General features: G+C 68.3%; 43 protein-coding genes, 7 tRNA genes and 1 riboswitch (1 of these 51 running past the window's edge). Of the genes, 24 read left to right on the forward strand and 26 right to left on the reverse strand.

All coding sequences use genetic code 11. The annotated features are described in order from the left end of the window. Positions 1-988, reverse strand: partial view of a GntR family transcriptional regulator gene (locus E0H45_RS41995; protein ID WP_131348423.1) — the 5' portion only. The gene continues 86 nt to the left of window position 1, outside the view; 988 of the gene's 1074 nt are visible here — the first part of the coding sequence; its start codon is at positions 986-988; its stop codon lies off the left edge, out of view. Positions 989-1068: 80 nt separating this feature from the next. On the opposite strand from E0H45_RS41995, the gene E0H45_RS42000 reads away from it, so the two are divergent. Genes E0H45_RS42000 through E0H45_RS42010 form a run of 3 tightly spaced genes read left to right on the forward strand, consistent with a single transcriptional unit; the run spans position 1069 to position 3908 of the window. Continuing rightward, entirely contained in the window at positions 1069-1785 is a 717-nt protein-coding gene (locus E0H45_RS42000; protein ID WP_131348428.1) for an SDR family NAD(P)-dependent oxidoreductase, read from the forward strand. A 32-nt stretch (positions 1786-1817) separates the two neighbouring features. Then, the gene (locus E0H45_RS42005; protein ID WP_131348430.1) at positions 1818-3275 is read left to right on the forward strand and encodes an ArnT family glycosyltransferase; all 1458 of its coding nucleotides are present in this window, start codon (positions 1818-1820) and stop codon (positions 3273-3275) included. Positions 3276-3293: 18 nt separating this feature from the next. Beyond that, positions 3294-3908 (forward strand): formylglycine-generating enzyme family protein, encoded by a 615-nt coding sequence (locus tag E0H45_RS42010; protein WP_131348432.1) that lies wholly within the window; start codon positions 3294-3296, stop codon positions 3906-3908. Here E0H45_RS42010 and E0H45_RS42015 read toward each other — a convergent pair. Continuing rightward, positions 3894-4889 (reverse strand): NADPH:quinone oxidoreductase family protein, encoded by a 996-nt coding sequence (locus E0H45_RS42015; protein WP_131348434.1) that lies wholly within the window; start codon positions 4887-4889, stop codon positions 3894-3896. The two genes, E0H45_RS42010 and E0H45_RS42015, sit on opposite strands and share 15 nt — an antisense overlap. Before the next feature lie 106 nt (positions 4890-4995). Between E0H45_RS42015 and E0H45_RS42020 the strand changes: the two genes are divergently transcribed. Then, complete coding sequence (locus tag E0H45_RS42020) at positions 4996-5481, forward strand: GNAT family N-acetyltransferase (RefSeq protein WP_131348436.1); 486 nt, start codon at positions 4996-4998, stop codon at positions 5479-5481. Between the two features lie 312 nt (positions 5482-5793). On the opposite strand, the gene E0H45_RS42025 is transcribed toward E0H45_RS42020, so the two are convergent. From E0H45_RS42025 to E0H45_RS42035, 3 genes are all read right to left on the reverse strand, one after another. Then, positions 5794-5865 (reverse strand) — tRNA-Val (locus E0H45_RS42025). Positions 5866-5888: 23 nt separating this feature from the next. Continuing rightward, positions 5889-5959 (reverse strand) — tRNA-Cys (locus E0H45_RS42030). 32 nt (positions 5960-5991) lie between these two features. Then, positions 5992-6064 (reverse strand) — tRNA-Gly (locus E0H45_RS42035). Positions 6065-6238: 174 nt separating this feature from the next. Between E0H45_RS42035 and E0H45_RS42040 the strand changes: the two genes are divergently transcribed. Beyond that, positions 6239-7057, forward strand: coding sequence for an aminotransferase class IV (locus E0H45_RS42040; RefSeq protein ID WP_131348438.1), 819 nt, complete (start codon positions 6239-6241; stop codon positions 7055-7057). A gap of 505 nt (positions 7058-7562) precedes the next feature. Here the strand turns inward: E0H45_RS42040 and E0H45_RS42045 are convergent. Continuing rightward, the gene (locus tag E0H45_RS42045) at positions 7563-8123 is read right to left on the reverse strand and encodes a CGNR zinc finger domain-containing protein (protein WP_131348440.1); all 561 of its coding nucleotides are present in this window, start codon (positions 8121-8123) and stop codon (positions 7563-7565) included. A gap of 127 nt (positions 8124-8250) precedes the next feature. On the opposite strand from E0H45_RS42045, the gene E0H45_RS42050 reads away from it, so the two are divergent. Then, positions 8251-8322: transfer RNA gene (locus tag E0H45_RS42050), tRNA-Val, on the forward strand. 337 nt (positions 8323-8659) lie between these two features. Here E0H45_RS42050 and E0H45_RS42055 read toward each other — a convergent pair. Continuing rightward, positions 8660-9100: a pyridoxamine 5'-phosphate oxidase family protein gene (locus E0H45_RS42055; RefSeq protein WP_131348442.1), complete on the reverse strand. Its 441-nt coding sequence runs from the start codon at positions 9098-9100 to the stop codon at positions 8660-8662. 90 nt (positions 9101-9190) lie between these two features. Between E0H45_RS42055 and E0H45_RS42060 the strand changes: the two genes are divergently transcribed. From E0H45_RS42060 to E0H45_RS42075, 4 genes are all read left to right on the forward strand, one after another. Further along, positions 9191-10078 (forward strand): sigma-70 family RNA polymerase sigma factor, encoded by an 888-nt coding sequence (locus E0H45_RS42060; protein WP_337590437.1) that lies wholly within the window; start codon positions 9191-9193, stop codon positions 10076-10078. Between the two features lie 158 nt (positions 10079-10236). Beyond that, a tRNA-Gly gene (locus tag E0H45_RS42065) sits at positions 10237-10309 on the forward strand. A gap of 48 nt (positions 10310-10357) precedes the next feature. Further along, positions 10358-10428, forward strand: a tRNA-Cys gene (locus tag E0H45_RS42070). 3 nt (positions 10429-10431) lie between these two features. Continuing rightward, positions 10432-10503 (forward strand) — tRNA-Val (locus E0H45_RS42075). 47 nt (positions 10504-10550) lie between these two features. On the opposite strand, the gene E0H45_RS42080 is transcribed toward E0H45_RS42075, so the two are convergent. The 4 genes from E0H45_RS42080 to E0H45_RS42095 all read right to left on the reverse strand — a co-directional run bounded on the left by E0H45_RS42080 (position 10551) and on the right by E0H45_RS42095 (position 14800). Further along, the gene (locus tag E0H45_RS42080; RefSeq protein WP_131348444.1) at positions 10551-11384 is read right to left on the reverse strand and encodes an EamA family transporter; all 834 of its coding nucleotides are present in this window, start codon (positions 11382-11384) and stop codon (positions 10551-10553) included. A 176-nt stretch (positions 11385-11560) separates the two neighbouring features. Beyond that, positions 11561-12304 carry an SDR family NAD(P)-dependent oxidoreductase gene (locus E0H45_RS42085; protein ID WP_131348446.1) on the reverse strand — a complete coding sequence of 248 codons (744 nt, stop codon included), beginning with the start codon at positions 12302-12304 and terminating at the stop codon, positions 11561-11563. A gap of 44 nt (positions 12305-12348) precedes the next feature. Beyond that, positions 12349-13416, reverse strand: coding sequence for a ribosome small subunit-dependent GTPase A (gene rsgA / locus E0H45_RS42090; RefSeq protein ID WP_131348448.1), 1068 nt, complete (start codon positions 13414-13416; stop codon positions 12349-12351). A 154-nt stretch (positions 13417-13570) separates the two neighbouring features. Beyond that, positions 13571-14800: a YhjD/YihY/BrkB family envelope integrity protein gene (locus E0H45_RS42095; RefSeq protein WP_131348450.1), complete on the reverse strand. Its 1230-nt coding sequence runs from the start codon at positions 14798-14800 to the stop codon at positions 13571-13573. An 18-nt stretch (positions 14801-14818) separates the two neighbouring features. Here E0H45_RS42095 and E0H45_RS42100 point away from each other — a divergent pair, with 18 nt between their 5' ends. Both E0H45_RS42100 and E0H45_RS42105 read left to right on the forward strand, forming a co-directional pair. Then, entirely contained in the window at positions 14819-16429 is a 1611-nt protein-coding gene (locus E0H45_RS42100; RefSeq protein ID WP_131348451.1) for an acyl-CoA dehydrogenase family protein, read from the forward strand. A 2-nt stretch (positions 16430-16431) separates the two neighbouring features. Further along, positions 16432-16514, forward strand: a riboswitch (ZMP/ZTP riboswitch). Between the two features lie 27 nt (positions 16515-16541). Next, positions 16542-17990, forward strand: a complete 1449-nt coding sequence (locus E0H45_RS42105; protein WP_131348452.1) for a glycine hydroxymethyltransferase — start codon at positions 16542-16544, stop codon at positions 17988-17990. 54 nt (positions 17991-18044) lie between these two features. Here E0H45_RS42105 and E0H45_RS42110 read toward each other — a convergent pair whose 3' ends face one another. Then, the gene (locus E0H45_RS42110) at positions 18045-19598 is read right to left on the reverse strand and encodes a DHA2 family efflux MFS transporter permease subunit (RefSeq protein ID WP_131348454.1); all 1554 of its coding nucleotides are present in this window, start codon (positions 19596-19598) and stop codon (positions 18045-18047) included. Between the two features lie 62 nt (positions 19599-19660). Here E0H45_RS42110 and E0H45_RS42115 point away from each other — a divergent pair, with 62 nt between their 5' ends. Next, on the forward strand, positions 19661-20137 hold the full coding sequence (locus E0H45_RS42115) for a GbsR/MarR family transcriptional regulator (protein WP_131348456.1): 477 nt from the start codon (positions 19661-19663) through the stop codon (positions 20135-20137). Between the two features lie 253 nt (positions 20138-20390). Beyond that, positions 20391-20672: a hypothetical protein gene (locus E0H45_RS42120; protein ID WP_131348458.1), complete on the forward strand. Its 282-nt coding sequence runs from the start codon at positions 20391-20393 to the stop codon at positions 20670-20672. Between the two features lie 61 nt (positions 20673-20733). Here the strand turns inward: E0H45_RS42120 and E0H45_RS42125 are convergent, their stop codons facing one another. Next, entirely contained in the window at positions 20734-21144 is a 411-nt protein-coding gene (locus tag E0H45_RS42125) for an HNH endonuclease signature motif containing protein (protein WP_131348459.1), read from the reverse strand. A gap of 147 nt (positions 21145-21291) precedes the next feature. On the opposite strand from E0H45_RS42125, the gene E0H45_RS42135 reads away from it, so the two are divergent. The 3 genes from E0H45_RS42135 (at position 21292) to E0H45_RS42145 (ending at position 22969) form a co-directional block, all read left to right on the forward strand. After that, positions 21292-21861 carry a hypothetical protein gene (locus tag E0H45_RS42135; RefSeq protein WP_165546801.1) on the forward strand — a complete coding sequence of 190 codons (570 nt, stop codon included), beginning with the start codon at positions 21292-21294 and terminating at the stop codon, positions 21859-21861. A gap of 68 nt (positions 21862-21929) precedes the next feature. Continuing rightward, complete coding sequence (locus tag E0H45_RS42140) at positions 21930-22295, forward strand: hypothetical protein (RefSeq protein ID WP_131348463.1); 366 nt, start codon at positions 21930-21932, stop codon at positions 22293-22295. A 98-nt stretch (positions 22296-22393) separates the two neighbouring features. Next, complete coding sequence (locus E0H45_RS42145; protein WP_131348465.1) at positions 22394-22969, forward strand: hypothetical protein; 576 nt, start codon at positions 22394-22396, stop codon at positions 22967-22969. A gap of 79 nt (positions 22970-23048) precedes the next feature. Here the strand turns inward: E0H45_RS42145 and E0H45_RS42150 are convergent, their stop codons facing one another. From E0H45_RS42150 to E0H45_RS42185, 8 genes are all read right to left on the reverse strand, one after another. Further along, positions 23049-23909: a hypothetical protein gene (locus tag E0H45_RS42150; protein WP_131348467.1), complete on the reverse strand. Its 861-nt coding sequence runs from the start codon at positions 23907-23909 to the stop codon at positions 23049-23051. 74 nt (positions 23910-23983) lie between these two features. Beyond that, on the reverse strand, positions 23984-24241 hold the full coding sequence (locus tag E0H45_RS42155) for a hypothetical protein (protein ID WP_131348469.1): 258 nt from the start codon (positions 24239-24241) through the stop codon (positions 23984-23986). A gap of 9 nt (positions 24242-24250) precedes the next feature. Then, the gene (locus E0H45_RS42160; RefSeq protein WP_131348471.1) at positions 24251-24907 is read right to left on the reverse strand and encodes a hypothetical protein; all 657 of its coding nucleotides are present in this window, start codon (positions 24905-24907) and stop codon (positions 24251-24253) included. Between the two features lie 175 nt (positions 24908-25082). Continuing rightward, positions 25083-25280 (reverse strand): hypothetical protein, encoded by a 198-nt coding sequence (locus E0H45_RS42165; protein ID WP_131348472.1) that lies wholly within the window; start codon positions 25278-25280, stop codon positions 25083-25085. Beyond that, the gene (locus E0H45_RS42170) at positions 25280-25561 is read right to left on the reverse strand and encodes a hypothetical protein (RefSeq protein WP_131348473.1); all 282 of its coding nucleotides are present in this window, start codon (positions 25559-25561) and stop codon (positions 25280-25282) included. Before E0H45_RS42170 ends, E0H45_RS42165 begins: the two co-directional genes overlap by 1 nt. A 200-nt stretch (positions 25562-25761) precedes the next feature. After that, positions 25762-26160 carry a hypothetical protein gene (locus E0H45_RS42175; RefSeq protein WP_131348474.1) on the reverse strand — a complete coding sequence of 133 codons (399 nt, stop codon included), beginning with the start codon at positions 26158-26160 and terminating at the stop codon, positions 25762-25764. A gap of 216 nt (positions 26161-26376) precedes the next feature. Next, positions 26377-27045, reverse strand: coding sequence for a hypothetical protein (locus E0H45_RS42180; protein WP_131348475.1), 669 nt, complete (start codon positions 27043-27045; stop codon positions 26377-26379). Then, positions 27042-27260 (reverse strand): ribbon-helix-helix domain-containing protein, encoded by a 219-nt coding sequence (locus E0H45_RS42185; RefSeq protein WP_131348476.1) that lies wholly within the window; start codon positions 27258-27260, stop codon positions 27042-27044. Before E0H45_RS42185 ends, E0H45_RS42180 begins: the two co-directional genes overlap by 4 nt. Positions 27261-27492: 232 nt before the next feature. Here E0H45_RS42185 and E0H45_RS42190 point away from each other — a divergent pair, with 232 nt between their 5' ends. The 4 genes from E0H45_RS42190 to E0H45_RS42205 all read left to right on the forward strand — a co-directional run bounded on the left by E0H45_RS42190 (position 27493) and on the right by E0H45_RS42205 (position 30610). Continuing rightward, complete coding sequence (locus E0H45_RS42190) at positions 27493-27681, forward strand: hypothetical protein (protein WP_131348477.1); 189 nt, start codon at positions 27493-27495, stop codon at positions 27679-27681. Then, positions 27681-28046, forward strand: a complete 366-nt coding sequence (locus E0H45_RS42195) for a hypothetical protein (RefSeq protein WP_131348478.1) — start codon at positions 27681-27683, stop codon at positions 28044-28046. The genes E0H45_RS42190 and E0H45_RS42195 overlap by 1 nt, the downstream gene beginning before the upstream one ends. Further along, on the forward strand, positions 28043-28393 hold the full coding sequence (locus tag E0H45_RS42200; RefSeq protein WP_131348479.1) for a hypothetical protein: 351 nt from the start codon (positions 28043-28045) through the stop codon (positions 28391-28393). Before E0H45_RS42195 ends, E0H45_RS42200 begins: the two co-directional genes overlap by 4 nt. Before the next feature lie 165 nt (positions 28394-28558). Then, the gene (locus E0H45_RS42205) at positions 28559-30610 is read left to right on the forward strand and encodes a bifunctional DNA primase/polymerase (protein WP_131348480.1); all 2052 of its coding nucleotides are present in this window, start codon (positions 28559-28561) and stop codon (positions 30608-30610) included. A gap of 1587 nt (positions 30611-32197) precedes the next feature. Here E0H45_RS42205 and E0H45_RS42210 read toward each other — a convergent pair. From E0H45_RS42210 to E0H45_RS42230, 5 genes are all read right to left on the reverse strand, one after another. Beyond that, on the reverse strand, positions 32198-33394 hold the full coding sequence (locus tag E0H45_RS42210) for an amidase (protein WP_131348481.1): 1197 nt from the start codon (positions 33392-33394) through the stop codon (positions 32198-32200). Further along, positions 33391-33993 carry a hypothetical protein gene (locus E0H45_RS42215; RefSeq protein WP_131348482.1) on the reverse strand — a complete coding sequence of 201 codons (603 nt, stop codon included), beginning with the start codon at positions 33991-33993 and terminating at the stop codon, positions 33391-33393. The genes E0H45_RS42210 and E0H45_RS42215 overlap by 4 nt, the downstream gene beginning before the upstream one ends. Positions 33994-34008: 15 nt before the next feature. Then, a complete protein-coding gene (locus tag E0H45_RS42220) occupies positions 34009-35748 on the reverse strand; it encodes a glycoside hydrolase family 9 protein (RefSeq protein WP_238155719.1) in 1740 nt (579 codons plus the stop codon). Between the two features lie 153 nt (positions 35749-35901). Next, complete coding sequence (locus E0H45_RS42225) at positions 35902-37095, reverse strand: MFS transporter (protein ID WP_131348484.1); 1194 nt, start codon at positions 37093-37095, stop codon at positions 35902-35904. After that, positions 37092-37661: an ArsR/SmtB family transcription factor gene (locus E0H45_RS42230; protein WP_131348485.1), complete on the reverse strand. Its 570-nt coding sequence runs from the start codon at positions 37659-37661 to the stop codon at positions 37092-37094. The genes E0H45_RS42225 and E0H45_RS42230 overlap by 4 nt, the downstream gene beginning before the upstream one ends. Before the next feature lie 411 nt (positions 37662-38072). Here E0H45_RS42230 and E0H45_RS42235 point away from each other — a divergent pair, with 411 nt between their 5' ends. From E0H45_RS42235 to E0H45_RS42245, 3 genes are all read left to right on the forward strand, one after another. Then, entirely contained in the window at positions 38073-39761 is a 1689-nt protein-coding gene (locus E0H45_RS42235) for a nitrite/sulfite reductase (RefSeq protein WP_131348486.1), read from the forward strand. Between the two features lie 219 nt (positions 39762-39980). Beyond that, complete coding sequence (locus E0H45_RS42240) at positions 39981-40667, forward strand: phosphoadenylyl-sulfate reductase (protein WP_130386074.1); 687 nt, start codon at positions 39981-39983, stop codon at positions 40665-40667. Continuing rightward, positions 40664-40981, forward strand: a 318-nt coding sequence (locus E0H45_RS42245; protein ID WP_238155720.1) for a phosphoadenosine phosphosulfate reductase domain-containing protein, incomplete at its 3' end; no start/stop codon positions are given. The genes E0H45_RS42240 and E0H45_RS42245, both read left to right, overlap by 4 nt.

Raw genomic sequence — 40981 nt, forward strand, 5'->3', positions numbered from 1 at the left:
CGGCCCGCCGACCCATCTCTGCCTGGTTCTGCCGGACATGCAGGTACGGCGGTCCGCCGATGGAGTCCCCCGGAGAGTCGAAGCAGGCGACCACGCGGTCACCGCCCAGCGCCCTGTCGACCATGCGGGCCAGGTTGTACTCACACGCGAAGTACGCCGTCACCTCGGGCCTCTGGTCGCGGAAGGCGCGGATGGTGCCCATGTCCGCGTGGACGCTCTCAGTGGTCGTCGAGCCGGGCAGTGTGCTGCGGAGGTCGGTCAGCTCGTGCGGATGACCGGCGTCGGTGAAGGCTGCGCGGAAGCCCTCCAGCCGGTCCTCGATCGAGGAGGTGTTCACCGGCGGCGGCGAGACGAAGGCAACGTGCTCGTGACCGCGCTCCAGCAGCCGCGTGGTGAGTGCACGAGCAGCAGCCACGTTGTCCGTGTGCACCGCTGCTACCGGGATGCCGGAGAGATGACGGTCCACCAGGACCACCGGGAACCCGTCGAGCACCTGCCGGAGCAGACTGGCGTTGTAGAAGTCGCCGTGCACCGGGAACACGATCAGACCGTCCACAGTGGCCACCAGCGAGTCGACAGCCTTCTCCTCATCGGTCTGCCGGCCGTGCGTACGCCGTACCACCAGGTGGGCGCCGTACTCCGCGCAGCGCTCCTCGATCGCGTTGAGAAGCGGCAGGCCGTACGCCTCGGACATATCAGGCACGATCAGGGCGATCGACCGGGCCTCGCGGCGCGGCGTCGGACGCAGCGGGACGGTCAGATCGGTGAGGTCGGGCAGCCGGCGTACGACGAAGGTCCCCTTGCCCCGGACGCGCTCCACCAGACCGGCTTCCCGCAGTACCTCCAAGGCGCGCTTGGAGGTGATCCGGCTGACCGCGAACTGCGCCGCCAGCTCCATCTCGGACGGCACCCGGTCGCCTGGCCGCAACGCACCCCGGCGGAGCTGCTCCAGCACGTGAGCACAGATCCGCTCGTACAGCAGTGCCACAGCGCCTACCCCTCGGAGGTTCCGGTTGACATATCCAATCATCCCGCAAACCGTCGGTGCGGCGTGGCACCGTACCGAACATGGAAATCGCGGGAAAAGTCGCAGTGGTGACCGGCGCCGCGGTCGGCATCGGGCGCGCGATCGCCGTCCGCCTGGGCGCGGCAGGCGCCTCGGTAGTGGTCGCGGATATCGATGCGCCCGGCGGGCAGCGAACGTGCGAGCTGATCGGGCCGTCGGCGCGCTTCGTCAACCTTGACGTGCGGGACGACGCAGCAGTGGCCGAGCTGATGGCATGTCAGCCACAGATCCTGGTCAACAACGCGGGCGGCGGCGCCGTCCTGACGCCGTCCTTTCCGGAAGCCTCGGTCGACCGCTGGACGGCGTCGCTCGAGGTGCACCTTCGTGCGCCGATGCTGTCCACACAGCTCGCGCTTCCTGGCATGCGAGCGGCAGGCGGCGGGGCGGTGGTGAACGTCGGCTCGACGGCCGGAGTGCGCTTCGGGCCACACGTGTCCCCGGAGTACAGCGCGGCGAAGGCCGCCCTCATCCGACTCACCACGACGCTGACTCCCCTGCACGCCAGTCACGGCGTCCGGGTGAACTGCATCGTCCCCGACTGGGTCGCCACTCCTCGCGGACTACGCGAACGCGAGGAGCTGCCACCGGCTGATCGCGGACCTGCGCTGATCCCCCTCAGCACCGTGACCGACGCCGTCATCCGCTTCGTGACAGACGAGACGCTCGCCGGCCGGGTCATGCTCCTGGAGCGCGAGCAGATCCCTCGCCTGTTGAACTAGTCGCAGCCCCGTTCGGCTGACAGCATGCCGTCATGACCCGCCCACCAGTGCCTGCGTTCGCCGCACGGCCTGTGGCGACCGTCGCGTTGATCGTCGGTGCGGTGCTGACTGCGCTGTCCGGACGCTACGGCTACCACCGTGACGAGTTCTACTTCATGGTCGCCGGCCGGCATCTCAGCTGGGGGTACGTCGACCAGCCGCCGCTGACCCCGTTCATCGCGCGCGTGTCGACGGCTGTCTTCGGCGACACCGTCATGGGGCTGCGGGTGCTGTCGACGCTGAGCACTGTCGCGGCAATTGTCGTGGTCGCGCTGATCGCCCGGGAGTTCGGCAGCGAGCGGCGTGGACAGATCCTCGCTGCTGTCTGCGCCGCGGTGTCCGGCTTCGTGCTCGGCGTCGGCCATCTGGTCTCTACGGCGACATACGACCTGCTTGCCTGGATGTTGATCGGCCTGTTCGCAGTCAAGCTGCTGCGGACGGGCGACGGCCGCTGGTGGCTCGCGCTCGGGCTGACGGCCGGGATCGCGTTGGAGAACAAGTACCTCGTCGTGTTGCCGATCGGCGCGCTCCTCATCTCGCTGCTGATCGTGGGACCGCGTGGGGTGCTGCGGTCCTGGTGGCTGCTCGCGGGCGTGGCGGTCGCGGGTCTGATCGCGTTGCCGAACGTGCTGTGGCAGTTCCAGCACGATTGGCCGCAGCTCACGGTCGCCAGCGGGATCAGTGAGGACGACGGCACCGAGAACCGGATCATGTTCATCCCGCTGCAGCTCTTGCAGCTGTCACCGTTCCTGGTCCCGGTCTGGGTGGCCGGCTTCCTGCGGATCTGGCGGCAGCTGCGCTGGGCTCGTTCCATCGGACTCGCGTATCCCGTGTTGTGCGTCGTCGTGCTCGTGACCGGCGGGAAGTCGTACTACGCGCTGCCGCTGCTGCTCGTGCTCGTGGCAGCCGGTTGTGAACCCGTTCTGCGCTGGGTCGATCGACACCGCGTAAAGGCTGTCGTGGGACTGGTCCTGACTGCCGTAACATCTGCCGTCTTCACCCTGCCGGTCCTGCCCGCGTCGGCGGCCGACTTTGTCATCCCGGTGAACAAGGAGCAGGGCGAGCAGATCGGGTGGCCGGCGTTCACCGAATCCGTCGCGGGCGCCTGGGGCCAGATCCCATCTTCCCAAGGAGCGACTCTCTTCACCGGCAATTACGGCGAGGCCGGGGCACTTGTGCGCTACGGGCCTGCGCACGGCCTGCCAGCGCCGTACTCCTCGCACATGAGCTTCTGGGACTGGTCGCAACCGCCGGACACCAATACCGGTCCGGTGCTGCTCGTCGAGATCGAACGGAACCCGGGCCTCGAGTCGCACTTCCGGGACTGTAACCAGGTCGGCACGGTGGACAGCATCGTCTCGAACGACGAGGACGGCACCGCCCTGGTCCTGTGCGCCGGGGCCGCCGAGCCGTGGTCCACCTTGTGGCCGAAGATCCGGCAGTTCTATTGATCCGCTTACGGTTGGACGATGCTCGACCTCGTTGACCTAGTTGACCTTCCGGCCGGGCTGTTGTTCCTGCGCGACGACCGGGTCGGCAAGCGGTGGCACGTGAACCTGCTCGCCTTCCGTCTGGCCCGGTACCCGGTGACGAAGGACAGCCTGCCGCTCACCGGCGTGAGCTGGTACGACGCCGTTGCCTTGTGCAACCAGTTGTCGATTGAGGCCGGCCTTCCCGTTGCCTACACGATCGACGGCGAGCAGGTGGACTGGGACCAGTCCTCCCCCGGCTACCGGCTGCCCACCGAGGCCGAGTGGCAATACGCGTGCACCGCCGGCACACCCGGGTATCGCTACGGTCCGCTCGACGAGATCGCCTGGTACGCCGAGAACTCCGACGCGCATCCGCATCCCGTCGGCCTGCGGACGCCCAACGCGTGGGGGCTGCACGACATGCTCGGCAACGTGTGGGAGTGGTGCTGGGATCTGTACGACCCAGAGACGTACGGCTCGTACCGGATCTTCCGCGGCGGCGGTTTCGCCGACGGGGAGCGCTCTCTCGGTTCCACGGTCCGCCGGCGATCGCATCCGACGTTCGCGATCGAGGATCTCGGTTTCCGGGTCGCGCAGTCAGTCGTCGGCTGACGGCCTGAGGGCGAGCTTGCCGACGGTCGCGCGGGCCTCGAGTTCGGCTAGGGCCTTCGGGCCGTCGGCGAGGTCGTAGACGGTAGGGCGGCCGGGTGGGTACACGCCGGCTTTGATCAGCTCGTCGAGCTCCTCGAGGACCTCGGCGAAGAGCTCGGGCGCGTGCTGGATCGTGGTTGTCAGGTGCTGGCCGATCACGTGCACCGGGTGCTTGAAGTTCAGCTCCCAGTTGCTGATCGAGGCCTCACCCGCCGCGGCTCCGATCACGACGACCTTGCCGGTCACCCGGCGCGCGACCTCGATGCTCTGCCGGAACGTGTCGCCGCCGACGGATTCGAGCACGATGTCGACACCACGCCCACCCGTCAGCCGGCGTACCTCGGCGACCAGGTCCGCCGTCCGGTAGTCGATCGCATGATCCGCGCCAAGCCGCCGTACGACGTCATGCTTCGACGCCGATGCCGTGGCGATGACCGTTGCGCCGTAGTGCTTCGCGATCCGCACAGCGGCCTGCCCTACACCGCCTGCAGCCGCGTGGATCAGCACCGTGTCGCCAGCGGCCAGGCGTCCGAGCGGGCGGAGAGATGCGAGAGCGGTTGCCCAGTTCAGAACCAGGCCGAGCGCTTCGTCGTCGCTCCAGTCGGTCGGCACCGGTACGACGGCGTTCGCGGGCATCAGCATGTACTCCGCGAAGGCGCCGGCGCCCGTGCCGATGACGTGGTCGCCGAGGGCCACGCTCGTCACGTTCTCCCCCAGGGCGACGACCTCACCGGCTGCCTCGAAGCCCGCGAGGTACGGGGGCTTCGGACCGCCGTCGTACGTGCCTCGCGTCTGCATCACGTCAGCGAAGTTCACCCCGGCGGCACCGACTTTCACGAGGACCTCCCTTGGTCCCGCCACCGGCACCCCGACGTCCACGAGCCGCATCGCTCCCGGACCGTCCAACGAAGGCTGTTCCAGCGCCCGCACGACCGTCACCATCCTTTTGAGGGTTGTTTGATGATGATCGTACATCTGTTTGCCCGTTATCGAACTCTTTCCCGAAATCCGGTCGCGCCCGACTGACGGCGGCGGCTAGCTTGCCGGGATGGAGCTGCCACTCACCACTCGCAGGCTGGCTCTCCGCTGGCCGATCGAGTCCGACCTCCAGGCCCTGGTGGAGCTCTGGACCGATCCCCGTGTCGCCCGCTTCATGGACGACTTCGGCCCCCGCGACGAACAGGCCGTCCGCGAATGGCTGGACCTCCACAGCAGCCCCACCACCCGAGACGGCACCCACCTCCAACTGATCCCCACCCGCCGAACCGACGCCACCCCCGTCGGCTGGCTGGGCCTGGGCGTCAGCGACGACCCCACCGCCGACTGGAGCTTCGGCTACGCCATCCACCCCGCCCACCGCTCCAATGGCTACGCCACCGAGGCCCTAGCTGCCGCCCTAACCCACCTGGACGTAACGGTCTGGGGCGAATGCCACCTGACGAACGACGCCTCAGCCCACGTAATGCAATCCGCCGGCATGCAAGAACTACCCCCCACCACCAGCCGCCGCTTCCTCCACACCCCCACCACCTAGCCGCTCGCTTGGCGACTGAGATGGAAACCCGACCCGCACAGGTGAGCTAACCGCCCAACCCAACCACCGCAGCCGAGCGAAGCGAAGGCGTCCGGCTGCGGGGCGGGCGGTCGTGTGGTGAGCGACCGGCGAACCCGACCCGCGCTTGGTGAGCCGACTGCCAACCCGACCACGGAGCCGAGCGAAGCGAAGGCGCAAGGGGGTGCGGGTGGCCGAGCCCCCGCTCGCGGCAAGCGCAGCGCAGCCGCACAAATGACGAAGGCGAGGCGGTCAGCGCAGGAACTGCGCGACACACCTCGCCTATCGGCTTCGTGGACGATACTGGGATCGAACCAGTGACCTCTTCCGTGTCAGGGAAGCGCGCTACCGCTGCGCCAATCGTCCAAGGGAACCTGTTGGGGTCCTCGAGGTGGAGACGGGATTCGAACCCGTGTACACGGCTTTGCAGGCCGTTGCCTCGCCTCTCGGCCACTCCACCACTGAGAAAGCTGGCCTGCCGAACCCTCTCCGAGCGGACGACCGGGTTCGAACCGGCGACCTCAACCTTGGCAAGGTTGCGCTCTACCAACTGAGCTACGTCCGCAGTGCGCCCGGTTTCCGTCTCTCCGGCGCGAGAAGAACATTAGCCCATCTCCGCCTCAGTTCAAAAACCGGGGTCTCCGGTACGTCGACGTACCGTCATCAACTGCTCACCTTCGGACTCCCGCGCGGACCGGGATCACCTGCGCACTAAGGTGTTCCGCGGAAGGAGCACCACATGCGTATCTGGCTCAACGGCGCCTTGCTGGACGACGAGGCGACGGTCTCGCCGCTGGACCACGGGCTGACCACCGGTGACGGCGTTTTCGAGACGATCAAGATCGAGAGCGGCCGCCCGTTCGCGGTCCGGCGGCATCTCGACCGGCTCGTCCGCTCGGCGGTCGGGCTCGGCCTCCCGGCGCCGGATGTCGCCGCGATCGAGGCCGGTATCGACGCGGTGGTCGCGGCCGATCCCGGCATCCCGTTCGGCCGGCTCCGGATCACGTACACGGGCGGTGTCTCCCCGCTGTCGTCGGACCGCGGCACCTCCGGCCCGACCGTCCTGATCGCGACGCAAGAGATCAAGCGCCCGTCGCCGGTATCCGCGATCGTCACAGTCCCGTGGGTGCGCAACGAACGCAGCGCGGTCGCCGGCCTCAAGACCACGTCGTACGCCGAGAACGTCCGCGCCCTCGCCTACGCGAAGGAACGCGGCGGCAGCGAGGCGATCTTCGCCAACACGATCGGCAACCTCAGCGAAGGCACCGGCTCGAACATCTTCTGCGTGTACGACGGTGAGCTCGTCACGCCGACGCTCGAGTCAGGCGCACTGGCCGGCGTGACGCGCGGACTCGTCCTCGAATGGTTCGGCGGCGTCGAGCGCGACGTACCGCTGGAGCAACTGTTCGAGGCCGAGGAGATCTTCCTCACATCGACAACGCGTGATGTCCAGGGCATCCAGCGTGTCGACGACCGCGACCTCCCCGCTCCCGGCACGATCACCGCCCAGGTCGCCAAGATCTTCACCGAACGCTCCACGGAGAACCCCAACCCGTAGCCCCCACTCTCTCCGGAACATAACTGCCGCCAGACGCACAAAAGGTTCCGCAAAGAGCACCGGCCCGCGCTGACCCGGCCGTCCGGCTCCACAACGCAACCACCGAACGGGCCACCCGCGAAGCCTTCGACACCCACGAACCCGCCCACCGCCGCCAGCCCGTTCCAACGCGAGGGGATATCCCCTCGCGTTGGGGGTTCTCCCCTGTAACACCAACAGAGAACCCCCAACAGGAGGGGATATCCGTTCGAGTTATCAGGCGACGCCGACCTGGTCTCGCTTGCGGAGGGTGTCGCCGTACTGACCCGGCGGTGTGACGCGTACGCGGAGTCGGCGCAACCGCTCGGCGCCGTGATGCCTCGGCCGAGTCGGTCGTCGTCATCGACAACCCGTGACGGCGTACGCCGACCGGCTCGCCGACGGGCACGCGCCGTCATGCGTGTGCCGAGTCGGCGATCGACGGGTCCGCCGGTGGGACGTGCGCCGAGTGCCCGCCGGCTGGGTGTTACTCGCCGGAGGCTTTGCGGCGTTCTCGGTAGGCGGCTACGTGTAGGCGGTTGCCGCAGGTGCGGGCGTCGCAGTACCGCTTGGAGCGGTTGCGGGACAGGTCGATCAGGGCGTCGTCGCAGTCCGGCGCCTCACATCTGCGGAGGCGTTCGCGCTCGCCGGCCGAGATGACCTGCGCCAGCGCGATCCCGCACTCCACCGTGATCCGGCACGCCATCGACGCGCCCGCGCGGGAGTAATGGATGTGCCACGGATGCCCGTCGTGGTTGGTCAGCCGCGGAGTCGACGTACCGCGCGCGATGATCGCGTTGATCATCGTCGCCGCGGACGCGTCGGAATCCGTGGTGAACACCGGTGCGAACAACGGCCGCAGGTCGCGGACCTCGGCCAGGTCCTTGTCCGTCAGCGTGTCGACCGCGCTGAACTCCCGTTCCTGGACGAACTTCTCCAGTTCCTCCAGGGTGTCCAGCGAATCGACCTGGCTGTTCGGTCCGGGCATCGTGTTGACGAGCCGGACCAGCGTCCCGAGTGCCTGCTCGGTGTCGTGCGAGAAAGTCACAATCACGTCTCCAACGCGACGGGGTCTCCGTCCTGCAGCAAGAGTAGCCCGGCCCGATTAGATCGTCGCTTCATCATGCGCTATGGTTTCACCCGCAACACCACACAAGAAACATCAGTACCACCCCGGGCGATTGGCGCAGTGGTAGCGCGCTTCGTTCACACCGAAGAGGTCACTGGTTCGAACCCAGTATCGCCCACGAATCCGGCAGGCGGCATGTGTTCGCGGAAAGCGCGAACCGTGCCACCTTCGTCATTTCATGCGGCTGCGCTGCGCTTGCCGCAAGCGGGGGCTCCGCCACCCGCACCCCCTTGCGCCTTCGCTTCGCTCGGCTCCGGTGGCTGGGTTGGGCAGTTAGCTCACCAGTGCGGGTCGGGTTCGCCGGTCGCTCACCACACCACCGCCCGCCCCGCAGCCGGACGCCTTCGCTTCGCTCGGGCTGGCGGGCTCCGAAGCCGAACTGCGCGTCTGCCTCAACGTCTGGATGACGCAGCGGTCGCATCTCGCGATGTCGGAGCTGGCGTTCCTCTGGTGAGTCAGACGACCCAGGTGCCGTTGTCCATCAGTACGCGGTCCTTGAGTTCGTTGACCTCGCGCCAGGCCTGGATCTTCGTCGGTGTGACACGGAAGAACGGGTAGTTCGGCAGCGGACGCGGGTCGAAGCCGGCCTTCGCCGCGAACGCCGCACCCTCGGCCTCCGACGCCTCCACGACCGAGACCGTGCCGCTCACGTGGATCACGTCGCGCATCTCCCCCAGCGTCAGCTGTACGACGGGATTCGCCAGGAGGTTCCGCGCCGTCGGGTTGGACCGCGACGTCGACAGCAGCAAGGTCCCGTCGCTCCACAAGAACGAAAGCGGCATCAAGTACGGCGTACCGTCGAGCGACGCCGTCGATACCCAGGCGTCGACGTCCTTCTCCAGACGGTTCAGGGTGTCCTGCTTGCGGACCTCCAATGGGCGGGCCTCGGCCGTCATCGCTCACTCCTCTGTCACATGTGGTGCTCGTGCTCCGTCAATCGGATGACGGCGCTCGGCCGGTCAGTGTGACAGCTCAACATATGACAGGTGAAGGATGTGATCCGGATGGGCGGCGACGACTGGCTCGCGACGCGGTTCGAGCAGAACCGGGACCGGCTGCGGGCTGTCGCGTACCGGATCCTGGGCTCCGAACCCGAGGCCGAGGACGCGGTCCAGGAGACCTGGATCCGGCTCAGTCGCAGCGACAGCGCGACGATCGACAATCTCGGCGGCTGGCTGACTACCGTGGTCGGGCGGATCTGCCTCGACATGCTGCGAACCCGGCGCGGGCGGCCGGAGTTGCCGGTCGGCGAGCACTCCCCGGTCCTCGCGGACGACGTCGTACCGGATCCCGAACTCGAAGCAGTACAGGCCGATTCGGTCGGGCTAGCACTGCTAGTGGTTCTCGAGACGCTGTCGCCGGCCGAGCGCCTCGCGTTCGTGCTGCACGATCTGTTCGCCGTACCGTTCGAGGACATCGCGCCGATCATCGGCAAGTCGCCCGCCGCCGCGCGCCAGATCGCCAGCCGGGCGCGACGACGGGTCCGCGGTACGCCGGAACCGACCGACGTCGACGTGGTGCGGCAGAAGGAAGTCGTCACCGCCTTCCTCGCCGCGGCACGTGGTGCGGACTTCTCGGGACTGCTTCACGTGCTCGACCCGGAGGTCGTCGTACGCGCTGACGCAGGCGCCGCGGCCTATGGAGGTATGCCGGCGCTCGCAGGAGCTGCCCGGGTCGCGCAGGAGTTCTCCGGTCGAGCGGCCGCCGCAAAGCTGGTACTGGTCGACGGAATGCCCGGCCTGGTTTGGATGCAGCGTGGCGAACCGCTGATTGTGTTCTCTTTCACCGTGGTCGACGGGCGTGTCGCCGCGATCGATCTCCGGGGCGATGCGGAGTACCTTGAAAACGTCGATCTGGTATCGCTGAAGATGTGACCGGACGGCGTGGCGAGTGGACAGAATCGATGGGACTCGTGTGACGGATGAGGTGCGATTCAGGCTCGTCGGGACCCGGTGAAATCGGGTTTTTGTCCGGGCGCAAAGTGCGCTACTGTTCTGCTCTCGCACGGAGCGGAAACGCGACGGAGCGCAGCGCGGACGTAGCTCAGTTGGTAGAGCGCAACCTTGCCAAGGTTGAGGTCGCCGGTTCGAACCCGGTCGTCCGCTCGGAGAGGGTTCGGCAGGCCACCGTCCTCAGTGGCGGATTGGCCTCATGGTGGAGTGGCCGAGAGGCGAGGCAACGGCCTGCAAAGCCGTGTACACGGGTTCGAATCCCGTCTCCACCTCGAGGACGATTGGCGCAGCGGTAGCGCGCTTCCCTGACACGGAAGAGGTCACTGGTTCGATCCCAGTATCGTCCACAACAAACAGGCGGTGGGTGCGAAAGCGCCCACCGCCTGTTCGCATTTCAGCGGCGGCTCTGGGCCGCTACCGCCAGCAGAAGCACTGCGGCGCCTAGCAGTGCTAGCGGGGTCAGTCGTTCGTGAAACGCGAGGACGCCGATCGTCGCCGCCACTACTGGTTCTAGCAGCGCTAGAACTGCCGCCGTCGACGCTTTGAGAGTTCTCAGGCCGACGTAGAACAGGGTGTAGGCGACAGCGGTGGGCACCAGTCCGAAGTACGCGATCAGCAGCCAGCCGATGAGCGTCGTGGGCAGCGCGGCGAAGGGTGCCAGGAGCAAAGCGCCTGCGGTGAAGCCCAGAAGCGCAGTGGTCAGGGGGTCCGGCGTGTTGCGGTTCAAGAGCGTTGTCAGCGAGTAGCCCGCCGCGGACATCACGGCTGCTGCGATGCCGGTGAGGTTGGCTGTGCCGCTGGTGGCGGACAGGAGGACGAGGCCGACCACGGCAGCGAAGAGAGCTGGGGTCAGCCGTTCGCGAGCGGCGACCGTGATGAAGATCGGGGCCGCGCCCAACGCGATCACGGTGGCTATACCGACGCCAACGCGCGGGATGGCGGTGAAGTAGCCGAGCTGACAAACGGCCAGACCCAAACCGCTCAAGACGTGGCGGAGCGGGCTAGCCGCGAGCACTGGTCGGAGCGGGCCGGCCGCGAGTACGGGCCGGGCGAGGCGCGCGAGAGTCAGCCACACAACAGCTGCGGCCAGGCGCCAGAAGGACGTGGCCAGTGGTGTGAGGCCGGCGTACTGGGACAGCAGGGCGCCGGTCGGGCCGCCGGTGCCCCAGGCCAGGGCGGCGAGAACGACGTAGACGAGGGCACGCCTCGTCGAGAGACGATGATGCATCGGACACTCCGGGAAGATGTTCGCAACGAATGGTCGGGGCGTCTGCGAACAGCCCGAAGAAGCCCAGGCCGGAAGACCTGAGCGCGAGGATGCCGTCCGCTAAACGGCGGCCGGCGGAGTGATGATGCGATGCACGAAAGGACCCTAACCAGTCCCCAGGCGTCGAGCGAACGGATTTACATCCGCAGGTACGAGCCGCCGTTGAAGTCGAGGACGGTCCCGGTGGCGAACTCGGCTTCGCGCGACGCCAGGTACAGAATCGCGGCCGCGACCTCGGACGGATCGGCCACACGCTCGAGCGGGCTCTCCAGCCGGCGGCGGTCGTACCCCTCACCGGCCAGGTTCACCGCGGCCATGTCGGTGACGGTCCAGCCCGGCGCGATCGCGGTCACCGCGATCCCTTCCGGCCCCAACGCCCGCGCCAACGACTGCGTGAACGAGACGATCGCCGCCTTCGAGGCGCCGTACGCCGGCTGGTTCGGTTCGCCGCGGAACGCGCCGCGGGACGACACGTTCACGATCCGGCCGCCGCGCGCCATGTGCCGCACCGCGCACCACGTGACGTTGGACGGACCAACGAGATTCACCGCGAGCGTGTCCGCCCACGCCTGCTGCCATTCGGCGTACGTCGTCTCGCGGATCCGGTGCGGGTGATACACGCCGGCGTTGTTCACGAGTACGTCGATCCCGCCCAGCGCCGCGGCGGCGTCCGACACCATCGCCTCGATCGCCTCCGGATCCGCCAGGTCTGCCTGCACCGTCAGATGTCCCGACCCCGGCAGCTCCTTCAGCACCTGCGCCGCGGCGTCCGCGGAGGCGCTGTAATGGATCGCGACCCGGTCACCCGCGGCGGCGAACGCCCGCGCCGCCGCCGCACCGATCCCCCGCGAAGCCCCCGTCACCAGCACCGATCGGTTCATACAACCGATCCTTTCACTGCAGAACAAAACAGCAGAAGGAGGGGCTACGGTCGAGGCTTGTGGTCGCGGCGGTAGGACTTGCTGGCGCGGACCCATTCCTTCTTCGCCTCGGTCCGGAGCCGGACGTTCGCGCGACGGGCCATGTGCGCCGCCTCGCGCTGCAGCTTCACCCAGCTGTCGTAGCGCCGGTACGGCAGCGACCCGTCCTCCAACGCCGCCTGGACCGCGCACTCGGGCTCCATCACGTGTGAGCAGTCCTTGAACTTGCACTGCTCTGCCAACGCCGTGATGTCCGGGAATGCCGCGGCCAGCCCCTCCCCGCTCTCCTGCAGACCGATCCCCCGCAGCCCAGGCGTGTCGATGACGACCCCGCCCTGAGGTAGCGCGATCAGCTCGCGCCGTACCGAGGTATGCCGGCCCTTCCCGTCCTCACGGATGTCCTGCACGTCCAGCAGCTCTACGCCGGCCAGTGCATTCACCAGTGACGACTTGCCCGCGCCACTCGAACCTAGCAACGCTAGCGTCGCGTTCCCGTCCAGCAGCGCCCGTACGTCGTCCATACCCGCGCCCGTGGTCGCGCTGCACACGAGTACGTCGGCACCCGGCGCGGCGACCGCCACGTCCTCGGCCACCGACTCGGCATCCCCGACGAGGTCGGACTTCGTCAGTACGACGACCGGTCGCGCACCGCTCTCCCAGGCCAACGCCAGGAACCGCTCGATGCGCACGATGTTCGGCTCCGGGACCAGCCCGACGACGATCGCGATCACGTCGACGTTGGACGCGAGCACCTGCCCGCGGGACGAGCCGCCGACCTCCGCCCGGACGATCGTCGTACGGCGGGGCAGCACCGACTCGAGCGTGATCCGGTCGTCCGGCCAGAAACGCAGTACGACCCAGTCCCCTGTGCAGGGGCCGGCCTGCGCGTCGGCGGCCATCTCGGCGAGCAACGCACCGGACCAGCTGGCGCGGACCGGACCGTCCTCGGTCAAAACCGTCGCCAGGCCCTTGTCGACCCGGGCGACGCGTCCCGGGACGAGGTCCTCCGGGACGGACTGCAGAAACTCGGCCGTGGAACTGTCGAGTCCCAGGGCCTGAAGCGTGGCTGACATGCGGCGAACCTTTCAGAGGGTCCGGCCGCGAGATCAGCTCAGCGGACGGACGGTGCGGGAGACAGCGGCCCAGTGGGCCTGTTGCAAGCTCATGGCAGGTGCCTCCCTTCCGAATCCCAGCGGTCCCGAGCCGGAACCGTGTGTCGCGATGCCGTCAGCCTAGGTCGTCGGTGTCACCCTGCGCACCGGATTTTCCGACCGACGCGGCCTTCCGCGGAACCTCAGGCTCACCTTGAGCTTCAGGCTCAGGCTCAGGTCGAGGCGCAGCGGAGGGAGCAGCCTTACGGGGCCGCTTGGCGAGCTTCTCCACCTTCCGTCCGATGGCCGCCTCCGGGCGCTCCTCCGACTCCACCGGCGTCGGCACGTAGCCCTCTTCGTGGTGGTGCGGATCCGGCTCCGCCTTCATCACCGGCTCGACCTCGTCCTCGTCGTCAGCGTCCGCGTCCGCGTCGACCTCGGCCTGCTTCACCTCAGCGACGTGCTGCTTGTGCGGCCACAGCCGGTCCACGACCGCGTTCAGCGCCGCACCGATCAGTACGGCGATGGCGCTCATGTAGAGCCACATCAGTACGGCGATCGGCGCCGCCAGCGGACCGTAGATCGACGTACCGCCGACCGTGCTCTGCAGGATCCACCGGAGCACGAAGCTGCCCAGGATCCAGATCGACAGCGCCAGGAACGACCCCGGCAGGTCCGAGACCCACGGCGTCCGGATCGGGACCGAGAGGTGGTACAGGGTGTTCAGGAAGCCCGCGGACAGGATCGTGACCACCGGCCAGTACAGCTGGTTCAGGAAGTCCAGCCGGTGCGGCAGGAGTGCGTCGACCGCGTCGGGTCCGGCCAGCACCAGCGGCAGGACGATCACGCCGATCACCAGCGCCGCGCAGTACAGCGAGAACGACAGCGCGCGGGTGCGGACGATGCCGCGCTTGCCGCCCATCCCGTACATGATCGTGATGGTGTCCACGAACACGTTCAGCGCGCGGCTGCCGGACCAGAGCGCCAGCACGAAACCGATCGAGATGACGTCCGGACGCCCGCCGTTCAGCACCTGGTTCAGCGTCGGCACGATCACGCTCTGGACCGAGTCGTCGGTCAGCGCCCGGGCCGCCAGTTCGGCGATCTGCTGCTTGATGTCGTTGATCGTCTCGACCTCGAACCACTTGCTCGCGATGTAACCGAGCGAGCCTGCCAGCCCGAAGATCAGCGGCGGCAGCGAGAGGATCGCGAAGAACGCCCCCTCGGCCGCGAGTCCCGTGACCCGGTAGCGCAGACAGACCCCGATCGTCTGGGTGATCAGCTTCCAGGTCGTCGCGGGGACTTTGCGGACCCATGCCAATGAGAGGGAGCTCCCACCCGTGGGTCCTGCCCCAGAACGTGCCATACCGCTTACCGTACTGACATGGCGGACCCATTCGCGGTAACGAATCAGGCTCCCCCACTGCGGGGCGTGAACTTCTTCACCCAGGACCCGGCGCTCGGTGACGCTCTGCGTCCGTACGCCGACCTCGCCGGCGACCCCGGTCTGCACAGGATCGGCGAGCTCGCGGGATCCGAGGAAGCGCTCTCTCACGTTCTCCCGGCGAACCAGAACCCGCCCGTGCTGCGCAGCCACGACCGCTACGGGAACCGGATCGACGAGGTCGACTTCCACCCGTCATGGCACTGGCTGATGGAGCAGGCCGTCGGGTTCGGGCTGCAGGCGGCGCCGTGGACCAGCGAGCGACCGTCGCCACACCTGACCCGCGCGGCCGGGTTCTTCCTGTGGTCGCAGGTCGAGCCGGGCCACGGCTGCCCGATCTCGATGACGTACGCCGCCGTGCCCGCGCTCAAGGCGGACGAGCAACTCGCGAAGGAATGGATCCCACAGCTCGCCTCCACGCAGTACGACGTACGCCGGCTGCCGGCCGCCGAGAAGTTCGGCGTACTGGCCGGGATGGGGATGACCGAGAAGCAGGGTGGTTCCGACGTACGGGCGAACCTCACGACGGCGACGCCCGCCGGCGATGTGTACCAGCTGAACGGGCACAAGTGGTTCTGCTCGGCGCCCCAGGTGGACCTGTTCCTGGTGCTCGCACAGGCGCCGGACGGGCTGAGCTGCTTCGTCGTGCCGCGGGTTCTTGCCGACGGCAACCGGAACCCGTTCGCGCTGCAGCGGCTGAAGGACAAGCTGGGCAACCGCTCGAACGCGTCCAGCGAGGTCGAGTTCCACGGCACGATCGGGTACCGCCTCGGGGACGAGGGCGCCGGCGTCCGCACGATCATCGAGATGGTCGCGGCGACCCGGCTGGACTGCGTTCTCGGCTCGGCCGCGCTCCAGCGGCGCGCACTCGTCGAAGCGACCTGGCACACGCGGCACCGCTCGGCCTTCGGCGGCCTGCTCGCCGACAAGCCCGCGATGCAGAACGTGCTGTCAGACCTAGCTGTGGAAAGCGAAGCAGCTACCGCACTCGCCATGCGCCTGGCTGCTGCGGTGGATTCCTCAGACCCGAAGGAAGCAGCCTTCCGGCGGATCGCGCTTCCCCTCGCGAAGTTCTGGGTGTGCAAGCGGACGCCGTTCATGGTCGCGGAGGCGCTGGAGTGTCTCGGCGGCAACGGGTACGTCGAGGAGTCCGGGCTGCCGCTGCTCTACCGCGAGTCGCCGCTGAACTCGATCTGGGAAGGATCGGGCAACGTCAACGCGCTCGACGTACTGCGTGCGCTCCGCCGCCCGGAGTCGCTCGAGGCGTGGCTGCTCGAGATCGGCTCGGTCCAGGGTGCCGACGCGCGGCTCGACGCGGCGGTCAACGACGTACTGCAAGCGCTTGCTGACATCGAGAACGCCGAGGCCGGGGCGCGGCGACTGGCCGCGCGGATGGCCCTGTGCCTGCAGGCGTCGCTGCTGATTCGGCACTCGACGCCGGAGGTCGCGGACGTGTTCGTGGCGTCCCGGCTGGCCAACGACTGGGGTGGCGTGTTCGGGACGCTCCCACGGACGACACCGTTCGAGTCGATCCTCGCCCGGACGATATAAGGTGAGCGCGTCGCGACTGGCGCGCTGAAGGTGGAGAACCACCGGGGAGCGAAACCCGTCGGCACCGTGCGCCTGGGTGCCTTCGACCACTGCAACCGCAGGAGAGACAACGATGACTCAGTCCTTCGATGCTGCCGCCGCGTCGGCTGCGTACAACAACGCGCTGCAGGTGATCGCCGCGGTGGAACCCACCATCGCCGGCGCGATCAAGGCCGAACTCGCCGACCAGCGGTCCTCGCTGAAGCTGATCGCGAGCGAGAACTACGCCTCCCCCGCCACCCTGCTCACGATGGGCAACTGGCTGTCGGACAAGTACGCCGAGGGCACCATCGGGCACCGCTTCTACGCCGGCTGCCAGAACGTCGACACCGTCGAGCAGACCGCCGCCGACCACGCCCGTGAGCTGTTCGGCGCCCCGCACGCCTACGTCCAGCCGCACTCCGGCATCGACGCGAACCTGGTCGCGTTCTGGGCGATCCTGGCGCAGCGGATCGAGTCCCCGGCGCTGGCCGAGGCGGGCGCCAAGCACGTCAACGACCTGTCCGACGAGGACTGGACCAAGCTCCGCAAGGCGCTCGGCGACCAGAAGATGCTCGGCATGTCGCTGGATGCCGGCGGTCACCTGACGCACGGTTTCCGGCCGAACATCTCCGGCAAGATGTTCAACCAGCACTCCTACGGCACCGACCCGGAGACCGGGCTGCTCGACTACGACAAGGTCGCCGCGACCGCGCGCGAGTTCAAACCGCTGATCCTGATCGCCGGCTACTCGGCGTACCCGCGCAAGGTGAACTTCGCCAAGATGCGCGAGATCGCCGACGAGGTCGGCGCGACCCTGATGGTCGACATGGCGCACTTCGCCGGCCTGGTCGCGGGCAAGGTCTTCACCGGCGACTTCGACCCGGTCCCGCACGCGCACGTCACCACGACCACGACCCACAAGTCGCTGCGCGGCCCGCGCGGCGGCATGGTGCTCTGCCAGCCGGAGTACGCCGACGCGGTCGACCGCGGTTGCCCGATGGTCCTCGGCGGTCCGCTCAGCCAGACGATGGCCGCGAAGGCGGTCGCGCTGGCCGAGGCGCGGCAGCCGTCGTTCAAGGACTACGCGCAGTCCGTCGCCGACAACGCGGTCACGCTGGCCGAGGGCCTCATGAAGCGTGGCGTGAAGCTGGTGACGGACGGCACCGAGAACCACTTGGTGCTGCTCGACGTCTCGTCGTACGGCATCACCGGCCGGCAGGCCGAGTCGGCGCTGCTCGACGCGGGCATCGTCACCAACCGGAACGCCGTACCGCGGGACCCGAACGGCGCCTGGTACACCTCCGGTGTCCGGATCGGTACGCCGGCGCTCACCACGCGCGGCTTCGGCGGCGACGAGTTCGACCGGGTCGCCGAGCTGATCGTCGACGTCCTGTCCGCGACGACGCCGACGACCACCGCCGCGGGCGCTCCGTCCAAGGCGAAGTACGTGCTGGCCGACGGTGTCGCCGACAAGACCAAGGCCGCCTCGGCCGAGATGCTCGACAAGTTCCCGCTGTACCCGGGCCTCGAGCTCAGCTGACACACGTCACAGCGCCCGCTCCTCGCTTCGGGGAGCGGGCGCTGTGCTGTCTGGTCAGGCGTCCGGCTTGACACCCATCAGAGCGTCCTGCGAGGGCTTCTCGGCCCTCGCCGGCATCAGGACCGCGGCGAGAATCGCGCCGGCGACCGCGATACCGGCCGAGACCCACATCGTGGTGTTGAGGCTGTTGATGAAGGCGTCCCGGACGTTCTCCAGGAGCGCCGGCGAACCAGCCTTCTCGGCGACTGCGAGTCCGCCGGCCAGGCTCTTCTCCACCGCATCGGCCGCCTGCGCGGGCAACCCGGCGGTGTCGACGTTGTTCCGGTAGACCGAGTTCAGCACAGTGCCGAGTACGGCGACGCCGACCGTGCCACCAACCTGCCGGAACGCCTGCAACAGGCCCGATCCGGTCCCGGCCCGCTCCGGGTCGAGCACGCCGAGCGCCGCGTTCATTGCCTGCGGCATCGAGCACCCGAGGCCGAACCCGACGACCGCGAACCAGGTCGCGGTGTACCCGTACCCGGTCCCGAGGTCGGTGAAGGCACCGAGCACGAACCCGCCCGCCATCACCACGAACCCGGCCATCACCACGAGCCGCGTACCGGCCTTCGCCTCCACCGGCTCGGCCAGCTTCGCGCCGACCGTCATACCGCCGATGAACGGCAGCAGCTTGAGGCCGGTGTGCAGCGCGTCCGAGCCGTTGATGCCCTGGAAGTACTGCGGCATCGTGAACAGCAAACCGAAGATCGCGAACACCGACACCGTCAGCAGTACGGCGCCACCGGTGAACACCCGCTCGCTGAACAGCCGCAGCTCGATCAACGGTTCGCTGTTGCGCCGCTGCCACACCAGGAACCCGGCGATCAGTACGACGGCGAGCCCGAGGAACACGATCGTCCCGGTGTCGCCCCAGGACGCCTCCCCCGCCTTGGTCACGCCGTACACGAGGGCCGCGAGGCCGGCGCTCGACAGGATCATGCCGAGCCAGTCGATCGCCGGGCGGTTCGCGCTCCGGCTCTCCGGGACGAGCAGCGTGACCGCTACCGCTGCCAGGAACGCGATCGGGATGTTGATCACGAAGATCCACTGCCAGCCGGCATGGTCGAGCAGCAGGCCGCCGACGATCGGGCCGAGCGGCATACCGATGCTGTTGGCAACGACGAAGAACCCGATCGCCTTCTTCCGCTCCTCCGCGGTGCGGAACAGCACGGTGATCAGCGAGAGCGCGACCGGGACGATCATCGCCGCGCCGATCCCGAGGAACGCGCGGGCGGCGATCAGCTGACCGGCCGAGTCCGCGAGTGCGCAGGCCAGCGACGCGAGGCCGAACAGAGTGAGCGCTATCGCGATGATCTTGCGCCGCCCGTACCGGTCGCCGAGCAGACCGGCCGGCAGCAGCAGTGCGGCGAGCACCAGGTTGTAGCTGTTCGCCATCCACTGCAGCTGGCTGGTGGACGCTTCCAGGTCCTTGGCCAGCGTCGGCAGCGCGACGTTGAGCACGGTGGTGTCCAGACCGAGCACGAGGACGGCGAGACACAGTGCGATGAGCACACCGAAGCGGCGGGCGCCGGTCAGCGTCTGCCCTGCGGTATCGATGGTCGAGGTCATGAATTCAAAATATCAGAAGTCTGTGATAGTTGCGATAGATAGAATTATTGTAAGCTTCAACCATGGGTGAGGAACCGAGCCGGGAGGCCGTCAGCCAGTTCGTGGAGCGATTCGCGGGGGTGCTGGCGAACAGCGGCGTGCCGACGATGTCGGCCCGGGTGATGGGCGCGATGCTGGTCAGCCCGACCGGGACGATGACGGCGTCCGAGCTCGCCGAGTCGCTGCAGATCAGTCAGCCGGCCGTTTCCGGCGCCGTACGCCAGCTGCTCCAGGTCTCGTTCATCTCCCGCGAGCGGCTGCCGGGCTCGCGCAAGGACCACTACCGGATCCGCGAGGACGTCTTCGCCGCGATCCTGGAGCGCCGCAACCTGGCGCTCAGCGAGTGGGAGTCGACCAGCCGCTCCGGTGCTGCCCTCTTCGACGCCGACTCCCCCGTCGCGCGCCGGCTGACCGAGGCAGCGGACTTCTTCGCCTTCATCCACACCGACATGGAACAGATGATCAAGAACTGGCGCGCGGAACACCCGCCGACGTCCTGACCAGGTCAAACGTCAGCGGGCCGCGCCGTCCGGGCGTCCGAACGGAACGGAAGCGGAACGAGCGGGCGGGTCCAGGCCGGCCGGAACCGCGCCGACCGGGTCCGATGTGCAGCCTGCCTGCGCATACCTGTCTTCCGGAGCCCGAAAACCGGGGCCTGACCTGCGCAAACGCAGACGCGACAAAATAGAAACGTGGCTGTGGACCCTGGGCCGTGAGCGGCGATCGTCGCCGCCACGGAAGGAGCAAACGCACATGACTGCGTTTCAGATCACGACCTCCCATACCACCGCCGACGCGGGTACGTTCTGGGTCCGGCGGAATATCTACGAGGAGGACCGCATCCAGAACCTGCTGCCGTACGCCGCCGAGGTCACCGTCAAGCTGGATGCGCTCGACCATCGCGTGGTCGACCTACGGCAGCTGAGCGCCGAGCTCGACGAGTCCACCCAGAGGGGCGTGATCGTCCGGGTCACCACGGCGGCCGGCGGCAGGCTGGCGCAGGTCACGGTGATCGACGCCCTAGCAGCGGCGTAACCCGAATCAGAAAGGCCCCCGGACTCCGGTCCGGGGGCTCATTGCGTTCCGGGTCCGGAGACTAAGGTCGGCGCCGCGCGTCCTTCAAGATGGTCAGCGCGTCCTCTATCGACCAGCCTGCATCGAGCCTGTGCACGATCGTGCCTGTCGCGAGACCCGTCCGCTTCGCCCACTCGGTCAGCGTCAGGGTCTCACCGGCGTACGTGAGCGGCGACCATCGGGCGAGTCCCGGCGTGCCTAGCCCACGCTTGTGGATCCTGCTGTGACAGCTCTGGCAGAGCCACCGGACGTCCAGGGCGTGAGCGCCGTACCCGTTCGGGTGGTGCGCGTCGAGTCGCTTTCCGTTCTCCCCCGTGGACTTGCCGCAGATCTCGCAGGCGTCCGGCCGGACGAGCAGGCCCTCCCGGAGCGCCCGTCTCATGAACAGGTCCTTCCAGGCCCGCAGCGACGGGTTGGCGTTGGTGGTGGTCACGTGACTCAGCGTAACGACCGGCCGTCACAATGCGTCACGAACCCGATGCCCTGAGCGCTGTCATTACCACCACTTTCGAACGATATTGGTCTCAGGTGATCACGCAGCGTCACCACCGGCAACACTCCAGACGCAAGGAGCACGCAGATGACTACCACCGCAACCGCACCGGCCCCGGCGAAGAAGACGACCGCCGCGAAGGCCCCCGCCAAGAAGCCCGCTGCCAAGGCCCCGGCCCAGAAGCCCGAGCAGCAGGCGGCGCCGGCCAAGACCGCGCCGGCCAAGCAGGCCACCACCCCGAAGCCGGAGCCGAAGGCGCAGCCGAACCCGGAGCTGGCCGCCCGCTTGACGGCCGCCCGCACCGCCGGGTTCACCTGCCGAAGCCTCGCCGCCCTGGCGCAGCCGACCATCCCCCTGGAGCCCGGCACCGACACGTGGAGGCTGGCTGGCGCGGTCGACCGGTACTCGCGCGGTGGCCGGGTCCAGCCGGACGACGTCACCCCCCTGGTCGCGGTGCTCGACCGGATCGAGCGCAACGAGATCAAGCCGCCGGAGCGCGCGGTCCGCAAGCCCGCGTCGAGCAACAAGGCCCAGGCCGTGCACGCCCTGGAAGCCGCGCTGGCCGCGAAGGCCGCCGCCGACATGAAGCGGCTCGTTGCCGAGGCCCTGCAGCTGCTGGGCGCGACGCAGGCCGCCGAGCACGTCACCAGCAAGTAATCCGCAGCGGCCCCGGCAGGTGTCTCAAGCACCGGCCGGGGCCTCGATCGCCTTCCGAGGAGGCAACCGTGAACGACACCGTAGTACCCAACCCCGATCGCCAGATCTGGTACTGCATCTCGATCAGCTGGGGTGGGAGTCCGCAGGACGAGCTGATCGTCACCCGTGACGCCCGGCTCACCATGCGACGCACCGTCGACTACCTCGCGCGGACGGGGGACTTCGGCGGCGAGTGGGTCCGGCAGCACCGACCGCCAGACGCTGCCACCGCCCCCATCGCGGACGTCGAGGAGTGGCTCGAAGAGTTCCGCGAGAACACCGACCGGCCCGTCCTGGAGTGGCACCGGATCCCCGCCCCGGAGGCCGACGAGATCGCGGACCTACCGGGCGTCATCGAGCTGCCGGACAGCCGCCCGTACGACGACCGGGACTGATCGGCCGCGACCGTAGGCGCAAGCAGCAACGCGTGAGGCCCCGAACCGTTCGGGTTCGGGGCCTTCCCATCCCAGGAAGAACGAGGAGAGTGACAACCATGAGGTTCGCGATCGCAATCACCGCCGCGGTGCTGCTACTGGCAGGCTGCGGCGGCAGCAAGGAGCCGGGCGGGAGTCCACCAGTCGCAGTGGCCCCCACGACGGTGACCGTGACACCAACACCGATACAGACACCGACGCCGTCCGCGACGGCAAGCACTCCGGCCACGCTGACCCGCGAGCAGGCAGGCAAGCTGTACCTGGCGATCACCAAGCCGGTCAACGCCGTCTTCGAGAAGCCGGAGTGCCGGGACAATGAGGAGGTCTTCCTCTCGGGGGGCACCTGGCCGAGCGACCACCCAGATCGCGTAGTCCGAGCGTGCTACAAGCGGATGCTACCCCTCGCCGAGAGGTGGCTCGTGCTCCTGCAGACGACGCCGTGGCCGGCCGACGCCAAGGGCGACGTGGCTGACCTGATCTCGCTGGAGCAGGCGCGCCTGCACTGCGTGAAGCAGGGGACTCGTGCCACCACCTACGACGCCATGGCCGAGATCTACTCCAACTGCTTCCCCCAGGACGACGGCTCGGCCGACCGGGTGCGCGCACGGTTCGGGCTGCCGATCAGAACACCGTAAGCACAGAAGGGAAACGAGCGACCCCGGCTTCGGCCGGGGTCGCTGTGCGTGCGGAGACCGCCTTGCGTGGCACGCCCCTTCATCCGTGAGCGGCGGGCCTCTCCTCGTCGTTAACCAGTTCGGCGTCGTGCACGTCGTCGGCGTCGTTGTCCGCCGGGACGATCTCCGGCTCCGGCTCCGGTACCTCGCAGCCGGTCACGGTGTTGTAGACGTTGACGATGACCTTGGACTCCTCGTGCTGGGTCAGCTGAGGCAGCGAGACGCTGATGCCGAGCGCGGCGTCGATCGCCGTCAGCAGCGTCACGATCGCGATCACCTTGGGTTCGGACAGCCGCTTCCACAGGCTGGGCCTGGTGACGATCGTCCCGACGAACTTATTGACTTCGTCCCTCACCGGCTCGGCGCCGGCCATGTCGGTCTCGTGTAGCGCCACCTGGATGTCGAACAGGTGGCGACGGACGAACGCGCGCAGTTCCTCGTCCAGGTCCTCGGCGTTCTCGAACTCCTCGGCGAGGCGGGCGGCGTCATCCCGCAGTCCGCTCAGCACCTGGTCCTCGATGACCGGCTCCGGGCTGCGGCGGTGCAGCAGCGACGAGCACAGCTCCAGCGAGTGAGTTCCTGCGGAAGTGAGGCCGCCGCAGAACTGCTCCATGGTGGCGATTCCGGCGATCTGCGTAAACCGAAGCAGGATGGACTCGACCCCATCAAGGTTGCGGAGGCGCAGCTCGGGTTCGTCGTCGGTCAGCGCGCCGACCTTCGTGCGGACGTCGTGCGCCATGTCGAGCATGCGCACTCCGTGCCGCAGGACCAGCCGAGGTTCGGCGTCAGCGAGGCCGAAGACGTCAGCCCAGCCCCGGTAGGACGGGGTGGCGCCGGGCACCGCCTGCGCTAACTGCAGGAGACGGAGCAGTCGTCCGGCGGGGTTGTCGAGGTATTCCACTCCGCTCAGGTTACTCGTGCTGTCACTTATCCGAGATGTCTAGGGGTCCATGCGCCCGACGGGCTCATCTCCGCTCAGGAGGTCGGGCCCTCGCGCTGCGCCCGGTTCTCCTCCAGCCGAGCAGCTAGGTCCACCAGCGGACGCAGCGCTGCCCTCACGGCAGTATCGAGGTCGTACGCCGACGAGAGGTCACCACCGCCCATGCCGCGCATATACCCGACCTGCCAACCCTGGCCATCCGGCGTGAAGGTCACCCCGATGCCGTGCTGTTCGCCAAGGACAAGCAGGTCCGCGATCGCGTCCAGCGTCTCCTGCGTCGGTCGGTCCGTCATCGCCGCTCCTTATGATCCGCCGAAACCCAGCCAGTACAGGATCGCACCCGCGACGATCGTGCCGCCGATCGTGACGATCAGCGGGTGCGTGGTCACTACGCTCCACGCGCGCTTCCACCAGGGGCGCGGCTGAGCGGGCGCGACGGCTGCCGCTTGCGTGGTTGCAACTGGTGCCAGGGCGCCCTTTCGAGCGGCCCGCACTTCGTCGGCGAGCACCGTCGCCAGTCCGATGGCCTCGGCATCGACCGGACCTTCCGCGCGGATGAAGAGCGACTTCGGCGTCGTCCGGGATGCATTGAGGTTGACGGCGAACACGAGGACACTGCGCGAGTGGGCGTGGCGCCACGCCGCATACTCGGCATCGCTAGGAATCGTCCCCGCTGCCTCATGCTCTTTCCACAGGATGCGGTCGCTGCTGTCTTCATCCGCCGTGATCCGCACCCCGATCAGGGCGTGACGCGGGTTGAGTTCCGCTCGGGCCTCGGTGACGGTGTCCGCGTCGAACTGGCCGCCCGAGTCATCCACATGGACGGTCCGGCGGAAGCGCCCGACGCCCCAGGTCGGCAAGCGCTCATCGAGCGCCCTCTCGAGCTGCTCGAACAGAGGCCAGACGTCCTCCCCCTGCCGGAGCTCGATCCGTTGGTCGTGGCGGTGCGTCCTAGCCACGGTGTGTCCTCCCCGCCATCTTGTTGGGGACACAAGAGTACGGGTCGGTACCGACGCGAACACAATTCGCCGTGCCGTGCCCGGAGGTGGCCATCTCCGGCGTCGGGATCCCCGGTGCGGACGATCCGGACGCGGAACGGTCCGTCTGGCGATCCTCGGGCGGACTCCCGAGCGCTCAGCGAGAGTACGGCGGTTTCACCCGGACGCCGGCGCGGCGCTGGGCCCGCTCACGTTCGACGAGGCCGAGCTTCGAGTAGCAGCTCAAGCAGACGTGAACGCCGTCGCACCGGCAGGGCGGCTCGGGCGCGTCTGCCTGGCGCTCGCGCTGCTGCTGCTTCGCCCAGCCTCTGCGCGCCGTGGCACCACTGGCCATCAGGTCACCTCCTCGTCGAGCATTGGCAAGGTGCGCCAGTCGCAATCGCCACCGCCGACGTAGTTCAGCGAGCCGCAGCCGGAGTCGGAGTCGACCAGGCGGCCCGTGCGTGACGGCCGCGGCTCCGGGACGAGCATCTCGTAGCGCCGCAGCAGCTCCAGTTCGCCGCTCTTGACGGGCTGCTCGAAGTCTGGCTGGTGCCGGGAGCAGAAGGTCGAGTTCGCCTTCGCTCGCCGCTGGCACCGCGTACCGGCGCGCGTCGTGTCCGCACACTGCGGCACCTGATCATCATCGGCCGGCATCGGTGCCCCCGGCAACGTCCTCAACATCCCAGGGAAACGGGTTGCCGGGGCAGCGACCCGTCTTGATGTCCTGCCAGGTCAGGTCATCTCGCCCGCAGTGAACGCATTTGTGTTGATAGAGCCGGTGGACGAGTCGCGGCCTCGCACTCCACGCGACGAGGCCATCTCTCCTCGGCACGTCAGTCGCCTTCCACCTCGGAGTCAGCCGGGAGCAGCCCGGCCTGGCGGAGCAGTCTGACGACACTCTCGGCCACGTCACGGGGAATCACCTGAAGCACCTGCTCCAGTGGCTTGTCCTGCATCATCGGCTGCGGCCACCAGCTCTCCAGGAGCTTCCAGCAGGCTGCCATCGCGACGAAAACCCGGAGGTCGGCATCCAGGACCGTGCGCTGACGGAGGACGCCGGCCTCTTCGAGCCGGGCAAGCGCTGCAGCTGCGGCAGCGTTGGCGACGGCGAGCTTCTCCTCGCGGGTGGTATCGAGCAGCAAGCGCCGCTGCTCCTCGGAGACGAAGCCGAGCGCCTGGTCGCGCTGAACCACGTCGGCCAGACGCCGCACAAGTTCTGAGCGGTCAGTCATGACTCACCTCCTTGAAAGACGCCGCGCAGCACGTTCACCCCTGAACTAGACAACGCGGCGCCGGCTTGTTGGTCGGGGACGCCGGGACCGGTGGGTGGCCTGTGAGGAGGTACCCCACCGGGTGAGTGCCCGGCGTCCCCTGGGCCCGAGGCGGCGTAGGGTTCGCGGCAGCAAAGCGGTAAAGCTCCCGCACCCTCGCGACCGCCGCGGGGGTTCTCATCGCCAGCTCGCCTGCTGCGGCGACATCTTGGCGTAGATCCGACGCGCGCTTCTCACGCGCGAGGCGTGGACCCGGACGTTGAGCGTGTTCATGATCGTCCGGAGCTCGGCTTGCGACTTTCCGGCCAGGGCAGCGGCGGTCACGGCGGACGAAGCGGCCGGCGCGCGCTGGGTCCGTCGCTGTCGCTGCTTCAGGCGAGCGGTGTCCGCCCGCTTCGCTTCGGCGGCGAGCTTCATCTCGCAGTCCGAGCAGGCGGGACCGAGCAACGCCTCGAAGGCGCGTCGCACCGGGGTCCGCTCACCCGGCTGCCTGGCACCGACCCGCAGGTGTGGCGTCGGTCGGTCACCGCGGCGCGCGGTCGCCCAGCTCCAGCACCAGCGGCAGACGCCGTCCGCGTCCTTGATCCGGGCCGTGGCCTCCAGGGCGTCCGGCCCGAACAGTTTGAGCGCGTCCGGGTTGAACCGCGCGGTGTGCGCCATCCGGTCCGCGGCGCTGGCCGCGATGTTCGGCATGAGGTAGTCCTTGCCCTGGAGGCGCAGATCCATGCCGGCGCGAATCGGGTCGAGGTCGAGCAGGGCAGCGTGCGCCAGCGCCTCGGGCTCGCGGCCTCGCTCGCGCAGGGCGCGTGCGCGGCCGGCCGTCTGGCCACCTGTCAGGTCGGTCATCGCGTCTCTCCGTTCTTCATCGCCCGCAGCGCCGACTCGGCGTGCAGCCGGATGATGCTGCCGAACACCGCCTGCTTGTTCGTGATCGCGGCGACGACGCACCAGGTCAGCACGTCGGAGCGGGTCTTCGCCCCCAGCTCGGTGCCGAGCGCGTCGAGCTGGCGGAGCAGCTCGTGATCCAGCTGCACCGAGACGACCGTGCCGTTCCGTGTCACCTCGCGCGCCTCCAGATCGTGTCACCGTTAAACTGTGTTTACCGCTTACGGACGACCGTACGGCGCGAGGAGCTCGTTGGACAGATTCCCTTGTTGGCAAGGAAAAACTCGCACTAATTCTTCGCTGGCGTTTCGGTGAGCGGCTGCGTATCGTGGCTCTCACAAGACGAAATGACCGAGACGCACCTCGCGGTGCTCTCGGTCTTTTTGCGTTCAGAGGGAGAGGTGCCAGATGCGTCAGGATCACGAAGCCCAGGTGGCGCGTACGGCGATCATGCGCGCGAGGAAGTTCGGAGATGTCGCGGCTGAGCGGACCGCCCGGCGTGAGCTGCTCCGCGCCAAGGCAGAGGCCAAGATGCGCGAAGCTGGTGCCCTGCTGGCACAGGCCGACGCGCTCGGTGCAAGCCCGGAGGACAACTGATGACCGACTACCTGGAGTCGAGGATCCGTCGGGCCGCGGCCGGCCACCTGGCGGATGAACTGACCGAGCTGCGCCGGACCGCCGAGCTGGCGCGACCCCGCCCGGGCTGCGTTACCGGCTCGTACCGAGAGCCGCACGGCGAGTGGTTCTGGACCGACGTCAGCTTCACGGCCGACGCCCTGGAGCTCCGGGAGCGCAGCTTCCGCCTCGTGAACCCTGTGCTCAGGTCGATGCTGCGCGGGGCGGGCACGCTGCCGCACCCGCCGCGCGTCGAGCGCGTGCGCGGCTCGCTCGTCGTCCCGCTGCGGCGGATCGAGCGGCTGTCGTATGTGGATGACTGCCAAGACAGAGAGGAAGCAGCATGACCGGACGACCGAAGCCGGGACTGACGTTCGAGCGTCACGTCGAGATCGGCAAGCGCCTGCTCGAAATTCGCCTGGAGCTCATGGACCTACTCATCGAGACCAGCGGTGCCTATCCGCGAACGTCGGCGTTCGCGCGCAAGCTCAAGCAGGCGCTCGACCGAGTGGACGCGGCACGCAGCGCGGGCGACAGTGCCTGCTGTGACGACGAGCCGCGCAAGTTCTGCACGCACGTCTACTACGGTCACGATCTCTACTACCCCCGCAACGACTTCGACCGACGGTGGTCTGGATCGACCGAACTGCCGCACCAGTGTGGAACGTCGTACCGGGAGCCGGTCCGGACTTAGGGGCCAAACGCAACGACACGACGGAGGGACGAGGACGACCGCTAACGCAGGAAGGCCTCCCGACGACAGGGAGGCCTTCCAACCGAAAGGAAAACGCGACATGCGAGATCGACTCTACCGCGCGGCATCACCGAGTAGCCACGTCGAGCACCGGGGTGAGCCGCGATGACAGACTTCAAGCTGCTCTGCGACGAGGTCAGCCGCCTGCCGCTTCCCGAGGCTGCCGTGTACTACGCCGAGCGGTTCGGTTGGTACATCTTCCGGCTCGCGCCGGGTACCAACGTGACGATGGCGGGCAGCCACGGTCACCTCGACGCGACGCGCGACCTGGATCAGATCCGCGAGTGGTGGACTGAGGAGCCGAACGCGAACGTCGGCGTGAACCTCAAGCTGTCGGGGCTGTACGTCCCGGACGTTGACCCGCGCAACGACGGCGCGTTCATCGAGGAGTGGCCAACCTTCCGCGACGACGGCCACGAGCTTCCGGTCACGCTGACACAGGTGACGCCCGGCGATGGAGCGCACTACTTCTTCAGCTCAGCGGCACTGAACGGCTCCAAGCTCCGGGCGACCATCGGTACGGGGATCGACGTCAAGTACAACGGCTACGTCGCGCTGGCGCCGTCGTGTCGTCCGGACGGTTGCTACGAGTGGACCCAACGGGTCGCGCCGGCCAGTTCGCCGGTCGTCGACGGACTGGTCGTGAAGACCGTTGCTTTCAGCAACGACGCCGGTAGTGCGACCGGCGGTGACCCGTTCCCGTGGGCCGAGCTGAAGGCGACGGACTCGATCCATTGGGGCTCGATGACCTGGGGCAGCACCGACTTTCTCGGACAGGATGACCTGCTCCAGCGAGCGGCGGCGTCGCTGCGTGCGCGCCAACAGACCGACAGCCTCGCGCTGCCGATCCTGTACCACGACCTGATCGACAAGTTCGAGACCGAGCCAGGTAGGCGCGAGTGGACGCACGAGGACGCCGACAACAAGTGGAACTGGGCGAAGGAGCACTACCCGAACGGTCCCGCACCACTGGGTGCCGGAGCGCAGGCAGTAGTCGACGGCGTCGCTAGCCGGGTCGCTGCCGACGACCGCAACCCGCTCGGGTTCACGCCGCTCGGGAAGATCGAGCGCAAGTCCCCGACCTGGCTGGTCCGGGCGTTCCTGCTCACCGACGCCTTCGGCGTGATCGGCGGTCCGGAGAAGGCGCTGAAGTCGTACATCGTCATCGCGGTCGTCCTCGCCGTCGCCAGCGGGACGCCGCTGTTCTGCGACGAACGCTTCACGGTGTCGCAGCGGGGCAAGGTCCTCGTGCTCACCGGCGAGGGTGACAAGCAGCAGTTCCTCGACCGGCTGGAGCACCTGTGCCAGCTCTGCGACGTCGACTTCGATGAGCTGCTGGCGAACGACTGGGTCGAGGTCACAGACACGATCGCGACGACGGCCTCGGAGGTCTTCCGCGAGGGGCTTCGGCGACGCATCGAGGACGTCGATCCCGTCCTCGTCGCCGTCGACCCGGCGTACGTGTACGTCAGTCCGCCCGACGGGGCGGCGGGCAACGTGTTCACCATGGGGTCGCTGCTCGCCGACCTTCGCACGCAGTGCCGGGGCCGCGCGGGGCTCGTCGCGCACCACATGACGAAGGCGGGCGCCGACTCCCTGTCGCTGTCGGCGCTCACGCAGGCGGGCTTCCGCGAGGTGGTCGACCACTGGCTGCTGGTCGCGCACGCCGAGGACCCGGACCTGGTCACGCAGTCCTTCCGGCTGCGGGTCAAGTGCGGCGCGCGCCGCGGCCTCGGCTGGGACGCCACGTTCGAGATCACGCTCGGCCCGCTCGACCTCGACACGCTGCGGCACGGGGGGAAGCCTGGGTGGCGGGTCCTGCGCGGCGCCGAGCAGGCAGCCACGCAGAGCGCCGAGGGCAGCCCGGCATACTGGCGGAACTTCGTCTACCAGGAGATCCGGGACGCGCCGTTCGAGCTCACGCAGAAGGACCTGACGGCCGGCGACCACGCCGGTCTGCGCCGGACCGCGCTGGCGTGGCTGAAGAGCGAGGGCCTGGTCCGCACCGAGAAGCGGCCGGGACCGAACGGCGAGCGCCGCGCGGACCGGTACGGCCCGCTGCTCGACCTCGATCTCAGCATCGGTGAGCTGTTACTAAGTAACGGGTCCGCGTTCGTTGCGGGCGTCAACGAACCAAACCCGGCAACGGGGATCTGAGGGGGTTCGTTGATGACGGCAACGAAGCCCGCAACGAAGGGTCCGTCAGCGGGCCCGAAGTGCCCTCTGACGACGGGCTTTGCCTTCGTTGACGCCATCAACGAGTCATCAACGAAGGGCCAAAACGGCGACGACGAAGCCCGCCAGGGCTTCGTCGTTGATGGCCGTACCCCTAAGGGGCGTAAACGAACAACGAAGGGTCCTTCGGGCCTCAAAGCTCGATGTGCGCCCGTAACCCCAAGGAAGGAACCCTTGCGATGACAAGGCAACTAATTCCGCCGCCGATGCGATGCACGGCGACCAGTAAGAGCACGGGGTTGCAGTGCCGCAAGCCCGCCAAGCCCGGTACAGCGGTCTGCCCGATGCACGGCGCGGGCGCGTCGCAGGTCGTGGCGAAGGCGGAGCAGCGCAGCCTGCTGGCCGTGCTGCTGGCGAACGACCCGCGCGCGGTCGGCGAGGTGCTGCTCGATCACCTGCACACGATGGACAGCGTCGCCCGCGCGGCGCGGCTCCAGCTGGCCGAGGGCGAACCCGTCACGCCCGAGCAGCTCGACAACCTGGTGACGACGGCGCAGACCGCACATCGTGCGGCGAAGCTGGTGCTCGACGCCGGGGTCGCCGAACACGTCGCGTCGTCGTACCGGCTCGACGTCGAGCAGCAGGGCAACCTGATGGCCGACGCGCTCACCGCCGCGCTGGCCGGCCTCGATCCGGACCTGGTGACCGCGATCGTCGAGCGCGTCCACTGCTACCTGAGCGAAGAACCCCTGCCCGAGTTACCTGCTGCGCGAGAGATCCCCGACGCCGAGATCGTCATCGACGGCTCGGAAGCGGACATCGCCGCGGCTGTCGCCCGTACGGCGTCATCTCCGGCCGCGGCCGGCCAGGACGTACGAACGGACGCGGCCACCCAGGAGGACGCGTCAGATCCTGGCTCAGTCCCGACAGCGGATACGGAGACGCCGGCCAACGATGACGCCGAACCATCACCGGTCACCGAGCCGGTCGTCGTTCCGCTGAAGCGCCCGTACAACCCCGGGTCGTACATGCGCGGCGCGAACCCTTGGGGAAGGGGAGGATCGGTGCGAGTGGGAGACGCGCATCATGCGCCGGCGGATCAGTACCGGGCGTGGAACGTGCTGAAGCACGAGGACGAAGGGGCGTTCTACAGCGAGTTCTTCACCGACGGGGATGCGCGCGGTTATCCCGGCGGTGAGACGAATCCCGGCTTCCGGCTGGGGCGGATCATGTTCGACGTCAGTTGGCGGGAGAAGGCGTCGCTGGCAGGTGAGCTCCACGTACTCCGTCGCAGCCGGTTCCTCCGCGCGAAGGAGCTGGTCAAGTTCTTCCGCACGGAGCTCAAGGAAGCCTTCCGGCCGCCCGCATCCTCCCCGGTGCAAGCCCAGTCGGCTCAAACCCCCGCACGCCAGGACGTCTACACCGGGCCAGTTGTCGCCGCGATCGCCGACTTCACCAAACCGGAGGCCTTGCGCTCCCCCACCGCTCGCGGCGGAACCACGCCGGATCGCAAACGCGCCTCTGCCATCGACATCGCAAACACCGTCGCCAAGGCGCTGCCGCCGGCCGTCAGCCGAGGGGCAGCGACGGCCAACGGACAGGCGGTGGGGGAAGGTCGGTCAGGACTTGGCGAGCCACCGCCAGAGCAACCTCGTCCGCCCCATGCGGCGCAACAATCTGCGCACCCACCGGTAGCCCGTCCATCAGTCCCGCCGGAACGCTCACCGCGGGATGCCCAGTCACGTTGAACACCCAGCACGTGTCGCCGGTGACGATGCTCTGCTCGTGCTGGTCGTAGCCGTGGGCAACAGTCAGCGTGGTCGGCGTCACCAGTGCATCGACCTCGGCGAACAGATCAGCCAGCGCTGTGTTGTTGAGGTCCCGCACCTCCCGTGCACGGTTGGCTGCCGCCGCCTCCGCACCACGCCCGTTGTCCAGCCCCGACAACACCGGCCAAGCCTCGTCCGTCGGCCCTAGCTCCAGCGGTACGTCGACCACGTCGACACCGCACTCGGCCAGCCGCTCCCGCACCACCCGATCGACACCCGGGTCCGCAGCCCACCGCCCCAACGTCGAGAAATACGCAACCCGCCACGGCCCGATCCACGCAGGCTCGGTTGGTACTGGCCAGTGGGGTAGGGCTGTGGGGTCTAGGCGGTGGGGCCCGCTGGCAATGCTGGTGGCGAGGATGACGTCGTCGAGGTCCGCGCCAATCACGCCAGCCGTTGTCAGCCCGCCGAGTGCGCGTCCGCCGGGCCGCGGCACACGACCGCACGTGCCCTTGAAGCCGACGATCCCGCAGAACGCCGCCGGGATCCGCAACGATCCACCACTGTCACCACCGGTCGCCAGCGGTACGACGCCCGCCGCGACCGCCGCCGCCCCGCCCGCGGTCGAGCCGCCGGGTGACCGCTCCAGATCCCACGGATTGCGCGTGTACTCCCGCCCGTTCCACCCGAACGTCAGCGAGATCGCACCCGGCCGCGCCCGCGTCGCCCACCCGATCGGGATGGCGCCGGCCGCGATCAACCGGGTCAGGATCGGCGACTCCGGCGGCGTACGCGCCTTGATCAGGAACGGCACACCGGCCAACGGCCCGCTCGGATTCACCCGCTCGGCGGCACGGCGTGCACCGTCGGCGTCGAGTTCGTCCAGGAAATGCAGCACCGGATCGAGGTCCCGGGCCGCCTGGAGAGCGCTCTCTACGATCTCCAGCGCGGACACCGCCCCCGACCGCACCTGCTCAGCAACCGCCCGAGCGGTCATTCGGCGACGAGGGTGTAGGCGAAGGCGAGGCGGCGGTCCAGCCACGCTGCTTTGATCTTGATCGATTTGGTTGCCTCGGACAACATGACGACGTCGTCGCCGGCCCGCCACTCCAGCACGCGCTCCTTGGTCGGCTGATCGCCGCCCTCGGCGCCGAAGCTCGTGAGCGCGTCGAGCATCCCGGTGAAGAGCCGCCCGGCGGCCTTCTCGGCGAGCTGTTTCGCGTCGCCGCTCAACCACTCGGTCCGCCCGATCACCTCAACCTGGCCGGGCTGCTCGATGCGCCAGTTCGGGCGGAGCAACGGCCGACCAGACGGGATCCGCGTGATGGTCCCGACCGTCGCCGCGGAGTCGTCGCGGACGCTCCAGGAGTTCTCCCCCGACGGGACGACCGCGCAGAGCAGTTGCGTCAGCTCGGCGTCGACGTACAACGAGTGTTCCGGACCGACGTACGCGCAGGCCGCGAGCACCCGGTCGAACTTGCCGCCCTGTGGGACCCGGATCGCCTTCGGGCCCCACCCGATCTTCTTCCGCTTCGGGGTGGCCGGCAGTTCGACCGAGCCGACAGTGAATTCGCGGACGTTCTCCCAGCCGGACACCCGCGCGAGTTTACGTCAGCGGGTCAGCGCGTACACGGCGATCGCCGCGAAGTCGTCGGCCGGTTCCGAGGCCTGCCACGAGCGCACGTCGTCGACGTACCGCGAGCCGTGGCCGGTGAACTCGGCGTACCGATCGACACCGTCGGCCGGGCACGGGTTCATCCCGTCGAGGTGATCCCCGAGCCCTTCGTCGAACAACTCGGCGGAGTTCGGTCCGTTGACGACGGCGCCGGTGAGCTCGCGGCCGGTGATGTTCGCGATCTGGTGGTGCGGGCAGCGTTCCGAGTTCCGGCCGACGCCGACCATGAACGAGACGCCCCACGCGTTTGCCCCGAAGTTCCAGTCGAGCTGCTGCTGCCCGAAGGCGTCGTACCTCCGGTCGCCGGTCACCTTCCGGTACAGCCGCGCGGTCGCGGCCAGCCCGAAGGCATGCGGTACGGCGTCGAAGTTGTCGTACTGCGCTCCCGCCCGGAACGGATCCGCCGCGGCCCGCGACGCCCCGATCTCCAACTGCGCCCGCAGATCGCCGACCAGCTGGGAACCCAACGGCCGGTCCGTCCGCGCCGCCCGGATCAGATCCGCATGGGCCAACGCGCTCACGTCGTACAGGTTGAGCGTGTCGCCGCCGGCCTCATGCTCGATGTACTGCGAGGCCCAGTACGACGCCTGCTTCAGCCAGGACCCGCCCCGCTGGTCGCCCAATCGCCGAGCGGCCAGAGCGAGTTCCGTCGCACCCAGCTCGAGGTCGTCGCGCCACGCCGTCTCCGGATAGAACGCGAACGGCAGCGAGGTCACCAGTTGGCCGACGTTCGTCGTTTGAGCCTGCGCGTAGATCTGCGCAGCCGTCTCGAGATGCCGGCGGGCCGACGCGCGGTCCGGCTCGACCTGGGCGGCGAGTGCGAACGCCGCCGCTGTACGACCGGCCAGGTTCGGGCTGATCGGCTTGCCCGGCGCCGCGGCCCGGAACACCGGGCGGTTCCGCAGGAAGCGTTCGGACGGATCGGTCAGGGTGTCGTCGACGCCCGGCAGCCTCCAGATGTCGTGGTCGCCGATGAACGTCTCCTCGGCGTTGCCGGCCCCGACACCGACCTGGATGTAGAGCGTCCGGGTCCGCTCGTCCCACATCTTGTCCAGCCAGTCGAGTCCGTGCCGCGCCTCCGCCAGCACCTTGCGGTCCGGCCGACGAGCATCCCGGGCCGATGCCCACAGCAACGATTCCGAGTACGCCGCGATGTGCGTGAACTTGAGGTAGTCGCCGGCGTCGTACCACCCACCGGTGACGTCGACCGGCCCGCCGAGCTGCTGCAACTCGCCGACGGTCTGGTCGGTGTCGGGGTCCACGAACTCGGGGATTTCGTAGACGAGCGCCTTCGCGTCATTGCGGTGCGCGGTGTCGCGCTGAGCCGTGAAGAAGTTGATGGCCTTGTCCTTGGCGCCGGTCAGGAGCCGATCCGAAGACGCCCGTACGTCGAAGGTCGCCGGGGCCACGCCAGGTACCTCGAGACGGTAGCTACCCGGGATCTTGAGCGCGGACAGATCCAGCTGATACACGTGCCGGTACGTCGCGTTCCATTCCCCCGCGTCGTCGCCGACCCGCCCGCTCAGCACCCGCCTGCCGTGCCGGTCCACCACCTGATAGCGCACACCCGCCGCGACGTCGTGCGTCATCACGTACGCCGCCTTGCTGTCGAAGGCGCCGTACCCGAGCTGACTCACCCGAATCGCCCCGCTCGCCACACCATCCGCTGCACTCACCGGACCCACCAGACCCACGACCAGACCCGCTGCCAGAACCACCGCTCCGACCCGACGCCAGGACCTCACGATTGTCTCCCTCCGACCAATCGTTAGGAAAGTTTCCTAATACTCGGACGGACGGTAGCGCACCGGACTCCCGGAGTACAGACCTCAGCGATCGACCCTGACCGCCGCCCACAGCACGAGCGCCGCGAAACCGACGGCGACCAGCACGCAGGCGATCGGGATGCTCGACAAGCTGATCAGCGCGCCGAATCCGACCATCGCGAGCGGCATCATCGCCTCGTCGGACAGGTTCACGATGCTGAAGCTGCGGCCCAGGTACGTCGGGTCCACGCTCTGCTGGAACGCTGCGGACAGCTGCGCCGACGCGAGCCCCGCCGTACAGCCGATCATCGCCATCGCGACGAAGACACCGAGCTTCGGCATCAGCCCGATCATCGCGCAACCGGCCGCCTGGACGACCAGCGCCAGCAGGCCGGCGCGCGCCAGGTTGGCCGGCTTCCACCGCATCGCGACGAGCGCTCCCACCGCGGCCGCGACCCCGGAGCATGCCTCGAGCCAGCCGTACCAGGCCGAGCCCCATCCGGCGGAGTGGGTGCGTTGCACCAGGCCGACGGCGAGGATCGGGCCGACGCACAGGTTCAGCCCGGAGAACGCGATGACCAACGTCCGCGCCCGGGCATCCCGCTTGAGGTAGGCGAACCCGTCGCGGAGGTCGGCGCGGATGGAGTGGCCAGTGGAGACCGGCTGCGGGAGCCGCGGCTTCACGAGGAACGCCAGCGCCACCGCGATCACCACGTACGACGCCGCGTCGACGATCATCACGGTGATCAGGCCGCCGTGTGCGACGAGCAGGCCGCCGAGCGGAGCGCCCGCGAAGACCGCGAGCCGATGCGCCAACTGGGTCCCCGCCGACAGCTTCACCAGGTCTTCCGAGCGGACCATCCGCCGCGGCAACGTTCCGGACGCCGGCGTGTAGAGCGCATCGACCGCCCCGAATACTGCCGCGACCGTCGCTAGCAGTGCTAGCGAAAGTCCCCAGATGGCCACGGCCGTCGCACCGACCACGAGTACGACGATCCGCGCGAAGTTGGCGAGGATCATCGTCCGGCGGCCGTCGAAACGGTCGGCGAGCGCCCCGCCGTACAGCAGGATGAGCGCCTTCGGCAGCGCGCCGATCCCCATCACCAGACCCGCACCGGCCGGGCTCGTGACCTGTGCGGCACTCCACGCGAGGCCGACGTACCAAGCCATGTCGCCGGCCTGCGACACCGCGGCCGACGCGATCCATCCGTGCACCCGACGGTCTCTCCGGAGCGGCGGGAAGACCTCTGTCGTCATGGGCGTGCAGGGATGGCGTGTGCGAAGAAGAAGACCTTGTGCGCGTCATCACCTGACGCGGGGTGGTCGTAGTACTCGCGGACCAGGTCCTCGATCCGCTCGCTCAGCTCGGTGAGCTGGTCGGGCGTCAATGTGAGCCATCTCTCGGTGGCGTACGCCGCCCGCACCCAGGGCTCCTCGAACTCGTACCGCATGTCGAACCACTGGCGCACTTTGCCGACGTGATGCGCGAGGTTCGCGTCCTCGGCGGTGGCCGCGACGAGCTCGGCCGCCGGGTCGCCCTTCGCGTCCGCGATCGACCACGAGTACTCCGAGGTGTCGCCGAGCTTCCACCACCGCTCGCGGCGGTTCTTGGCCAGCTCCGGAGCTTCGACGATCACGCCCGCGGACGCGAGAACCTTCAGGTGATGGCTGACATTGCCGACAAGTTCTCCGGTGGACTCGGCCAGCCTGGAGGCGGTCGCGGGGCCGTCGATATGGATCAGGTCGAGCAGGCGGCGGCGCAGCGGGTGGTGCATCGCGGCGAGCACGGACGGCGTCACCGTCCGGCGGTTCGGAGGCGTCATGGAGAGCACCGTAGCTTCCACAAGAACTCTTGCACAAGAGTTCTTGTACGATGCGTTCGACGCTGGAATCAATCTCCACCAGACTGATAGAGATAGCCACATCGTGAGATCGGGTCTCAGGATGTAGGAATGGGAGTTGATTTGTCAGCGGTTCGCGCTGACGCTTGTGGACATGCTCGCTGCGTTCACCACCCACCTCGTAGGTCGGCTGCATGTCGACCTCGGGCGGATGCGCAGTGCCATCTGTTGTCCTTCGATGTTCTGACAGCCACCCTGCCAGGGCCAATGACGGCCCCCTGATCACCCCCGATCACCGCTGGGTGCGCACCGCGCGGAACGCATCGAACCGACGACGCTTCGATCCTGCCGCCCTCGGTGAGCACCTGTCACGAGGACAAGGACACGCCCCCGATGACTGCCGGCGTCACCTCCCCCGCCCGCAAACCGGCCCGCCCCCGTAAGGGCAAGGGCGAAGGTCAGTGGGCGCTCGGATACCGCGAGCCGCTGAACAAGAACGAAGAGAACAAGAAGAACGACGACGGCCTGAACGTCCGGGCGCGGATCGAGAACGTCTACGCGCACCGCGGCTTCGACTCGATCGACCCTGCCGACCTGCGCGGCCGCTTCCGCTGGTGGGGTCTGTACACCCAGCGCAAGCCCGGGATCGACGGCGGCAAGACCGCGACGCTCGAGCCGGAGGAGCTGGACGACCGCTACTTCATGCTGCGGGTCCGGATCGAGGGCGGCCAGCTGACCGCCGAGCAGCTGCGGGTGATCGCCGAGATCTCCACGACGTACGCGCGCGACACCGCGGACATCACCGACCGGCAGAACATCCAGCTGCACTGGATCCGGATCGAGGACGTGCCGACCATCTGGGAGCGGCTCGAGTCGGTCGGGCTCTACACGACCGAGGCGTGCGGCGACGTACCGCGGGTCGTGATCGCGAGCCCGGTCGCCGGTATCGCGGCGGACGAGATCATCGACCCGACGCCGGCCATCGACGAGATCGTCTCGAAGTACATCGGCTCGGACGAGTTCTCCAACCTGCCGCGGAAGTTCAAGACCGCACTCACCGGGCACCCGTCGCACGACGTCGTACCGGAGGTCAACGACATCGCGTTCGTCGGCGTCGTGCACCCCGAACACGGCCCGGGCTTCGACCTGTGGGTCGGCGGCGGCCTGTCGACGAACCCGATGCTCGCGCAGCGCCTGGGCACCTGGATCCCGCTGGACGAGGTCGCCGAAGCCTGGTGGGGGGTCACCAGCATCTTCCGCGACTACGGCTACCGCCGGCTGCGGACGCGGGCCCGGCTGAAGTTCCTGCTGGCGGACTGGGGCGTCGAGAAGTTCCGCGAGGTGCTGGAGGACAAGTACCTCAAGCGGAAGCTGATCGACGGCCCGGCCCCCGAGGTCCCCGCGATCCAGGGTGACCACGTCGGCGTCCACAAGCAGAACGACGGCAAGTACTTCGTCGGCGTCGCGCCGGTCGTCGGCCGGGTCTCCGGTACGTCGCTCGCGCAGGTCGCCGACGTGGTGGCGCGGCACGGGTCGGACCGGATCCGGACCACCGCGCAGCAGAAGCTGCTGGTGCTGGACGTCGAGGAGTCGCAGGTCGACTCGCTGGTCGCCGAACTCAACGCGCTCGGGTACCAGGCGAACCCGTCGGCGTGGCGCCGGAACACGATGGCCTGCACCGGGATCGAGTTCTGCAAGCTGGCGATCGTCGAGACCAAGGCGAAGGCGGCTCAGCTGATCAACGAGCTCGAGGAGCGGATCCCCGAACTCGACGTACCGATCACGGTGAACGTCAACGGCTGCCCGAACTCGTGCGCCCGCATCCAGGTCGCGGACATCGGCCTGAAGGGCCAGCTGGTACTGGATGCCGACGGCAAGCAGGTGCCGGGCTACCAGGTGCACCTCGGCGGCGGCCTCGGGCTGGACGCCGGCTTCGGCCGGAAGCTGCGCGGCCACAAGGTCACCGCGGACGGGCTCACCGACTACGTGGAGCGTGTCACCCAGAACTACCTGAAGGAGCGCAACGAGGGCGAGCGCTTCGCCCAGTGGGTCACTCGAGCGGACCAGGAGGCACTTACGTGAACGAGCGAAGCGAGTTCACCAAAGAGCACAGCAGTGCATCGCTCATCACCGCCGCAGCGAAGCGAGGACGGCGATGAGCGAGCGTGCGGCACCGATGTATTGCCCGTACTGCGGGGACGAGGATCTTCGTCCTTCTGAAGAGGGCCATGGCGCGTGGGAGTGCCGGCCGTGTGCACGGGTGTTCCAGCTGAAGATGATCGGGTTGCGGGTGACGGTGGAATGAGCACGGATCTGAAGACGATCGCCGAGGAGGCGAACGAACGTCTCGCCGACGCGTCGGCGGTGGAGGTGCTCGCGTGGGCGCGGGAGACCTTCGGTGACGAGCTGGTGGTGACCGCCTCGATGGCCGACGGTGCACTGCCCCATCTCGCGGCCGCCGCGGCGCCCGGGGTCGACGTACTGTTCCTCGACACCGGCTACCACTTCGCCGAGACGATCGGGACCCGGGACGCGGTGGCGGCGACTTTGCCGATCCACCTGATCAACGCGCTCCCGAAGCAAACGGTCGCCGAGCAGGACGCGGAGTACGGCGAGAAACTGCACGATCGTGACCCGAACAAGTGCTGCGCGATGCGCAAGGTCGAGCCGCTGAACCGGTACCTGTCCGGCTACAAGGCCTGGGTCACCGGCATCCGCCGCGAGGAGGCGCCGACCCGCGCCAACACGCCGGTCGTCGAGTACGACGAGAAGCGCGACATGGTGAAGCTCAACCCGATCGCGCCGTGGACGCAGGAGGACCTGGACAGCTACATCCAGGACAACGGCGTACTCGTGAACCTGCTGCAGTACGACGGCTACCCGTCGATCGGTTGCGAGCCGTGCACGCAGCAGGTCGCGCCCGGTGAGGACCCGCGCAGCGGCCGCTGGGCGGGCACCGGCAAGGTGGAATGCGGGTTGCACACATGAGCATCACAGTCACAGAGCTGGACGCTCTGGAAAGCGAATCGATCTTCGTGTTCCGTGAGGTGGCGGCGGAGTTCGAGCGGCCGGTGATCCTGTTTTCCGGTGGCAAGGATTCGATCGTGATGCTGCATCTGGCGCGGAAGGCGTTCTCGCCGGCTGGGGTGCCGTTCACGTTGCTGCACGTGGATACCGGCCACAACTTCCCCGAGGTCCTGGCTTATCGGGACGCGGTCGTGGAGCAGCTCGGGCTGAAGCTCGAGGTGGCCAAGGTCGAGGACTACATCGCCGACGGCCGGCTGCGCGAGCGCACCGACGGG

Origin of the sequence: Kribbella soli (assembly GCF_004331345.1) — a bacterium.
In the GTDB taxonomy this organism is placed as follows: domain Bacteria; phylum Actinomycetota; class Actinomycetes; order Propionibacteriales; family Kribbellaceae; genus Kribbella; species Kribbella soli.

Excerpts from the sequence above, each read along its gene's own strand:
- E0H45_RS42115 (WP_131348456.1), top strand. The coding sequence starts at position 19,661 with ATGGGTGAGGAACCGAGCCGGGAGGCCGTCAGCCAGTTCGTGGAGCGA.
- E0H45_RS42155 (WP_131348469.1), bottom strand. The coding sequence starts at position 24,241 with ATGACGGACCGACCGACGCAGGAGACGCTGGACGCGATCGCGGACCTG.
- E0H45_RS42135 (WP_165546801.1), top strand. The coding sequence starts at position 21,292 with ATGACTACCACCGCAACCGCACCGGCCCCGGCGAAGAAGACGACCGCC.
- E0H45_RS42175 (WP_131348474.1), bottom strand. The coding sequence starts at position 26,160 with ATGACTGACCGCTCAGAACTTGTGCGGCGTCTGGCCGACGTGGTTCAG.
- E0H45_RS42205 (WP_131348480.1), top strand. The coding sequence starts at position 28,559 with ATGACAGACTTCAAGCTGCTCTGCGACGAGGTCAGCCGCCTGCCGCTT.
- E0H45_RS42055 (WP_131348442.1), bottom strand. The coding sequence starts at position 9,100 with ATGACGGCCGAGGCCCGCCCATTGGAGGTCCGCAAGCAGGACACCCTG.
- E0H45_RS42120 (WP_131348458.1), top strand. The coding sequence starts at position 20,391 with ATGACTGCGTTTCAGATCACGACCTCCCATACCACCGCCGACGCGGGT.
- E0H45_RS42145 (WP_131348465.1), top strand. The coding sequence starts at position 22,394 with ATGAGGTTCGCGATCGCAATCACCGCCGCGGTGCTGCTACTGGCAGGC.
- E0H45_RS42105 (WP_131348452.1), top strand. The coding sequence starts at position 16,542 with ATGACTCAGTCCTTCGATGCTGCCGCCGCGTCGGCTGCGTACAACAAC.
- E0H45_RS42200 (WP_131348479.1), top strand. The coding sequence starts at position 28,043 with ATGACCGGACGACCGAAGCCGGGACTGACGTTCGAGCGTCACGTCGAG.
- E0H45_RS42235 (WP_131348486.1), top strand. The coding sequence starts at position 38,073 with ATGACTGCCGGCGTCACCTCCCCCGCCCGCAAACCGGCCCGCCCCCGT.
- E0H45_RS42000 (WP_131348428.1), top strand. The coding sequence starts at position 1,069 with ATGGAAATCGCGGGAAAAGTCGCAGTGGTGACCGGCGCCGCGGTCGGC.
- rsgA (WP_131348448.1), bottom strand. The coding sequence starts at position 13,416 with ATGTCAGCCACGCTTCAGGCCCTGGGACTCGACAGTTCCACGGCCGAG.
- E0H45_RS42190 (WP_131348477.1), top strand. The coding sequence starts at position 27,493 with ATGCGTCAGGATCACGAAGCCCAGGTGGCGCGTACGGCGATCATGCGC.
- E0H45_RS42095 (WP_131348450.1), bottom strand. The coding sequence starts at position 14,800 with ATGGCACGTTCTGGGGCAGGACCCACGGGTGGGAGCTCCCTCTCATTG.
- E0H45_RS42230 (WP_131348485.1), bottom strand. The coding sequence starts at position 37,661 with ATGACGCCTCCGAACCGCCGGACGGTGACGCCGTCCGTGCTCGCCGCG.
- E0H45_RS42165 (WP_131348472.1), bottom strand. The coding sequence starts at position 25,280 with ATGGCCAGTGGTGCCACGGCGCGCAGAGGCTGGGCGAAGCAGCAGCAG.
- E0H45_RS42020 (WP_131348436.1), top strand. The coding sequence starts at position 4,996 with ATGGAGCTGCCACTCACCACTCGCAGGCTGGCTCTCCGCTGGCCGATC.
- E0H45_RS42240 (WP_130386074.1), top strand. The coding sequence starts at position 39,981 with ATGAGCACGGATCTGAAGACGATCGCCGAGGAGGCGAACGAACGTCTC.
- E0H45_RS42080 (WP_131348444.1), bottom strand. The coding sequence starts at position 11,384 with ATGCATCATCGTCTCTCGACGAGGCGTGCCCTCGTCTACGTCGTTCTC.
- E0H45_RS42195 (WP_131348478.1), top strand. The coding sequence starts at position 27,681 with ATGACCGACTACCTGGAGTCGAGGATCCGTCGGGCCGCGGCCGGCCAC.
- E0H45_RS42110 (WP_131348454.1), bottom strand. The coding sequence starts at position 19,598 with ATGACCTCGACCATCGATACCGCAGGGCAGACGCTGACCGGCGCCCGC.
- E0H45_RS42225 (WP_131348484.1), bottom strand. The coding sequence starts at position 37,095 with ATGACGACAGAGGTCTTCCCGCCGCTCCGGAGAGACCGTCGGGTGCAC.
- E0H45_RS42210 (WP_131348481.1), bottom strand. The coding sequence starts at position 33,394 with ATGACCGCTCGGGCGGTTGCTGAGCAGGTGCGGTCGGGGGCGGTGTCC.
- E0H45_RS42010 (WP_131348432.1), top strand. The coding sequence starts at position 3,294 with ATGCTCGACCTCGTTGACCTAGTTGACCTTCCGGCCGGGCTGTTGTTC.
- E0H45_RS42005 (WP_131348430.1), top strand. The coding sequence starts at position 1,818 with ATGACCCGCCCACCAGTGCCTGCGTTCGCCGCACGGCCTGTGGCGACC.
- E0H45_RS42180 (WP_131348475.1), bottom strand. The coding sequence starts at position 27,045 with ATGACCGACCTGACAGGTGGCCAGACGGCCGGCCGCGCACGCGCCCTG.
- E0H45_RS42015 (WP_131348434.1), bottom strand. The coding sequence starts at position 4,889 with ATGGTGACGGTCGTGCGGGCGCTGGAACAGCCTTCGTTGGACGGTCCG.
- E0H45_RS42085 (WP_131348446.1), bottom strand. The coding sequence starts at position 12,304 with ATGAACCGATCGGTGCTGGTGACGGGGGCTTCGCGGGGGATCGGTGCG.
- E0H45_RS42100 (WP_131348451.1), top strand. The coding sequence starts at position 14,819 with ATGGCGGACCCATTCGCGGTAACGAATCAGGCTCCCCCACTGCGGGGC.
- E0H45_RS42040 (WP_131348438.1), top strand. The coding sequence starts at position 6,239 with ATGCGTATCTGGCTCAACGGCGCCTTGCTGGACGACGAGGCGACGGTC.